The sequence below is a fragment of the Clostridium sp. CS001 genome, assembly GCF_020443565.1.
Lineage (GTDB): Bacteria > Bacillota > Clostridia > Clostridiales > Clostridiaceae > Clostridium_AD.
On record NZ_JAIZZN010000002.1, the window covers coordinates 57,672 to 115,342 of the forward strand.

The 57,671-nt window shown below is 31.5% G+C and carries 60 protein-coding genes and 2 pseudogenes (2 of these 62 cut by a window edge); 35 read left to right on the top strand and 27 right to left on the bottom strand.

What is annotated here, in order from left to right:
- Both LGK97_RS02010 and LGK97_RS02015 read left to right on the top strand, forming a co-directional pair.
- Window positions 1-157 carry the 3' end of a type II TA system antitoxin MqsA family protein gene (locus LGK97_RS02010; protein WP_226258065.1) on the top strand. It extends 848 nt beyond the left edge of the window, so 157 of the gene's 1,005 nt are visible here — the last part of the coding sequence; the start codon falls outside the window, past its left edge; the stop codon is at window positions 155-157.
- Between the two features lie 71 nt (window positions 158-228).
- Entirely contained in the window at window positions 229-729 is a 501-nt protein-coding gene (locus tag LGK97_RS02015; RefSeq protein ID WP_226258066.1) for a hypothetical protein, read from the top strand.
- A gap of 70 nt (window positions 730-799) precedes the next feature.
- Here LGK97_RS02015 and LGK97_RS02020 read toward each other — a convergent pair whose 3' ends face one another.
- Complete coding sequence (locus LGK97_RS02020) at window positions 800-2,152, bottom strand: MATE family efflux transporter (RefSeq protein WP_226258067.1); 1,353 nt, start codon at window positions 2,150-2,152, stop codon at window positions 800-802.
- A 185-nt stretch (window positions 2,153-2,337) separates the two neighbouring features.
- On the opposite strand from LGK97_RS02020, the gene LGK97_RS02025 reads away from it, so the two are divergent.
- The 5 genes from LGK97_RS02025 to LGK97_RS02045 all read left to right on the top strand — a co-directional run bounded on the left by LGK97_RS02025 (window position 2,338) and on the right by LGK97_RS02045 (window position 5,222).
- Window positions 2,338-3,543, top strand: a complete 1,206-nt coding sequence (locus tag LGK97_RS02025; RefSeq protein ID WP_226258068.1) for an amidase domain-containing protein — start codon at window positions 2,338-2,340, stop codon at window positions 3,541-3,543.
- Window positions 3,544-3,746: 203 nt separating this feature from the next.
- Window positions 3,747-4,034 (top strand): hypothetical protein, encoded by a 288-nt coding sequence (locus tag LGK97_RS02030; protein ID WP_226258069.1) that lies wholly within the window; start codon window positions 3,747-3,749, stop codon window positions 4,032-4,034.
- A 50-nt stretch (window positions 4,035-4,084) separates the two neighbouring features.
- Complete coding sequence (locus tag LGK97_RS02035; protein WP_226258070.1) at window positions 4,085-4,264, top strand: hypothetical protein; 180 nt, start codon at window positions 4,085-4,087, stop codon at window positions 4,262-4,264.
- 51 nt (window positions 4,265-4,315) lie between these two features.
- Complete coding sequence (locus LGK97_RS02040) at window positions 4,316-4,975, top strand: DNA-3-methyladenine glycosylase family protein (protein ID WP_226258071.1); 660 nt, start codon at window positions 4,316-4,318, stop codon at window positions 4,973-4,975.
- Complete coding sequence (locus LGK97_RS02045; RefSeq protein ID WP_226258072.1) at window positions 4,935-5,222, top strand: hypothetical protein; 288 nt, start codon at window positions 4,935-4,937, stop codon at window positions 5,220-5,222. The genes LGK97_RS02040 and LGK97_RS02045 overlap by 41 nt, the downstream gene beginning before the upstream one ends.
- 402 nt (window positions 5,223-5,624) lie before the next feature.
- Here LGK97_RS02045 and LGK97_RS02050 read toward each other — a convergent pair whose 3' ends face one another.
- Complete coding sequence (locus LGK97_RS02050) at window positions 5,625-5,954, bottom strand: hypothetical protein (RefSeq protein ID WP_226258073.1); 330 nt, start codon at window positions 5,952-5,954, stop codon at window positions 5,625-5,627.
- A gap of 236 nt (window positions 5,955-6,190) precedes the next feature.
- Here LGK97_RS02050 and LGK97_RS02055 point away from each other — a divergent pair, with 236 nt between their 5' ends.
- From LGK97_RS02055 to LGK97_RS02080, 6 genes are all read left to right on the top strand, one after another.
- On the top strand, window positions 6,191-7,186 hold the full coding sequence (locus tag LGK97_RS02055; protein WP_226258074.1) for a DUF3231 family protein: 996 nt from the start codon (window positions 6,191-6,193) through the stop codon (window positions 7,184-7,186).
- Window positions 7,187-7,575: 389 nt separating this feature from the next.
- Window positions 7,576-7,974, top strand: coding sequence for an IS200/IS605 family transposase (tnpA, locus tag LGK97_RS02060; protein ID WP_226258075.1), 399 nt, complete (start codon window positions 7,576-7,578; stop codon window positions 7,972-7,974).
- A 9-nt stretch (window positions 7,975-7,983) separates the two neighbouring features.
- Entirely contained in the window at window positions 7,984-9,069 is a 1,086-nt protein-coding gene (tnpB, locus tag LGK97_RS02065) for an IS200/IS605 family element RNA-guided endonuclease TnpB (protein WP_226258076.1), read from the top strand.
- Window positions 9,070-9,365: 296 nt separating this feature from the next.
- Entirely contained in the window at window positions 9,366-9,701 is a 336-nt protein-coding gene (locus LGK97_RS02070; protein WP_226258077.1) for a CGGC domain-containing protein, read from the top strand.
- 255 nt (window positions 9,702-9,956) lie between these two features.
- Window positions 9,957-10,385, top strand: coding sequence for a MarR family winged helix-turn-helix transcriptional regulator (locus LGK97_RS02075; RefSeq protein WP_226258078.1), 429 nt, complete (start codon window positions 9,957-9,959; stop codon window positions 10,383-10,385).
- 2 nt (window positions 10,386-10,387) lie between these two features.
- Window positions 10,388-11,767, top strand: coding sequence for an MATE family efflux transporter (locus LGK97_RS02080; protein WP_226258079.1), 1,380 nt, complete (start codon window positions 10,388-10,390; stop codon window positions 11,765-11,767).
- Window positions 11,768-11,875: 108 nt separating this feature from the next.
- Here LGK97_RS02080 and LGK97_RS02085 read toward each other — a convergent pair whose 3' ends face one another.
- The 5 genes and pseudogenes from LGK97_RS02085 to LGK97_RS02105 form a co-directional block, all read right to left on the bottom strand.
- Window positions 11,876-12,556 carry an ABC transporter permease gene (locus LGK97_RS02085; RefSeq protein WP_226258080.1) on the bottom strand — a complete coding sequence of 227 codons (681 nt, stop codon included), beginning with the start codon at window positions 12,554-12,556 and terminating at the stop codon, window positions 11,876-11,878.
- Window positions 12,549-13,472 (bottom strand): ABC transporter ATP-binding protein, encoded by a 924-nt coding sequence (locus tag LGK97_RS02090; RefSeq protein WP_226258081.1) that lies wholly within the window; start codon window positions 13,470-13,472, stop codon window positions 12,549-12,551. The genes LGK97_RS02085 and LGK97_RS02090 overlap by 8 nt, the downstream gene beginning before the upstream one ends.
- A 132-nt stretch (window positions 13,473-13,604) precedes the next feature.
- Window positions 13,605-14,540: a sensor histidine kinase gene (locus LGK97_RS02095; protein ID WP_226258082.1), complete on the bottom strand. Its 936-nt coding sequence runs from the start codon at window positions 14,538-14,540 to the stop codon at window positions 13,605-13,607.
- Window positions 14,540-15,096 (bottom strand): annotated as a pseudogene (locus LGK97_RS02100) (response regulator transcription factor). Before LGK97_RS02100 ends, LGK97_RS02095 begins: the two are co-directional and overlap by 1 nt.
- Window positions 15,097-15,215: 119 nt before the next feature.
- Entirely contained in the window at window positions 15,216-16,067 is an 852-nt protein-coding gene (locus LGK97_RS02105; protein ID WP_413228408.1) for an SMR family transporter, read from the bottom strand.
- Between the two features lie 409 nt (window positions 16,068-16,476).
- Between LGK97_RS02105 and LGK97_RS02110 the strand changes: the two genes are divergently transcribed.
- The gene (locus tag LGK97_RS02110; RefSeq protein WP_226258084.1) at window positions 16,477-17,181 is read left to right on the top strand and encodes a TrkA C-terminal domain-containing protein; all 705 of its coding nucleotides are present in this window, start codon (window positions 16,477-16,479) and stop codon (window positions 17,179-17,181) included.
- 163 nt (window positions 17,182-17,344) lie between these two features.
- Here the strand turns inward: LGK97_RS02110 and LGK97_RS02115 are convergent, their stop codons facing one another.
- The 6 genes from LGK97_RS02115 to LGK97_RS02145 form a co-directional block, all read right to left on the bottom strand.
- Window positions 17,345-17,716: a L,D-transpeptidase gene (locus tag LGK97_RS02115; protein ID WP_264174953.1), complete on the bottom strand. Its 372-nt coding sequence runs from the start codon at window positions 17,714-17,716 to the stop codon at window positions 17,345-17,347.
- A 410-nt stretch (window positions 17,717-18,126) separates the two neighbouring features.
- Window positions 18,127-18,822: a LysM peptidoglycan-binding domain-containing protein gene (locus LGK97_RS02125; protein ID WP_226258085.1), complete on the bottom strand. Its 696-nt coding sequence runs from the start codon at window positions 18,820-18,822 to the stop codon at window positions 18,127-18,129.
- Window positions 18,823-19,123: 301 nt separating this feature from the next.
- Window positions 19,124-20,032: a peptidoglycan-binding domain-containing protein gene (locus LGK97_RS02130; RefSeq protein WP_226258086.1), complete on the bottom strand. Its 909-nt coding sequence runs from the start codon at window positions 20,030-20,032 to the stop codon at window positions 19,124-19,126.
- 174 nt (window positions 20,033-20,206) lie between these two features.
- Window positions 20,207-21,133: a DUF5692 family protein gene (locus LGK97_RS02135; protein WP_226258087.1), complete on the bottom strand. Its 927-nt coding sequence runs from the start codon at window positions 21,131-21,133 to the stop codon at window positions 20,207-20,209.
- 217 nt (window positions 21,134-21,350) lie between these two features.
- Window positions 21,351-22,232, bottom strand: a complete 882-nt coding sequence (gene pepI / locus LGK97_RS02140) for a proline iminopeptidase (RefSeq protein WP_226258088.1) — start codon at window positions 22,230-22,232, stop codon at window positions 21,351-21,353.
- Window positions 22,233-22,249: 17 nt separating this feature from the next.
- Window positions 22,250-23,137: a fructose bisphosphate aldolase gene (locus tag LGK97_RS02145; RefSeq protein WP_226258089.1), complete on the bottom strand. Its 888-nt coding sequence runs from the start codon at window positions 23,135-23,137 to the stop codon at window positions 22,250-22,252.
- A gap of 213 nt (window positions 23,138-23,350) precedes the next feature.
- On the opposite strand from LGK97_RS02145, the gene LGK97_RS02150 reads away from it, so the two are divergent.
- Entirely contained in the window at window positions 23,351-24,475 is a 1,125-nt protein-coding gene (locus tag LGK97_RS02150) for a radical SAM protein (protein WP_226258090.1), read from the top strand.
- 83 nt (window positions 24,476-24,558) lie between these two features.
- On the opposite strand, the gene LGK97_RS02155 is transcribed toward LGK97_RS02150, so the two are convergent.
- Window positions 24,559-25,083, bottom strand: a complete 525-nt coding sequence (locus LGK97_RS02155) for a DUF421 domain-containing protein (RefSeq protein WP_226258091.1) — start codon at window positions 25,081-25,083, stop codon at window positions 24,559-24,561.
- Window positions 25,084-25,368: 285 nt separating this feature from the next.
- On the opposite strand from LGK97_RS02155, the gene LGK97_RS02160 reads away from it, so the two are divergent.
- The 6 genes from LGK97_RS02160 to gpmA all read left to right on the top strand — a co-directional run bounded on the left by LGK97_RS02160 (window position 25,369) and on the right by gpmA (window position 32,321).
- Window positions 25,369-25,710, top strand: a complete 342-nt coding sequence (locus tag LGK97_RS02160; RefSeq protein WP_226258092.1) for a CidA/LrgA family protein — start codon at window positions 25,369-25,371, stop codon at window positions 25,708-25,710.
- Between the two features lies 1 nt (window position 25,711).
- Window positions 25,712-26,422: an LrgB family protein gene (locus tag LGK97_RS02165; protein WP_226258093.1), complete on the top strand. Its 711-nt coding sequence runs from the start codon at window positions 25,712-25,714 to the stop codon at window positions 26,420-26,422.
- A gap of 254 nt (window positions 26,423-26,676) precedes the next feature.
- On the top strand, window positions 26,677-27,078 hold the full coding sequence (locus LGK97_RS02170; protein ID WP_226258094.1) for a GreA/GreB family elongation factor: 402 nt from the start codon (window positions 26,677-26,679) through the stop codon (window positions 27,076-27,078).
- Between the two features lie 234 nt (window positions 27,079-27,312).
- Window positions 27,313-29,271, top strand: a complete 1,959-nt coding sequence (locus LGK97_RS02175) for an SEC-C metal-binding domain-containing protein (RefSeq protein WP_226258095.1) — start codon at window positions 27,313-27,315, stop codon at window positions 29,269-29,271.
- An 85-nt stretch (window positions 29,272-29,356) separates the two neighbouring features.
- On the top strand, window positions 29,357-31,264 hold the full coding sequence (locus tag LGK97_RS02180) for a PAS domain-containing sensor histidine kinase (RefSeq protein ID WP_226258096.1): 1,908 nt from the start codon (window positions 29,357-29,359) through the stop codon (window positions 31,262-31,264).
- A 292-nt stretch (window positions 31,265-31,556) separates the two neighbouring features.
- Window positions 31,557-32,321, top strand: coding sequence for a 2,3-diphosphoglycerate-dependent phosphoglycerate mutase (gene gpmA, locus LGK97_RS02185; protein ID WP_226258097.1), 765 nt, complete (start codon window positions 31,557-31,559; stop codon window positions 32,319-32,321).
- Window positions 32,322-32,364: 43 nt separating this feature from the next.
- On the opposite strand, the gene LGK97_RS02190 is transcribed toward gpmA, so the two are convergent.
- The gene (locus tag LGK97_RS02190) at window positions 32,365-33,711 is read right to left on the bottom strand and encodes an MATE family efflux transporter (RefSeq protein WP_226258098.1); all 1,347 of its coding nucleotides are present in this window, start codon (window positions 33,709-33,711) and stop codon (window positions 32,365-32,367) included.
- A 115-nt stretch (window positions 33,712-33,826) separates the two neighbouring features.
- On the opposite strand from LGK97_RS02190, the gene LGK97_RS02195 reads away from it, so the two are divergent.
- Complete coding sequence (locus tag LGK97_RS02195) at window positions 33,827-34,693, top strand: LysR family transcriptional regulator (protein WP_226258099.1); 867 nt, start codon at window positions 33,827-33,829, stop codon at window positions 34,691-34,693.
- A 125-nt stretch (window positions 34,694-34,818) separates the two neighbouring features.
- Here the strand turns inward: LGK97_RS02195 and LGK97_RS02200 are convergent, their stop codons facing one another.
- On the bottom strand, window positions 34,819-35,313 hold the full coding sequence (locus LGK97_RS02200) for an EamA family transporter (RefSeq protein WP_226258100.1): 495 nt from the start codon (window positions 35,311-35,313) through the stop codon (window positions 34,819-34,821).
- 280 nt (window positions 35,314-35,593) lie between these two features.
- Here LGK97_RS02200 and LGK97_RS02205 point away from each other — a divergent pair, with 280 nt between their 5' ends.
- A complete protein-coding gene (locus tag LGK97_RS02205; RefSeq protein WP_226258222.1) occupies window positions 35,594-36,490 on the top strand; it encodes a metallophosphoesterase in 897 nt (298 codons plus the stop codon).
- Window positions 36,491-36,647: 157 nt separating this feature from the next.
- Window positions 36,648-37,157 carry a hypothetical protein gene (locus tag LGK97_RS02210; RefSeq protein WP_226258101.1) on the top strand — a complete coding sequence of 170 codons (510 nt, stop codon included), beginning with the start codon at window positions 36,648-36,650 and terminating at the stop codon, window positions 37,155-37,157.
- Here LGK97_RS02210 and LGK97_RS02215 read toward each other — a convergent pair.
- From LGK97_RS02215 to LGK97_RS02235, 5 genes and pseudogenes are all read right to left on the bottom strand, one after another.
- Window positions 37,130-37,876 (bottom strand): ABC transporter permease, encoded by a 747-nt coding sequence (locus LGK97_RS02215; protein ID WP_226258102.1) that lies wholly within the window; start codon window positions 37,874-37,876, stop codon window positions 37,130-37,132. The genes LGK97_RS02210 and LGK97_RS02215 overlap by 28 nt on opposite strands.
- Window positions 37,876-38,607 carry an ABC transporter ATP-binding protein gene (locus LGK97_RS02220; protein ID WP_226258103.1) on the bottom strand — a complete coding sequence of 244 codons (732 nt, stop codon included), beginning with the start codon at window positions 38,605-38,607 and terminating at the stop codon, window positions 37,876-37,878. Before LGK97_RS02220 ends, LGK97_RS02215 begins: the two co-directional genes overlap by 1 nt.
- Window positions 38,608-38,761: 154 nt before the next feature.
- Window positions 38,762-39,643 (bottom strand): hypothetical protein, encoded by an 882-nt coding sequence (locus LGK97_RS02225; protein WP_226258104.1) that lies wholly within the window; start codon window positions 39,641-39,643, stop codon window positions 38,762-38,764.
- A 118-nt stretch (window positions 39,644-39,761) separates the two neighbouring features.
- Window positions 39,762-40,706, bottom strand: a pseudogene (locus LGK97_RS02230) (ATP-binding protein); the annotation flags it as partial.
- Between the two features lie 205 nt (window positions 40,707-40,911).
- Window positions 40,912-41,607, bottom strand: coding sequence for a response regulator transcription factor (locus tag LGK97_RS02235; protein ID WP_226258106.1), 696 nt, complete (start codon window positions 41,605-41,607; stop codon window positions 40,912-40,914).
- A 385-nt stretch (window positions 41,608-41,992) separates the two neighbouring features.
- Here LGK97_RS02235 and LGK97_RS02240 point away from each other — a divergent pair, with 385 nt between their 5' ends.
- Window positions 41,993-42,679: a DedA family protein gene (locus LGK97_RS02240; RefSeq protein ID WP_226258107.1), complete on the top strand. Its 687-nt coding sequence runs from the start codon at window positions 41,993-41,995 to the stop codon at window positions 42,677-42,679.
- Window positions 42,680-42,821: 142 nt separating this feature from the next.
- The gene (locus tag LGK97_RS02245) at window positions 42,822-43,370 is read left to right on the top strand and encodes a phosphatase PAP2 family protein (protein WP_226258108.1); all 549 of its coding nucleotides are present in this window, start codon (window positions 42,822-42,824) and stop codon (window positions 43,368-43,370) included.
- A 156-nt stretch (window positions 43,371-43,526) separates the two neighbouring features.
- On the opposite strand, the gene LGK97_RS02250 is transcribed toward LGK97_RS02245, so the two are convergent.
- Both LGK97_RS02250 and LGK97_RS02255 read right to left on the bottom strand, forming a co-directional pair.
- Window positions 43,527-44,228, bottom strand: coding sequence for an epoxyqueuosine reductase (locus tag LGK97_RS02250; RefSeq protein ID WP_226258109.1), 702 nt, complete (start codon window positions 44,226-44,228; stop codon window positions 43,527-43,529).
- A gap of 27 nt (window positions 44,229-44,255) precedes the next feature.
- Window positions 44,256-44,891: an MBL fold metallo-hydrolase gene (locus LGK97_RS02255; RefSeq protein WP_226258110.1), complete on the bottom strand. Its 636-nt coding sequence runs from the start codon at window positions 44,889-44,891 to the stop codon at window positions 44,256-44,258.
- A gap of 158 nt (window positions 44,892-45,049) precedes the next feature.
- On the opposite strand from LGK97_RS02255, the gene LGK97_RS02260 reads away from it, so the two are divergent.
- Both LGK97_RS02260 and LGK97_RS02265 read left to right on the top strand, forming a co-directional pair.
- On the top strand, window positions 45,050-46,462 hold the full coding sequence (locus tag LGK97_RS02260; RefSeq protein ID WP_226258111.1) for a PLP-dependent aminotransferase family protein: 1,413 nt from the start codon (window positions 45,050-45,052) through the stop codon (window positions 46,460-46,462).
- Window positions 46,463-46,722: 260 nt separating this feature from the next.
- Window positions 46,723-46,899, top strand: coding sequence for a DUF4177 domain-containing protein (locus LGK97_RS02265; RefSeq protein WP_226258112.1), 177 nt, complete (start codon window positions 46,723-46,725; stop codon window positions 46,897-46,899).
- A gap of 134 nt (window positions 46,900-47,033) precedes the next feature.
- Here LGK97_RS02265 and LGK97_RS02270 read toward each other — a convergent pair whose 3' ends face one another.
- From LGK97_RS02270 to LGK97_RS02280, 3 genes are all read right to left on the bottom strand, one after another.
- Window positions 47,034-47,702 (bottom strand): DUF4318 domain-containing protein, encoded by a 669-nt coding sequence (locus tag LGK97_RS02270; RefSeq protein WP_226258113.1) that lies wholly within the window; start codon window positions 47,700-47,702, stop codon window positions 47,034-47,036.
- Window positions 47,699-48,151: a LytTR family DNA-binding domain-containing protein gene (locus tag LGK97_RS02275; RefSeq protein ID WP_226258114.1), complete on the bottom strand. Its 453-nt coding sequence runs from the start codon at window positions 48,149-48,151 to the stop codon at window positions 47,699-47,701. The genes LGK97_RS02270 and LGK97_RS02275 overlap by 4 nt, the downstream gene beginning before the upstream one ends.
- A 339-nt stretch (window positions 48,152-48,490) precedes the next feature.
- A complete protein-coding gene (locus LGK97_RS02280) occupies window positions 48,491-49,237 on the bottom strand; it encodes an alpha/beta hydrolase (RefSeq protein ID WP_226258115.1) in 747 nt (248 codons plus the stop codon).
- A gap of 176 nt (window positions 49,238-49,413) precedes the next feature.
- Here LGK97_RS02280 and LGK97_RS02285 point away from each other — a divergent pair, with 176 nt between their 5' ends.
- Together LGK97_RS02285 and LGK97_RS19910 are read left to right on the top strand one after the other, a co-directional pair.
- Entirely contained in the window at window positions 49,414-49,593 is a 180-nt protein-coding gene (locus LGK97_RS02285) for a hypothetical protein (RefSeq protein WP_226258116.1), read from the top strand.
- A 160-nt stretch (window positions 49,594-49,753) separates the two neighbouring features.
- A complete protein-coding gene (locus tag LGK97_RS19910) occupies window positions 49,754-50,773 on the top strand; it encodes a DUF362 domain-containing protein (protein WP_226258223.1) in 1,020 nt (339 codons plus the stop codon).
- Between the two features lie 95 nt (window positions 50,774-50,868).
- Here the strand turns inward: LGK97_RS19910 and LGK97_RS02295 are convergent, their stop codons facing one another.
- Window positions 50,869-51,420: a flavodoxin family protein gene (locus LGK97_RS02295; RefSeq protein ID WP_226258117.1), complete on the bottom strand. Its 552-nt coding sequence runs from the start codon at window positions 51,418-51,420 to the stop codon at window positions 50,869-50,871.
- A gap of 300 nt (window positions 51,421-51,720) precedes the next feature.
- Here LGK97_RS02295 and LGK97_RS02300 point away from each other — a divergent pair, with 300 nt between their 5' ends.
- From LGK97_RS02300 to LGK97_RS02320, 5 genes are all read left to right on the top strand, one after another.
- Window positions 51,721-52,917, top strand: a complete 1,197-nt coding sequence (locus LGK97_RS02300; RefSeq protein ID WP_226258118.1) for a CAP-associated domain-containing protein — start codon at window positions 51,721-51,723, stop codon at window positions 52,915-52,917.
- Window positions 52,918-52,955: 38 nt separating this feature from the next.
- Window positions 52,956-53,873, top strand: a complete 918-nt coding sequence (locus LGK97_RS02305) for an alpha/beta fold hydrolase (RefSeq protein ID WP_226258119.1) — start codon at window positions 52,956-52,958, stop codon at window positions 53,871-53,873.
- 29 nt (window positions 53,874-53,902) lie between these two features.
- Entirely contained in the window at window positions 53,903-54,811 is a 909-nt protein-coding gene (locus tag LGK97_RS02310; RefSeq protein ID WP_226258120.1) for an alpha/beta hydrolase, read from the top strand.
- Window positions 54,812-55,091: 280 nt separating this feature from the next.
- Window positions 55,092-56,900 (top strand): oligoendopeptidase F, encoded by a 1,809-nt coding sequence (gene pepF / locus LGK97_RS02315; protein WP_226258121.1) that lies wholly within the window; start codon window positions 55,092-55,094, stop codon window positions 56,898-56,900.
- Window positions 56,901-57,423: 523 nt separating this feature from the next.
- A protein-coding gene (locus tag LGK97_RS02320) for a glycosyl hydrolase family 8 (RefSeq protein ID WP_226258122.1) crosses the window boundary here: on the top strand, window positions 57,424-57,671 show its 5' end (the start). Its footprint extends 898 nt past the window's final position; 248 of the gene's 1,146 nt are visible here — the first part of the coding sequence; it begins with the start codon at window positions 57,424-57,426; the stop codon falls past the right edge of the window.

The window sequence follows — 57,671 nt, forward strand, 5'->3', positions numbered from 1 at the left end:
AGATGAAATAGATATAGCTAAAAAAATTAGTGAAAAATTTAAGAACTTTAATTGTAAGCAGATATCTGATTATTCTCATGAAGAAATAGGTTGGAAGGAGAATAGAGTTGGGTCTTTAATTTCATATGAATATGCAAAGTATATAAATTTAGATTGAATAATCATTGGTTACATTTTCAGTACATCTACATACTATAATATTGTAATCAATTTTATGGAGATTTCTATATGAGCAAAATAAATGAGGAAATACCAAACACAATACAGCCAATACAACAATACCCTTACTGCATGAACTGCCCATTGATGTGTGAAAATTCTTATATGCTACGAGATCAAATGATGTATGAGTACAATGGTGAAGATTTTGTAGATGAAGGTGCAGATGAAGGTGAATATCGTCCTGGTCCAGGAGGCGGGCACGGACCTGGTGGCGGACAAGGATCTGGAGGAGGGCACGGACCTGGTGGTGGGCATGGACCTGGAGGAGGACAAGGACCAGGTGGTGGACATGGACCTGGAGGAGGGCATGGACCAGGCGGCGGACAAGGACCTGGGGGTGGACACGGACAAGGTGGCGGATATGGACATAAAGTATGGCACGGACATCCAGGATATTACGGCAATAATTACTATCCCGATATTAACTACTATTATTTTCTTTTATCACAGTTTTATCCTTACTATCCTTATAATCCATACTACGATTATTACTATAATGCCTATTAAGAAGGGTTAACTTGTAAACTAAAAGGCATCAAAGATAGAATACTAATGCGTAAAAACTATGCTAGTTAAGTTATTTAGCATAGTTTTTTTGTAATATATTAAATTTATATTTAAAAAGGATAAACATAAGTAGTGCATCTATTGCCCATTGCAATGCTGTAATCCACCATAAGGCTGTAACCTGGTATTTTAGTATATGTATAAAATAATATGTTAGTGGCAATCTTATAATCCAACTTGTAAAACAAGAAATAAAAAATGGCGTCTTAACATCTCCAAGCCCTTTTAATGCCCCGGCAAAGACTAGTGACATACCTATAAATGGTTGCTCTGCAGCTCCGATGGCAAGGCATCTACCTGCTAAATAAGCAACTTTTTTTTCGTTTTCCCCCACAAATAAATTCACCAAAAGGTTTGGCATAAATAAGAATATAATAGCAAATACACTCATCATAAACATGGCATAAAAAGCACAGTTCATGGCAGTCGCATTTGCTTTTTTATAATCCTTTTTTCCTATATTAAGTCCTACCATTGTAATAACTGCAATGCCAAATCCGATACCAGGCATGACTGAAATTCCTTCTATCATATTAGCTATTCCATCAGCAGCAAATGCAATACTGCCAGATCTAATTATAATAGCAACACATATCAATTTGCTAACACTAAAGGCTGCTTCTTCTAGCGAACAGGGAATAGCTAATTTTAATATTCTTTTAATATCTTTAGAATAAATACTGAAGATGGAAAAATTTTTAAACGTGATTTTAGCCTTAAAAGCGACATAGTAAGAAGAAAAAATCAAGCCACATAAATATGCAATTGTAGAGGCAATGGCACTTCCATCTACGCCCCTAGCCTTAAACATAATACCAAAAATTAATAAATAATTAAAAAGCATCTTTAAAGAAAATACAATTAAAGAACATATAAATGGTATAAAAGTGTTCCCGTATCCTATTAAAACAGAATTTAATAGCATCATATTCATAGAAAAGAATAAAGCTATAGAATTGATTTTTATAAAGGAATATCCTGTTTGTAAAATTACATTCCTAGCCCCAAGTATGTATAGAATTTCTTTTCCAAAATAATAAATTAAAATTGTGATTATAAAACAAATGATAGCACCTAAAATAAATCCTATGGCCGCAAATTTTTCCGCAACTTTATATTGCTTTGCACCCACAAGTCTTGAAACAAGCGAAACAATACTTATACAAACTCCACCTGAAATAAATATGCCTATAAATGCATTTGTTAAACTATTACTTATACCCACGGCAGTTACTGCAACATTTCCACCATAATTTCCAATCATCATCAAATCAAAAATAGACATTAAAGTATATATTGTTATCTGCGCTACTACAGGTAATGAAGTATTTAGTACATCATTGGTCGTAGATTTACTCACCATGCATAAGCTACCTCACAAAAATTATTTGCCATTATTAAGTATATTAATAAAACTAATTTTAATGAATAACTTCTCAAGATTTCAAAGTAATACATATATTATTTTTGTAAGAAATCTTAATAATTTGGAATACTAAATTAGTGCTTAACTTTTATTATTCACATAATTTGGAGGTGTATAAGTTTATGAGAAATGCTATTCACAAAACTAGTATGTCTATTATTATTTTATCTTTTACATTATTGTTTTTTTCATTTATTTATAAATTCAATAATTTTTACACTAATAAAGATATATCTGTTTCAACTATTGCGGCTATAAATCCAGATCAAACTGAAGTAACAAAGCTACTTGAAGATATTTACAAGGATCGTTGCTCCATGTTTATTAGTAGAGACATTACAAACCTGTCTAGTTACTATGACCTGTCTCAAAAACTTGGAAGGTGGAGTCTGGAACATGAAGTGAAAAGATTTAAATATTTTAATGATTGGTCAAGTCAAAGAGGTATGGATTTTATAAAAGTTGAATCTACACCCAAAGTTAGAAAAGTAGTTGCAACCCCAAGAGGTATACGTTTATTGGTAGACGAATATTATAAATTTGAGTATACATATAAAAATGATACGGCACCTATTACAAATGCCTTTGGTGTAGGCTTAATACACTCCATGGAACTAATAAAAAGTGAAGAAAAATGGGTGATATATTCTGATTGGTATTTAGATTGCTTTGAAGATGCTTTGAAATCATATTCTGGAGAATTAAAAGATCTAAAGCTTGATAAAAATATACAGACTATTTACGCCCTAGGTAATTGTCCTAAAATAATAACTGAGGCAAAAGTCACTTCTAAAGGTTGTTATAACAAAACTAACGCGGTTAAATATGCAGATAAATACTGTGGAATACCATGGGCTAGTGAGGGGTTAGTAAAATATAATAAAAAGTACACAAACTATACAGGAAATGGTGGGAATTGCACTAATTATGTGTCTCAATCAATTGGAGATAAGGATGGTGGTGGTCTACGATTTGATAGCACTTGGAAATATGAAGGCGCTAGCGGAACATCAGCATGGGTTAATGCTGATGCCTTTAAAAATTATTTAATTTATAGTGGTAGAGGAAAAGTACTAGGTAAAGGCACCTTTGCCCAGTTAATTGCTCCCCTTCCTGGCTATCCATGTGGCGCAGTGCAAAAATTGGATATAGGCGATCTTATTTGTTATGCCAAAGGTAACGATATAGATCATTTTGCTATAGTTACAGGTTTTGATAATCATGGTTACCCTCTTGTTAATACACACACTATTGATAGATATCATGTACCTTGGGACTTAGGTTGGGGAGATAAAAATATTAATTTTTATTTAATACATTTAAAATAAAAATAAGGTTAACCTTTCATGGATGGATTAAAGCTATAGCGAAGAATGCAAGGAACTAATCTTAGTCTATTAACTGTGCATGTATATATGGAATATATGTTATATGTAGTATAATTAATATTATATGCTTTAGTATAAAGGATATATAAATTCTATTTTTGTAATATATATTAATAGTACATTTAGTCAAGGGAGGAGCTTAATTGAAAAATTTAGAAGAATACTCTAATTCTGAATTAATTTCATTGGCATTAGCATCATCATTTATAATTGCAGAAAAAACTGATCTTGCTCAGCAAAACGTATTAGGTAATTTTTATCAAACTGTTGGGCAGGTTGTTTTATTGATTGCAGCACAGAATCAAAATATCCAAGCACTAGAAGAAAATCCATCTGAAATTGATAAAAGTATTAGTAATGACTTACAAAAACAGATAGATGAACTTAAGGAATATGTTGAAAAAATGAAAGAGAATAATCTTAAAAACTAATAAAATTAATATCTTATTTTGACTATAATAATATTTAAAAGAGGTATATAATGAAAAAAATAGAAGAGTGCACACCTTATGAGTTAGTTTCCTTAGCAAGTGCCTTAGCGGTTATAATTTCTAAAGATCTTAATGTTAATCAACAGAATGTCATAGGTAATTTTATATTGAGTGTGGGAGTAAATATTTCCACTATTGCTTCTCAGTCTGAATATTTAAATGAGAAATGAAGAATTATTAAAAAGATTAATCTATAATCACAACAATTCGGAGGTGATATATTGTATTTTGAATATGGTAACAAGGAAATTGAATTCTTAAAAAGCCGTGATAAGTTGCTGGGCGAGGCCATTGATAGAATCGGGCATATAGACAGGCCTGTTAACAGTGATCTTTTCTCCTCCGTAGTAAATCATATCATTGGCCAGCAAATCTCCACCTCCGCCCAGGCCACCATATGGCAAAGGCTTAATGACAGAGTTAAGATTATAGATGTGGACAATATATGTTCATTGGAACTTGAGGAGCTTCAAAAACTTGGAATGACCTTCAAGAAAGCTGGATATATCAAAGATTTTGCGGGAAAAATCAAAAGTAAAGAATTCGATATCAATGCACTACATGAGATGTCTGACGTGGAGGTTATAAAAGAGCTTTCGGCACTGAATGGAATCGGTATATGGACTGCTGAAATGCTGATGATTTTCTCTATGCAGAGGCCTGATGTTTTAAGCTTTGGGGATCTTGCAATTCACCGCGGAATGAGGATGCTATATCATCACAGAAGCATTGACCGTAAAAAGTTTGCAAAATATGCAAGGCGGTACTCGCCCTATGGAACTGTGGCAAGCCTTTATATTTGGGCAATTGGCGGAGGCGCCATTCCAGAAATGAAGGACTATGCACCAAAAAAGAAAAAAGTGGTGGCAAAGAGAAAATAAATATGAGATAGAATATTTAAAAGCAAAAGGTATTCAATTTCCTGATTTACTTGCTAATAGCATGATGAAGGAAGAAATATTTTTATCCTTGATGGTTAAAACTTATGAGGTACTTGGGGGAAAAATTGATATTTCTAAAGTAAACCCTAAAAATGAAACCAGTGATGAAATGAAGAAGATGATCTTGCTTGGAGTATACAACGCCAATTTTACTAACAATGACATGTCCACCACCAATATGGATTAGGGTGCTGTGGCCTATTGGCTTATAAAGATGCAGGATGCGGTGCAAAAACGCTTATATTTTAGAGAAGATTCTACTGCAAATACTGGGGATTTACTTAGACGAATCAGTGTGATCACCGCACTACATATGTGGACAAGGGATGCCGAAGAGGTTAAAACTTTATGCAATTAGTGATTTAATAAAAGGTAAAGCATCATTAGAACAGGCACTAACTAAGCTTATGTAAGCAGTAGCGATGATTAAAAGAATATAAAATTGGCTTGTCGTAAATAGACAAGCCAATAAATCTTTCTTTGATTATTAAAGTATGGTAAATATATCATTGCTGAACTATTATACTTAGGGAGTATCTCAGCATTTCTGCTGTGCATAATAAGATTATTGAGAATAAATTCTAACAGTTTATTTAATTTGATTATTAATTATGGCTTTTGCATCATCAAGTAACTTAGAAGGTACGTATATATAGATTTCAGAATTGCCAGGAAAACCATAAATGCCGTCAACACCATTACATTTTTTTAATGAAGGTATACCAAAAGCGGTTAGTTTGGATTCAATTATTCTTGCATCAAAATCCTTACCAACGGATATTAGAAATGCTTCAGTGTCATTTTCTTCTATTGATTTATCTTTTGTAGATTCAAGTACTTCTACTAATTCACATCCACAGTCGCTACAAGTTGTAAATCCCTCACGATATTCATATTTGCATTTTGGACACCATGACATATTAACATCTCCCTAAAATAAATTTAATCACATTTCAGAAGGTAAGTCGCTCACTTATGTAAGTGAGAAGAGCGTGATATAAGAAATAGGAAACTTCAGTGATAGTCTACTTATATGCTAATTATAACATAGATTTCAAATATAAGGAATTGGATTATTCAAAGATAATTGTGCATATAAATATGAATTAATGGGAAAGTTATCTATAGAATTTTTTATATAAGGAGGATGCATTTATGCCAGATTCAAAAAATATACCCTTAGTTTCATCTGAAATATCAGGTCTGTGGAATTCATACATGAGCGATAGTTTAGCAATACGTGTTCTTAGTTATTTTCTCAATAACGTAGAAGATAATGAAACAAGGGAATTGATTCAATATACAATAAATTTATCCATTCAGCATAGTGCTGTAATTACAGATTTATTTAATAAAGAGGGGTTACCTATACCAGATGGATTCACAGATAATGATGTTAATGTAAACGCTCCACGTTTATTTACCGATTCATTTCATTTGGCTTATTTAACAATAATGGCAAGACTAGGAATGTGCAATTATACATCAATTTTAAATCAAACAGCACGTAAAGATGTTAGAGATTATTTCTCAAAATGCATTAATGATTGTGTTGAACTTTATAATAAATCTACTGATTTAAGATTATCAAAAGGTGTTTTCGTAAGGGCTCCACAAATAGAAGTCTCTAAAGAGGTTGAATATATAAAGAGTGATAAGTTCCTATTAGATTTTTTTGGAGAAAAGCGTCCTTTACTTGCAAGAGAAATAACACGAATGTTTGAACTTATTTTTACAAATACCATGGCTGTAGCCTTGACAACTGCATTTGCTCAGGTTTCCAAAGATAAGAAAATTTCTAATTGTCTTTTTAAAGGTAAGGATTTATCATCAAAAATACTAGGTGAATTGACCAAAACATTTTTAGATGAGGGAATACCAGCATCATCTACATCTGAATCATATGTTACAGATTCTACGGAATCACCATTCTCAGAAAAATTAATGTTAATTTATGTTTTAATAATGACTACATCATCTATAAGTAACATGGGTATGGCAATTTCAGAAAGTTCAAGGGGTGATTTAATAACCAAATATATAAAATATGGAGAGGAAATAATGAATTATGCTAAACAATGTTCAGATATTTTGATTGATAATAAATGGCTAGAACAGCCTCCACAGGTTATAAAACACGAGGATCTTTAATCATAGAACTATTAAAACCATTAAAGACATGCTTTACCCATTTCTTATGTATAAGATTTTTTATATTTTTGCGTAACCCTAGTATAATGATATTCATATATTGGGGTTATCTGTTTTTTTCCCAAATACGCCATCCTATAAAAACAAAAGCTAGACCTACAGGTAATAATATTATTAGCAATCCAACCATATAATCATCTCCTTGTATAATTTAGTTATAAGTTTTGATAAGAAAACACTCATACATATAAGGAATAATTTAAGTTCGTAATTTAACAGAATGGGCGGAATTCGCCCATCCTCTTAGGTGGGAGATGAATAGCCCTTGACGATAGTCAACAAATAGCGTAAATTATAATCAGTAGTAAACATACAAAGGACGTGATTTATTGATTTTAGATACTAATAATCATTCAGTGTTCTTGCTTAATTATCATTTAGTATTGGTTATAAAATATAGACGCAAAGTAATAAATGATGAAGTATCAAATAGGTTAAAAGAAATATTTGAGTATATATGTCCTAAATATAATATAACTTTAGGTGAATGGAATCATGATAAAGACCATGTTCATCTACTATTTAGAGGTTCACCAAATACAGATATATCAAAATTCCTAAATGCTTATAAAAGTGCTAGTAGTAGGCTTATAAAAAAAGAGTTTCCATTAATAGGAAACCAATTGTGGAAAGAATATTTTTGGAGTAGGAGTTATTGCCTTATAACAACTGGAGGTGCTCCAATAGACATAGTTAGAAAGTATATCGAAAATCAAGGAATGAAATGAGGTGAGGAAATGCTAAAGGCTTGCAAATTCAGACTATACCCAAATGAAGAACAAAGAATATATTTAGCTAAAACTTTTGGATGCACTAGGTTTGTATATAATAAAATGTTGGCTGAAAGAATAAAGTCCTATGAAGAAAACAAAAATTTAGATATTAAGTCAGTAAAATATCCTACTCCTGCACAATACAAGACTGAGTTTGAGTGGTTAAAAGAAGTGGATAGTCTAGCACTGGCAAATGCTCAAATGAATTTAGATAAAGCATATAAGAATTTCTTTAGAGATAAATCAGTTGGATTCCCCAAATTCAAGAAAAGAACTAATACAAATAACTATACAACTAACAATCAAAGGGGAACTGTACACATTGAAAATAATCATATCAAAGTACCTAAACTAAAATCTATGATTAAGATAGAGCAACATAGACAGTTCAATGGATTGATTAAGTCATGTACTATATCGCAAGTTCCTAGTGGCAAGTATTTTATATCAATATTAGTTGATACTGAAATTGTTAAACTACCCGAAATAGATAATAAAATAGGTGTGGATTTGGGAATAAAGGACTTTGCAATAACAAGTGACGAAGAAATCTTCAGTAATCCAAAGCACTTAAAGAAATCAGAAAAAAGACTAGGTAAACTTCAAAAGGACTTATCAAGAAAACAAAAAGGAAGCAATAACAGAAGAAAGGCTAAAGTTAAAGTAGCAAAGTTACATGAGAAAATAGCTAATCAAAGAAAAGATTTTCTCCATAAGGTAAGCACTCAATTAATTCGTGAAAACCAAACGATAGTTATTGAGGACTTAAAAGTAAGTAATATGATAAAAAATCATAAACTAGCAAAATCAATAGCCGATGTTAGTTGGTCAGAGTTTAGAAGAATGTTAGAATACAAAGCAAAGTGGTATGGCAGAGAAATAATAGTAGCTCCATCAAACTATGCAAGTAGCCAATTATGTTCTAGTTGTGGGAATAAATCAAGCCAAACGAAAGACTTGTCTTGCAGGACTTATATTTGCCGAGTATGTGGAATGATAATGGATAGAGATATAAACGCAAGCAAAAATCTACTAAAACTAGCAATGTAATACAAGATATATTGACTAGAGAGGCTGGAATAGCCTTGATAGCTTGGGTAAACTTGCTACAGTAGTAGTATTGACCAAGAAGCTCCCACCCTTTAGGTGGTGAGTAGTTCACAACTGAATCAGGAAGAAAAGTTTGTAATGAAATGTTTTGTTTGTGACATTAATCACGGCTTAAGTGATATCTAAATGGTATACTACACATATTAAATAAAATTATAAATACAGTTTTACACAATATTAGCTTATATAACAACATAATAGGTTATAAGTTTGTTTTATATGTAAAGGGGATAGATATGAAAATTGCGATTTTAGTAAATGAGGGTACAATGGATCGATGTACTGGAAAAGGTTGTTTTAACGCTTTTAATAAGAAAATTGATGCCTTTAGCAGTTATGGTCCTGAGGTGGAACTAGTAGCATTTACTCATGCAGGAGGGGACTTGGAACGTAAAATTGAAAAATTAATTGAAAATGGCGTGGAAGTAGTCCATCTTTCCACCTGCCTTAGAGGAAAGTATGAAAATTATGATAGTTTAGCTCATCGCCTTGCAGAGCATTTTAAGGTTGTGGGACATACCCACGGATCAGAAAATGGTAAGCGTATAGATACTATATCTTTCAAAAAATGAAGAAAGAATGAATAAACTTCATTTTTTAAATAGACTAGGAATTAAATTAAACAGTATCAAGGAAGAACTTATTAAAACCTCAAAAGAAATAGATAAATATTATCTAAATTAATAAAGTTAAGGATTTAATATAGTGAAATTTTCTATTTTTCTATTAGATTATGACTTATATTGATTGCTGAAAACAATAGTTGCCAAGGAAACCATTATGATGTATAATGGTTTCCTTGGCAACTATTATAGAAGGAGGAAAATATGCGTAAAATAATAGGGAAAAATATTTCTATATTATATAGAAATGAAAATAATTTTGTAGATGTTAAGCTGAAAAAATACAATCTAAATAAAGTTCAAGCGGAAGTATTATTATTTTTAAGAGATTATAATGGGGCTAATCTAACTGAAATAAATGAATCATTTTTATTTAATAAGGCCACTATAACAAAAATAATTACCCATCTTGAAAAATATAATTATGTTAATAGAGTAGTTAGCGAAGGGGATAGGAGAGAAAAAGGCATATATTTAACAGATAAAGGAAGAAGTATATTTCCTAGCATTACAGAAGTCTTGAAAGGATGGGAAAAGATTCTCATTGATAACATTCCTAATGATGATATTGAAAAAATAAGAAGTATACTAGTCAAGATGGTAGAAAATGTAACAACATTAAAGGAGAATTAACAATGAAAGAAAATATGAATAAACTAGGTAATATGGATATAAAGAAGCTGATTATAAGGATGTCATTGCCAGCAATGCTGTCGATGATTGTGCAAGCGCTATATAATGTTGTAGACAGTATATTTGTAGCAAAAATATCAGAGCAGGCACTTACGGCTTTATCCATAGCTTTTCCAATACAATTGATAATAGTATCAATATTTGTGGGACTTGGAGTGGGAATTAACTCATTTATGTCAAGAAAACTGGGCGAGGGGAACAAAGATGATGCGATAAATACGGGCGAACATGGATTTGCAATAGGTGTTGTATTGTGGATTATGCTTGCAATCTGTTCGGCATTTGTACCCGAAATGTTCTCTAAGTTGTTTACTGACGACCCTGTTGTTATCAAATATGCGGTACAGTATACTAGGATTATTATGTTGTTTTCATTTGGTAGCATTATATCAGAAGTGTGTATGAATATTTTAAGATCTACTGGCGACATGTTGAGTTCTATGAGAATACAGTTATTAGGTGCGATAACCAACATTATTCTTGATCCAATTCTTATTTTTGGATTGTTATTTTTTCCTAAATTAAGTGTGCAGGGTGCAGCAATAGCAACAGTTATTGGTCAAATATTTGCTATGCTATATGCACTTAAACTCGTACTTAGAAATAATAATGGACTAAAACTAAATTTAAAGAAATTTCATTATAGTAGCGATATAACAGGTGAAATATTCAAAGTTGGAATCCCTGCTATGTTTATGCAAATATTGGGATCCATAATGGTATCTTGTATCAATTTAATTTTATCAGGGTTTTCTGGAACTGCTGTTGCAGTATTTGGAGCATACTACAAATTACAGTCTTTTATATATATGCCTGTATTCGGTTTGACACAAGGTATTATGCCTATAGTGGGCTATAATTATGGTGCGAAAAATAGGCATAGGGTGATAGAAACTGTCAAGTATGGCTGCATATTTGCATGCGCAATTATGCTGGTTGGTACCAGCATATTTGTAATATTCCCGAGGCAATTGCTTATGCTATTTAACAGTACGCCACAAATGGATGCAATTGGTATTGAGTGTTTGAGAATTATCAGTATAGGGTTTGTATTTTCTGGGATAGTAATAGTTCTTTCCACGGTTTTTCAAGCATTTGGCAAAGCAAAAGTAAGTCTTATTATATCTTTTGCAAGACAGATTATTATTTTATTACCATTAACATTTATTCTAAGTAAATTAATTGGATTAGCCGGAATATGGATAGCGTTTCCAATAGCAGAAGCGGTTTCTTTAATAATTTCTGGGTACTTCATAATTAAAGTATATCGAGAGAAAATTCGAGATTTAGAGGGTGAAGTACAAGCTCCTAGTAATTACTAGCAAGAAGAAACTATTTTCGGTTTCTTCTAGGGGGTATGGATATCAATTCCACCAAGTGGCTTATGTTTATCTAAACGTGCGGTGTACTCGCTATATCAAGTAGTAGAGTTACACATCTACTTTTTCTATATCTTTTATAGATAAATAAGCTACCACTGCGCCTATGATTGCAAGGCTGATAGGGATTATGATAATAGATCCCAATGTACTTGAATTAGATCCATTATTTAACAGGCTTACTAATATAACTGAGGTTACTATTGTGGCAGCCTCGGATTTTTTTTTCATACCTACATATAATGGAATTAAATTTACAAAGGAAAAAGCTATGGAGTATACAGAGAAATTAATTATGTTTTTCACTAAAATAGCTTGGGTTAAAGGAACTTTAATAAAATTCATAAATATATTTAAAATAAATATACTAGAGTCTAGGAAAATGTTTGATATTATCATAGTTGTAAAAGTAAATAGTACAATAATAGCTAACTTTGCTATCATAATTTTTTTTCTGCTTATTGGATAGGTAAACATAATATTTATTGTTTTATTTTTATATTCACCAATTATTAGTTTTGAGATAAGCACAGCTGCAAAAATGGAGAAGGTGCCTCTTACCATAATACTTGAATATAAAAATGCATCATTATAATTGTTAAACATCAACTCCTCAGTATTAAGTGCACCCAAAAGTAATATACCTAGAATAACTAAGTTTGCAATTATAACTCCTTTTATATATTTACTAAACTTAAACTTTTTAATTTCTAATTTAATTAATTTAAGCATCTATCGCACCTCCATTTAAAAGCTTTAAGAAATAATCCTCTAAGGAACTATTTTTCTTATTTATAGCCTCAATTTCAATGTCCTTTAAAATTAAAGCTTTTGAAATATCCTTTTGTGGTAATTTTAAATCATATATTTTTATTAAGGAATTATCTATAACTCTAAAATTAGAAATATTCAAATCATTTTCTAAAATATATGCAGCTTTTATACAATCTTTAGTAATTATTTCTATATACTCAGTATTCTGCTGGCGAATATTATCCATTGACACTTCCTTTATTAACTTTCCATTAGTAATTATTCCTATGGTGTCTGCTATTTGTTCGATTTCACTCAAAATATGGCTAGATATTAAAATTGTAATGCCATATTCCTTACTTAACATTCTTAATAGATTCCTGATTTCTTTGATTCCAATTGGATCAAGACCATTGATTGGCTCATCTAATAGTAACAACTCTGGTTTAGTTATAATTGCCCTTGCAATTCCTAATCTTTGTTTCATTCCTAGGGAATAATCTTTAACCGGCTTAGTGTCTGTATCTTTTAAATTTACCAGGTCTAAGGCTTCATCAATAGCACTTTTATTGTAATATCCCATGTACTCACAATGAAGTTCTAGGTTTTCTCTTCCAGTGAGCTTATCATAAAATACAGGGTACTCTATGATGCTTCCTATACGTTTCAAAGTTTCATAGGCCTTAAAGTTTAGTTTCTCACCAAAAACTTCAATTTCTCCACTACTTGGCTTAACAAGATTTACTATCATCTTCATAATTGTGGTTTTACCTGCTCCATTCGGACCTAAGAACCCATAGATTTCTCCTTTTTTTATGTTCATGTTTACATTAGCTACAACCTCCTTATCCTTGAATTTTTTCACTAAATTTGTTGTCCTTAATATATAATTCATGTTACATACCTCTTTTCAATATTTAACGTAATTTTATTGTACAATATGAAATTCTCTTTTTTATTAAGTGAATCTTACAAAATTCTTAAGTTAAAAAATAAGATGCTATTATTTTAGCATCTTGCTTACTCACTAATAATTTATTCTCTTTAGCTTAAAAGTAAAGCTAGTTCTCTCATAGGGGCTACTTTTAAGTGAAATTTCTCCGCCTAATTTTTCAATAAGCCTTTTGGTTATGGTAAGTCCTAGCCCACTTCCTTGATATAATTTATTTCTTGAATCCTCAAGGGTGTACATTCTCTCAAATACCTTTAAAGTGTTCATTTCATCAATGCCTTTACCTTTATCCCAAATTTCTACATAGGAATAGTTATCATCATAGGTTAAGTTAAGTCCTATGCATTTACCTTCACTCCCATATTTAATGGCATTAGAAATCAAATTATCCATTATTCTTTTGATTGCATCTAGGTTCCCCAGTGCATAAATATTTGTTTCAGGAATTTCTATATTAACTTCATAACCTCTAGAAGTTAAAGTTTCATAAAAGCTTAATATATTTTCTCGGCAGACTTCATTCATATTAACCCTTGTTATAGGTAAATCCATATCTTCTGATTCTAACATGGCTAAATAAAAAAACTTATTAATAAGTTCAATTACTTCCAGAGTTTTTTTATGAACTTTAGAAATCAATATTTCTCTTTCATCTTTTTTAATATCCTTATCCAGCTTTATGGTTTCAATATACCCGAGTACTACTGTAAGTGGAGTTTTTAAGTCGTGAGAAATGTTTGAAAGCATTTTATCCATAGATATTTCTTTTCTTTTATAGTCTGACGTTATTTTTTGATTGAAATCTAAAAGCTTATTTATAATCACTAATAATTTTCTAATCTCTTTATCAGAAGTAACAACCAAGAGTTTTTCATTAGTATTTTCTTTTACAATTTTGTTTAATTTTATTACAATATACTCTAAGTTTTTACTTTCTTCCTTTTTATGTTTATATTGAAGAAGTATTATGCAAATTAAAATAAAAATAATTACTAATAAAGGCATAACCATTAAGTAACCTCCAACTTGTACCCAATACCCCACAAAGTCTTTATATATTGTGGATGTGAGGGGTCATCTTCTATTTTTTCTCTTAGTCTTCGCATATGAACATTGATTACATTATCATCACCGAAATACTCTTCTTTCCATATTGAACTATAAATTTGTGCCTTGGTAAAGACACTATTGGGATTCTGTACAAATAATTTTAAAATATCAAATTCTTTAGAAGTAAGGAGAATATCTTGATTATTTTTGCTAACTAGGAAATTACCTATATCAATAGTAAGTTTCCCTACTTTAATCACCAATGGCTTTTGATCTTTATCATTATTAGAATATTTTGTGGCTCTTCTAATAACTGCTTTAATTCTTGCAGAAAGTTCGATCATTGAAAAGGGCTTAGTTATATAATCATCAGCTCCAAGTCTTGGTTTAAATATTTAACTATTGCCTCTTCACCATTAAACGCAGTTGTTATTATAAAACCATCCTTTATCAAGTAATTTTTAACCATCTCACTAATGGCATTATCATCCACAACAATTAAAATTTTATTATTCATAGTTATGATTCCTCTTTTCATAAATGTGTAATTTTTTGACTTGATTTTATAATTATATCATGTGAAAATATTTATATTAGGATTCTTAGTGAAAGCTAAGAATTGATATGAAGTACGAGTTAGATATTAATAAGTGTTAAAGCTAAAATCACTACTAATATAGCAAATTGATTTTTCTTTGATAATTTTTCTTTATATAAAATTACTTCACCCAAACTTATAAATATTATGCTTCCAGCGCTGTATATAGGAAAAGCTATAGAAGTAGATATGCTATTTAAAGCCATTATAAGAAAATATGAAGAGAATAAATTTGGGATTCCAACTAAAAATCCTATAAGTAAATCTTTTTTCATTATCTTTTGTTTTGATTTTATAACAAAATACAAACTTAAGAAAAAGGCTATAACGAATGTAAAAAACAAAAATACATCTTTATATGCTGTTAAAGCATATTGCTGAAATAACTTATTCTGAAACTCAGCCATCCCTCCAAATATAAATAATAAAATCAGCGTTAAAGTTATACTTCTATTATTAACAGTATCTTTTTTAGAAGAAAGATTCACAAATAGAATTGAAAATAAAGCCATAAAAATCCCAATCCATTGCATAAGTCCAGGTATTTCTCTCCAGATAACAACTGAAAATATCATTGGAACTAGAATGCCAAGCTTCCCAAATGTACCAGAAAGCGCGGCCCCATTTTCTCGTACGCTTTTTTGGTAATACACAAAGGATAAAAAGAAAAACACTCCACCTATTACACCAAGCAATAAAGCCCAGGAAAAGCTAGCACCCTCAGAAAAAGAACCATTATTTTTTAATATAACTTTTGTAAATTCATTAATAAAACTAGTTATAGAAATGTTCATTCCATAGAATTTTATGGAAGGTTTAAATAATATCATAAGTAAGCTTACAGTAAATGCTGTAAAATAGTTTGTACTAGTAACAGCATACCTGTTCATTTCATTTCCCTCACTATATTTAAAAATAAGTGCAATAGAAGAACTACATATTATAGCTAAAATCAAATAAGTCATTTTTTTTCATTTCCTTTCCTTTTATAGTTAGTTTCCAAGATATTCATCATAATTATAGCATTATAAGCACATATTTTTAAATAAATATATAAGAAGTGTTATAAATTAAAATATGCGGTTTTAATATAATTTCTATATAAAGCCTTTAATTTCATATATCTTCGAAAATACCTCTAGAGTAATTTGCGATTGCAAATCTTACTAATAATAATTATACTTGATAATAAAGACGAAGAATTAATCTGAAAAGTAAATAATATAGGGGAAAGGGTAGACAAGTATGTAAGGTTTTATAATAAAAATACGTTGTTTAGTGTATTATAGGGGGAAAAAGATGTCCATTAATCTAGCTTTATTAATATTATTATTTTTAGCTATCTTGTATATTACCATTATTGAAATATTCACAGTAATGTTAATGGTTACAGGGGTATCTAATACCAGAGCTAAATTTCAAGTCATTTCATTACTTACAAATTGTGGATTTACAACAACCGAAAGTGAAATAATTGTTTCATCTCGAAAAAGAAGAAAAATTGCTATTACAATTATGATTTTTGGTAATATGTTTAATGTGACAATTGTTTCACTTTTAGTCAACATGCTTGTATCTTTTTCTAAAAATAAGAACTTTAGTGTATATCACTCTATTTTATATCTTTTGAGCTTTATGGCTTTTATTACAATAATAAAAAAGATACCATTTATCAAAGTAACCTTTGATAATATTGTAAAACGTATAGCAACAAAGGTGATTTTTAGTAATAAGGCAAATCCAATGTTAATTTTTGATAATTTTCATGGATTTGTAATTGTAGAGATAAAGATTGTTGTGGTCCCTGAAAAGCTTAATAATAGAACTTTATTGGAGTCAGGAATCAGCAAAGACTATGGAATAAGAGTTCTGAATATCAAAAGAAATGATTTGTTTATGGGTGATATTTCAAAGGAAGAAGTTATTCTAATAAATGACAGATTGATGGTTTATGGACCTTTATCCAATATCATTCTTGTATTTGAACAAAAGCCATCCCACTAGTGCCACCCACGTGACAAGTGGCAAGTTTGCAGTAGATTTAGTTACAGAAGAAAATTTTTATCAACTATAAAATCCTGTTAACGTTCTTGTTAACAGGATTTTTATTGTGCGGTCGGCATGAGCGCAATCTTTCAGCGTTAATTGGTAATGCCTTGCTAAACTTCTACAATATATTAACTACAGTACCTACACTGACAAAGTTAAAGAGGTCCTGTACATCATTGGCATACATTCGTATACAACCATTTGAAGCAGCCGTACCTATGGAAGCTGGATTATTTGTACCATGAATCCCGTAATGGGGTTTTGACAAACCCATCCACCTTGATCCAAAAGGCCCTCCAGGGTTAATCTGTTTGTTTACTATTGTAAAGGTGCCTATAGGTGTAGGTGTTGTAGGTTTACCTACAGCAACGGGATATACCTTAAAAAGCCTCCCATTTCTGTACAATGTGAGTGTTTTGTTCATAGTATTTATAGTAATGCTAAAGAGAATTGATGAAATAGGTACGCATATTATCTGACCTATATTCAAGTTATTAGGATTCACACCAGGATTTAAATTTAATAGGGTCTGAAGGGGTACATTTAACAATTTTGCAATTGATCCAAAGGTTTCGCCTTTACTGATAACATAGGAGCTGAGCATGGGGCAAACAGATTGCTGTGTCTTTTCCTGTGCTATACAAATTACCTGACCTATGCTTAAATTTTCGGGAACTATACTTTGATTCACCGAAAGAATAGCTTCAATGGAAGTATTGAATCTATTGGCAATGGTAGCTAAGGTATCTCCTTTTTTTATTTCGTAGGGAGAAGTCCCAATAGGACATATGGGAGCCTGTATTTGAGCTTGTAGTTGAGCCTGTAGCTGAGATAATTCGCGGTCTAAATATACGTGCATAATAAAATTCACCTCGAAATCAAAATATTAAATACATAACATTATAGTATCAATACTGTTGTCATCACGGGCATAAGATTAAATAGTTCGCTCACATCACTGTTGGACAATACTATACTATGTCCCTGCGAAATGTTTTCAATAAAATGAGGATTATTGGTACCCTGGATACCAAGTTTGGGGCTAGAAAGCCCAATCCATCTTGATCCTAGTTCTACACCAGGGTCTACTTGCTTATTCACAACTGTGAAAGTCCCACGAGGGATCAAATCATTAGGATTTTCAAGCCCAATTTTATATGTTTTAAGAACCTTTCCACTTCGATATACTACAAGATTGTGCTTGCCTATATTTACTTCAACACTAGTAAGAGGGGGAGCAACAGGTATGCATAATACCTGATCTACATATAAATCATTAAGGTCGATTCCATAGTTTGAATACAATAACTGCTGAGCTGTAATATTAAAGCTATCTGCTATTGAAATAAGGGTATCACCCTTTGCCACAACATAATAATTTGTTGTTGGACAAGAAGGGTACATCTGAAGCTTTAGAGGAACACATAAATGCTCACCTACCTGCAAATTATTTGGGGATATACCCGGGTTAAATTTCACTATATCTTGTACAGTAGTATTGTAGAAGCTTGCTATGTTTCCCAAAGTATCTTTATCTCTTATGGTATATGGTACTGACCCAGCAGGGCATTGGTTGTGAGAATTTTGATAAGGCATAGTCATCACTCCAAAAAAGAATATATTAATATAATATTCAATTTGTTTGAAATAGTGCCACCCAAGTGGCATATTGCCTTTTTAGTATTTGCAGCTATATATCCATATACAAAAGTAAAAATTAGTGAAAGAATATATGCCATTATCATTCTTCTTACAGATAAAAATGCCTATATAGATTATTTTGCAACATGCATTAAATAATCACCCGGGATGGTGCAATACAGAAATAATGAAAAAAGGATCCGTATCAAGTAAAATTAATTTCTACTTTGATACGGATCCACTTTTTTTAAAAGAATTAACCTAATGGAAGAACTTTAACAATTTCCATGAAGATTGTTCCTTCAGCTGCTTTTGTTTTAGTCATTAAATCTTTGATTTTAGTTTCATCTTCTACAAGCTTTAATACAACTCTTGCTCCTATGTTTCTATCAGCCTTTTCTACAGCAGTTGGATTATAAATATAAAAAGTTAGTACAGCTATTTTTCTTTCAAGAATATTAGCAGAAGTTTGGTTAGGTGATATTCCGAACTGTAAATGATTTTCATCTGCAACACCTGGAACTACAGTTGCAATATTAGGAGTTCCATCTTGGTTGGTTGTTGCAACAGATGTAGCACCACTTCTAGCTTTTATAGCATCCATTAATTTGACTCCAGTTAATGAACTACTTTCATAGTAGTAAGTTTTTGAAGCTGCTGAAATTGAGTCTACATTTGGTACCGCAGCAACTGGTGGAGTAACAACGGGTGGAGCTACAACTGGTGGTGTTGTTGGTTTTGGAACTGCTGGTTTCTCATTTAATTTTGCCAAAGTAGCTGGTCCAACTAATCCATCAGCTGCAAGTTTATTTTTACTTTGAAAGTCCTTCACTGCATTTAAAGTTAGTTTTCCGAAAATACCATCAACAGTAATCTTGTATCCCTTGCTGTTAAGACTAGTTTGTATACGTTTAACATCATCACCCATAGAATTAAATTTAAGTAAACGAGTTGCACTTACTGATGTATTATATACAACTGATTTAGTTGGTGTAGCTTGCTTAGCTGGCGTAGATTGTTTAGTTGGTGCTGGAGCAGGAGCTGCTCCAGTAGCTGCTGAAACAGAATCTACATTAAAGGATCCTAATTTTGGACTAGCTACTGCAATTGTAAGTGCAAATATAGCTATTAATGAATAATTTAATGGTTTTAACACTTTTTTCATTGGAATTCCCCCTCGAATTATGTTCTCTGAACAATATTATTATTATTATTATATGTAAAGTATTTGTTAAAAACCTAACACACCATAGTATAACAACACTTAATTTATATAACAATATATTTATCAGTTTTAAAAATACATAATTCGGTACGTGCAGGAACTAACTGGAATCTATTATATTAAATTATTCTCAACAAGATTTTTCTTATAGGCATTAAGCTCAGTGTAAACCTCTTTTTTAAATGGATTAATCTTATGACTTTTAACATGATATATTTCGTACATTAGTACTCCAAGATTTGCCGTAAGGGCTAAAATGCTAAGGGTAAGCATTGCAGTTGGATTATGTGAGGATTTAACAGCATAAGCAGAAGAGTCAGCAAATGCAGGGAAGGTAAGGGTAAACATGGCATATAAAGCAAGTGTTTGAGCACGATGTTGAAGCCATGCACCTTTTTTAATTGTGAACTCTGCAAGTGTACAAGCAGTAATAATTACAAATCCAGCATAGAAGGAACGATCTGAAATAGCATTATAGCAGTAGGAAATATTCCATAAATCATAGGCAATAATCCAAAACCATAATTGATCCGCCCAGACCATATCACGTGTCTTTGTTTTGGAAACACGAATACATACCCAGCCTGTAATTGCAAGAATATTAACAATACCAGCTATGCCATTAATGATATTCCAGGGCCCACCTAAAAGATAAAGACCATTTTCAACAACACCATTTTTGCTAAAACATTCAAAATCACGATATACGGCTTCTAAAATATTAACAGATAATATAATGGCAGGGAACATTAGCATGTACTTATTTTTATCAAGACCTTTAATAAAACGCAGTGCCATAAATCCAATAACACCTGCAAGTGCTGAATAGGTCTTTACCCAGGCAAACCAATATCCAGAGGTTGTTCCTGCACCAGCAGTTTTGGGCCAAATAGCAATGGTTAAAAATATAGGAAGTATAATGTACATAGCTACAGAAATCCATTTGCTGCGGCGAGTAAATTCATTTACTATAAGCAATCCTACCAATAGTGAAATGGCCACCAAAAAAGTTTGCATAGGAATTTTGTCAAAGAAAAACATTATTAACATCTCCTTTTATAATGTAAATTATTCTAATTATATATTTATTATAACATCTGTTACAATATAAAACAATTAAGGGAAATGTCAATTAAAGAAGAAGAGGCAACAAAAAAATGTTCCAATCTTCGTAGGGAATTTTCACCTTACAAAGATTGAAACATTTTTTTAGTGCTAGTAGATATACCACTGTGGGATTCATATAATGCTGCAATAATTAGTCGTTTTTATTTAACCACTTATTAAGAACTTCTATATATTTCTCATTCTCTTCTACAAATGGCATATGACGACTAAATTCAAATAATTCCCACTGGGAATTAGGAATCTTATCATACATAGTTTTTGCAATAAGTGGTGAGCAAAGATCAAGCAAACCGCTGATGATTAAACTAGGTTCTTTAATATCTTCAATCTCTTTCATGAAATCAAAGTTTTTTAATGTACCAGATGGACTAAACTCACTTTGACCCCATGCAGTTACATAGGATTCTTTTCCAGAGACCCTTGGGCGGCTTAAGCATTCTGGGGAATCCGGTCCTACTGGGCCAGCGCAGTAACGTAGCATGAACTCTGCTTCTGCTTGCCTATATTCTTTTGATGAATAATCTCCATTTTCTTCTGCTTTTGCAATGGCATCTTGCATTTTCTTTGGAAGATATGCAACTCTTCTACGTTGCTCTTTTTCCCATAGTGCGGCAGATGGCAGAGTACTGGATAAGATGTAGCTTTTGATTCCCTCTGGTTTATATTGGCAAGCATATTGAATTGCCTGCATTCCTCCCCAAGATTGACCCAATAAGTGGATTTCGTCTAGGCCTAAGTGTTTGCGTAACTGGATTAATTCTTCAATCCATGTTTTAGCACACCATAAATCAGGACGGGAAGGGGTTGCGGAAAGTCCGCAGCCCAATTGGTCATACATAATAACCGCACGCCCATCTTCCGCAATTTTGTCAAGTACCTCAAAATAATTATGTGTAGAACCTGGTCCACCATGTAATAAAAGCAGTGGCTTTTTATTTCCAGTGCATTCACCTACTATACGATAGTAAGTTTTATATTCTAGATATGGAATATATCCTTCAGTAATCTTCATGATCAATCTCCTTATGTCTATTTTATGGAAGCTTCATAAATTGTAAGAATTGAATTGGATAACATCAAATCAAATTCTTTGTCTGTTTGATTAGAGGTTAATCCCTGAGATAGAGCACGGGAAAAACTAGCAATTAGTCCGTGATTGCGCGCAAGCTTTTCATTTGCTTCACTTTGAGAATATCCTCCTGATAAAGCCACAACACGTAAAACATGTGGATTATCCATTAAATCAGCATAGAAGTTATCCTGTGTTGGTATTGAAAGTTTGAGCATGATTTTGACATCTTTTTCAAGGGCAGACAATTGATTTAAAATCTCATATTTTAATAATTCTTCTGATTTTTCCTTATCCTTGCTGTGGATATCAACCTCTGGTTCGATAATTGGAACTAGCCCAGCTGCAGCTATTTCCTTACCAATTTCAAACTGTTGCTCTACTAATTTTCGAATTCCTTCTGGATTAGCTTCTTTAATAACTGAACGCATTTTTGTTCCAAAAATATTTTTATCAACTGCACGTTTTAATAGTTCTTTCAAATTTGGAATTGGTTTCATAAGTTGAACACCGTTTTCAACTTCAGCAAGTCCTTTATCAATCTTTAAAAAAGGTACAACTCCTTTGTTCTCCCAAAGGAAGTCCGCGGTGAATTGATCACAAACCTTACGATCCATAGTGTTTTCAAATAAAATAGCACCTAAAATGTGCTCTGAATTGAATGAAGGGTTAGTGATAATACGTGTCCTCATTTCATGTACCAAATTGAACATTTCTTGGTCATTTGAATAACAGTCTTTCGTAATTCCATATTGCAAAAGTGCAGTAGGAGTGCTGCCACCACTTTGGTCTAACGCAGCGATAAACCCTTTTCCAGAATAGATTCGGCTTATTTGTTCCTGATTCATATAATTATCCCCTTTCATAATTTATCTTTAATTCCATTATAGCACTTATTAGGTAGAAATACATAGCGAACTAGCTGATTGCTGCCTCCCATACAAACTTCCTAAGGTGATTATTTGCAAATATATTGTATTATCTTATGGACAAAGGTATAATTATTGAAGTTAAAGGTTGTTATGCTATAGAGCGTAATGGCAATTAGAGGAGGATACTTAATGAAAATTTCAAAAAATGATGCATTGATATGGTTTGAATTTTTTTCTCAATTAACTGAGGAAGAGGAAATTGACGTAAAACATGAGGAAATTATTTATGCTACCTTTGCACAAATTGAGGCAGTGATTGAAAATAGAAATGATAAATTAATAGCGGAGATTGGAAGTTTAAAAACTTTGGAAAATAGAACTCTTTTCGTGGGAAATGAAGATAAATTCCCAAAAGGATGCCGTTCGTGCCTTTTAGGTACTGGTTTAAATGCAATTAGGAAAACCAACAAATGTAACTTAGAGTGTAAGTTCTGTTATAATTATGGACACCTAGATGATATTTCTCCAGTTGGAGAGGATATGTGGGAAATTGGAGGCACTAAATATTATGAGAAGGATATTGATTTGCTTCTTTCCATTCACAATAAACCAACTGGCGTGTCTTATGTTTATTTAGAGCCATTTATGGAAATTGAAAAATACTATTCCATTATAAAAAGATTTAAAGATGCTAAGGTTTATCAACATCTATATACAAATGGTACTTTAGCTACAGAAGAGACATTGAAAGCATTAGGTGAAGCAGGTCTTGACGAGATACGTTTCAATCTGGGCGCCTCTGCTTGTTCAGACAAGGTTATTGAAAACATTGGAATAGCGAAAAAATACATTAAAAATGTAGGTATTGAAACACCAATGACTCCTGAGTTTTTTGAATCGTTTTTCAAGAAAAAACATGCAATACTAGATACAAAACTAGATTTTATAAATTGCGCAGAATTACATTTAAATGAAAATAATATAGATAATTATTATTGGGAAAACATGTATGTTGCTAGACGTGGCTATATATCTCCAATTTGGAGTAGGGAATTGACTTTGAAATTCATGAAGATAGCAGATGAAGAAAACTGGGATTTAGCAGTTCATGATTGCTCAAACTATACAAAGTTTGCTAGGGATTTAAATTTGAGTAGCAAAGAGGGTATGTGGTTTGGTGCCAGCAATTATGCCTTTGAGTTTTCTAGTATTCCATATGAAGTATTTATACCAATACTCAGTGATGACAGTTTTCAATTTTTAAGTGAAGAAGAATTACCTGAGGACTATAGACCAGTACTTATGGATTATTAGTACTTTGTCAAAGGATTTTTTAATAAGCAGATTATTACTATAAGATAAGCCCTAATGATGTAATATCACTAGGGTTTAATTTGCTATGCTTGTTTTTGTGATATGGTTTGTTTAGTCTTCTTTCTCTTTACTGTCTTGTTTCTAAAGTCGTTAGAAAGCACACTTATATTACCATCAACTTCAAGTATAGCTAAATTCACGTCTTCTATTTGTGACACTCCATGTTCTCTTATTACTTCCATTATTTCATCAACGGTAATTTTTGATTTTGCAATGTTTTTATGATTAAGTTTGCCGTTGTATACTAGCATCAATGGCTCTCCTTGAACAAACTTACTAAACTTCGGGAAACGATATAAAAACTGCTTAAAGATATAGTTTATTACAAACAAAGCACTAGCAGCCACAAGTCCACCCATTAATGTTGAATTAGGACCAACCATTGCATTTTGAACTGAATTACTTATTAATAAAATAAAAACCAAGTCCATAACTGAAAGTTGAGAAAGTTCCTTTTTCCCAAACAAGCGAATGGCCACAATTATAAATAGATAAACTATAATGGAACTTAGAATTATTTGAAGGTATTCATTGTGAAATATAATCATATTGTTACTCCTTTGTATCTTCCGCAGTAAATTCTACTTTAAACAACTTGGTCACTTAATCCTATTGTAAATTCTCATTTCTCTTTTATTATGTTCTACAAAAGCTTTAAATACCCTTTTATTTGATATTATTTAGATTTATTATAGGTAAGTCCACTTACAGGGAATTAAAACCCTGTTTTTTCTTGTAATACGACAAATTTCTCTGCTTTAGCGAAGTTTATATGATAAAATGAATTTAGTGAAAAATGCAAAACCTAAAGAGATGAAAGGAGAAGATTTTAATTGAAGATATTAAGACAAATGGCGCTTTTGTTACTAATGCTTTTTATTGGTGACATTCTTAATAGAGTATTTAAGATCCCCGTTCCTGGTAGTATACTGGGCATGATTTTATTATTGTTAGCACTAATAACTGGAATTATTAAGCTACATCAAATTGAAGAAATCTGCAAGTTTTTGCTGGATCACTTATCCTTTTTCTTTATTCCAGCAGGAGTAGGACTTCTATCAGTAACTGGACTTCTAAAGGATTCCTGGTATTTGCTATTACTTGTATGTATAATCACAGCTATTTTAGTTATGTCTGTTACAGCACTAATTGTTCAATTTTTAAGGAGGCAGTAAAATGAAAGAAATTCTAAGGAGTTCGGTATTTGGAGTTATGATTTCACTTATTGCTTTTGAAATTGGACTACTTATTAACAAAAAGACTAGAAAATCATTTTTAAATCCACTTTTAATTGCCATGACAATTGTTATACTTGCACTAAAAATCTTTGATATTAGCCCGCAGGATTATAATAAGGGAGGGCAAATTATATCTTTTTTCTTGGGACCGGCTACGGTTGCCTTAGCCGTACCGTTATTTAAAAACTTAGCAGTTCTTAAAAAGAACGCATTGCCAATAATTGTAGGCATCTTTTCAGGATCCATAGTAAGTGTAATCTCTACTATTTTGTTTTCTAAGGTCTTTGGATTAACTGATGTACTTACTCTGTCATTGATACCTAAATCCGTTACAACTCCAATTGGCATTGAGGTTTCAAAGCAAATTGGAGGAGTTCCTGAAATTACAGTTGCAGCCATTATTGTAACTGGAATTACAGGTGCAATAATGGCACAAGTTATATTCTCAGCATTGAAAATAAAGGACAAAATAGCAATGGGTATTGCTATTGGAACTTCCGCACATGCAGTAGGAACTTCTAAGGCTATTGAAATGGGAGAAATAGAAGGTGGAATGAGTGGTTTATCAATTGGGGTTGCTGGACTTATTACAGTCATTATAGCTCCAGTAATAGTTAAAATATTTCAGTACCTTTCCGTTATAAAATAGATATAAATAAATCATACAAGTTTGGAATCATTCTAGCAATATTGACAATGGTTGTAAGATTAGATATACTATTATTATAAACTTTAGACATCTCCCTTATGAATTTTAGGGGAGTGTCTTTTGTGCTATTTGATACAATTTCATTACAGGTGTTATAAATTAGATAACAAATGAAACTTTTCATAATGAGAGCTATGAAAAATCAAATAAATATAGCGTTATTAAGTAATACTACATGGGAGGAGAGCATGCAAATGTCCAGAAAAATATATATAACTGACTCAGACAAGAATAAACTATTGGAGGTCATTAACAAATACGAAGATTTAAAAAACAGACAAAATATAAAAAATCTTGAAGCAGAAATAAATAGGGCTGATGTCACTAGTCCAGAAGAAGTACCCGGCAATGTTATCACAATGAATACAAAGGTAATGTTATTAATGGGAGATGATGAAGAAGTAGTTAGTTTGGTATATCCAAGTGAAGCTGATATCTCAAACAATAAAATTTCTATATTATCGCCGGTTGGGACAGCCATCCTTGGTTATTCTGAAGGCAGTATTATAGAGTGGGAAGTACCAAATGGGGTTGTGCAAATTGAGGTAAAAAAAATATTATTTCAGCCAGAAGCTCAAAAACTTTATGACCTATAACTGTTAGCAAGACAATAATATAGCAAATAAAACTGCACTAGGTTACTTAGGTAACTTGGGGCAGTTTCTTTATGTTTGTGGAATATAATTTAATGATATGTTAATAATTAAATTATCTAAAATGAATTGTATCACTGGATATGGTATAATAATAGTCAAAGAAAGTTAACTCAGAGTGAGTTATTAATTATTAATATTGTTAAATTTAGGGGAAAGAAATGGAGAAGATGAGAATTGAAAGGTAAATGTTATTATTGCAATGAGGAATTATCAGAAAGAACTATTAAAAGGCATGTTAAAGGTTGTAAAGTTAGAAAAGAAAACATAGAAAAAGATATGGCTAATTCTAAGGAAACTAAAAAACAATATGTTTTATCAATTGTTCCACAGTACGACTCAAAGGAGTACTGTTTGTATATAGCTATAGATATAGAGTCAACTTTAAGGAATTTAGATAGTTTTTTAAGAGATATTTGGTTAGAATGTTGTGGACACCTAAGCAGTTTTATTATAGATGATGTAAGTTATGATTCTTTAATAGATGAAGAGTACTTTGAAATCAACGAAACAATGGATTTTAAATTATCACAGGTAATTTCTGTGGGTGATAAATTTAGATATGATTATGATTTTGGTTCCACAACTACATTAAAGCTTGAAGTTGTAGAGGAATATGTAACAGGGGAAAATCATAGTCAAATAGAAATATTAGCTAGAAATGAAGAAATACAAAACTTTTGTTCAAATTGTAATAAAAAAGCAGAGTACTTTAATTATGGAGAAGAAAAGTTTTTTTGTGAAGATTGCATAGATGAAGATGAGGATGATTATGACTTAGTCCATATATCTGAATATACAAATTCGCCTAGAGATGGAGTTTGTGGATATGAAGGGGAAAGAGATACAGAAAAGCAGTATTTACCAGGAAATAATTTTAAATTTAAGAAAGCCAAAACAAAAAAACAAAATAATATAATTCCATATAGAAATAGTGATGAACTGGATATGTATGATGATGAAGAAAATCTTGATTCTTATTTACATAAAGCAATGAATAGTATGAATTTAGAAATTGAAGATAAAGTAAACAAGTTATTAAATAGAGTAAAAAGAGGGAAGTTCACACAGGATTTAAGTGAATTATTAAAATGTAATACAAAACCTGAATTATTAAAGATAGCATCTATTTTTAATATTACCAGGATATCTCAGTTTAATAAAGGGCAATTAGTAGAAAAACTTTTAGAAGTATATGAAGAGAAAATAAATGAAGCACTATATTTAATTGATAGTGAAAGATATGAATTTTTAAAAAGCATTGCTGAAAACCAAGGATTTATATATTTTGATGATAAAAAGATTACATCGAATCTAGACTATTTTTTAGACGCAGGATTTTTATTTGTAGCTATGAAGGACGAGGGTATATATTTAATCATGCCCACTGAAACAATAAATGTTATAAACTCCTTAGATAATGAGGAATATAGAAAGGTTTTAGCTAGAAATACAGAGCTTGTGAAACTATTTTGGGGAATGTCTTATAACTATGGTGTATTTCTTATGAGTGATTTCATAAAAAACCTTAATACTTATGTTGACTATTCTTTAGATGAAACTGAGATTTATGAAATAATTGAAAGTGGTTCACGTTATTGTGAGGAGTATGTATTACAAGGGAATATAGCTAGTAGCACGGTACTTTATCCAGAAGATATTATTCATACTGCTCAGGAAAGAGAAAAAATTTCAAGTCATATGGATTTCTGTATTATAAAAAAGGATGAGTTACTTGAATCTGCCAATGTTGAGTATTTAACTGAAAATAAAGTAAGTATGAGATTAAAAAAATATTTGAAGAATAATTGGAAATTAGAAGACACGCAGATTGAAATGATTATAATCAATTTATACGATGATATTCAAGAAAGTGAAAAGGAAGAGGTAATAGAGGATATCCTTGATGCATTGGGAGAGGTAAGTGGAAATGAACTTGAAAAATTATTAGTGGAAATCAATAGTTTTATAAATAATACTAGACTTTGGAAGTTAAAAGGATATACTTTAAATGAATTTAATTCCATGAATAATAATGATTCTACTCCTAAGATAGGAAGAAATGATCCTTGCATATGCGGAAGTGGTAAAAAGTACAAAAGATGTTGTGGATCTAAGGTTATTGAGCTATTTTAGCAATATTGATAATATTTATAACATAGGTTGAAATTTGCCACATGATATTTAGGTGGCATTTGATATATATTGGGGGAAGTGGAAAATGAATTTACTTATTAATTCAACTAATTTCCAATCATGTAGAGAATTGATTATTCAAGTGAGTGATACAGGAGTGATTACCAGGATCTCGCAAAATTGTTATGAAATTTTAGGATTCAAACAAAATGAAATGTTAAATACTTATATTGATAATTATTTAGGATATAGTTTTCATGACTTACTATTAAACATGAATATTAAGACCTCTGTTTCAAGAAATCGTGGTAGCAAGCTATTTTTTGATGTTGAATCAAGACCCATCACAAGTGATGATTCTAGAATTGTGGGATTGCAGTTGTCACTTATAAATATAAGTGAATTCACTCTTATTGAGCAGCAGTATAATGAGTTTATTAAAGTATTTGAAAAGGCTAAGGATATTGTTTTTAAGTTTCAAATTATACCTGAATGTAAGTTTACATATATTAGCCCTTCTGTATATGATATTTTAGGGTATGATGCAGAAGCACATTATCTTAATCCGAATATAACATTTGAAAATATTCATCCTGAGGATATGGGAATACAAAAAAGTAAGATGGATAAAAACTCCGATTTTTCTAAACCCTTTTGCACAAGGTTTAGAAGAAAAAGTGGGAATTACGTTTGGGTAGAAGATTATTTAATACCTACATATGATGATAATGGGGATTTAACATGTATATCAGGTATCAGTAGAGATATCACAGAAAGAAAGAGTATGGAAGAGAGTTTGAAAAGTAAAAATGAATTTTTAGATGGGCTTATAGATAATCTTGAATTGCCTGTGGTTAGGCTATCCTCTCCGGATTTAAGGATTTTAGAAATAAACCAAAAGGCTATTTATACCTTGAAAACGTTCATAGTAAATGCCGAATCAATCTCACAAATAAAGGGGAATAAAATTGCAGATATTATTCCCCAGTTTAACGAAAGTGAGTACTTTCAAAGAATTAGTGAAGTAATTAAAGAGCAAAAGGTAAAGTATATAAATAAAAAGATTCATGTAATCAATGGAAATGAAACCTATTCTAATTTTATATTTGCGCCTGTGCTTGAAACCAGTGGAGAAATAAAAGAAATACTTGTGTTAATGATAGATGTTACTGATGAAGTGAAGTCTAGTTTAGTTATGGAAAATGCATTAAAGTCCCAGGGGGAATTTCTTGCAAACATATCACACGAACTTAAAACACCATTAAATGTGATATATTCAGCAGTTCAGTTATTTAGTCTATATTGTAATAGTGGGTCACTAGAGGAAAATAAGGATGTAATTATTAAATATATAGAATCAATAAAGCAAAATTCCTATAGATTATCTAAACTTATTAATAATATAGTTGATACATCAAAGATTGAAGCAGGATTTTTTGAACTGGACCTTTCAAATAACAATATAGTGGAAGTAGTAGAAGAAACAGTTATGTCTGTAACTAATTTTGCCGAGATTAAAGAGTTAAATATAATTTTTGACACTAATATTGAAGAAAAGATTATTGCTTGCGATTTAGTAAAGATTGAAAGAGTAGTATTAAATCTTATATCAAATGCCGTAAAGTTTTCAGATAAGGGTGAGGAGATATTTGTACAGGTTAAAGATAGGAATGAATTTGTTGAAATATCAGTGAAAGATAATGGTGTTGGTATAGAAAAAAGACACATGAATATGATTTTTGATAGATTTATGCAGGTAGATAAGTCGCTATCTAGGAATGCAGAAGGCACCGGTATTGGATTAAGTTTGGTAAAATCTATTGTGGAATTACATGGAGGCAGTATAACTGTGGAAAGTGAATTTGGTAAAGGAAGTAAGTTCATTGTTAGGCTTCCTGCCAGAGAAGTAATGCAACAGAATTTGCTGTTTAGTAGAAATATGAGAAGTAGCAACGAAAATTTAAAAGTAGAGTTTTCAGATGTGTATTCATAAACCTAAGTGTGCTAATGCATGTTCAATTCCATCTTCCTCAATATCTTTTGTAACAAAGGATACTAAGCCAAACTCTGTGCTTATCAAAGAATGCAGTATTAACACTTTCAAAAACCCCTTCAATCTTGCATTCACGAAGTTTTGACACAATATCAACGCAAGTTTTATGTGGGATGGATCTTGCAAAGAGGGGTTTATCATTATAATGGATGTAAGTTCCACAGCCGCAAACATATCCATCGAACCCAAATAAAATAGTGATATAATTTATATTATTAAGGAAGTGATTAAGTTGATTAAATTAGTCTTATTAAGACACGGTGAAAGCCTTTGGAATAAAGAAAATAGGTTTACTGGTTGGACAGATGTGGATTTATCAGAGACAGGTCTAATTGAGGCAAGGGAAGCTGGGAGAATACTTAGGGTAAATGGTTATACCTTTGATTTAGCATATACTTCTGTATTAAAAAGGGCCATTAGAACACTTTGGATTGTTTTGCATGAAATGGATTTGATGTGGATTCCCATAAATAAATCATGGAAGCTCAATGAAAGACATTATGGTGCCTTGCAAGGATTAAACAAGAAAGAAACCGCAGAAGAATATGGAGATGAGCAAGTTCATAAATGGAGAAGATATGTGGATGTAAAACCACCAGAACTTCTAAAAAGTGATGATAGATATCCAGGGAAAGAACTGAAATATAATAAATTAACAGAAGAAGAAATCCCTACAACGGAAAGTTTAGATGATACTGTAAAAAGGGTTATGGAGGAATGGTTTGAGGAAATAGCACCAAAGATTAAGGAAGGTAAGAAGGTTATAATTTCTGCACATGGGAATACCTTAAGAGCTTTAGTAAAATATATGGATAATATGTCAAGTGATAATGTGGTAAGTCTGAATATACCTACAGGAATTCCACTTGTATATGAATTAGATGATAATTTGAAGCCTATTAGGCATTATTATTTGAGTTTAGAGGGCGAATTACTCAATGATACTATTCCCACCAATAGTGCAGTAGGCCTTAAGGATGATCTTGGATTGTCTTGAAATTCTAAGATAAAAGGAGCATATTGATGGTTTAAGTCTGTTATTAATAAACTCCATCAACATGTACATATATTTCCTTTTGTTTTATGTAAATGATAAAACCAGTAATATCAGCAAGAGCCCAACCTAAAGGAATAGACCACCATATTCCCCGTTGGCCAAGTGCTGGAATGCTTGAAAGCACATAAGACATAATTACTCTTGTACCTAAAGATATTATTGTAAGTGCTAAAGAAGTTTTTAATGACCCAATACCTCTAAAGAGACCATAAAACATAAACAAGAATCCTATTAGCATATAAAATACAGATATAATAGATAGATACTCTATACCTAAATTGATTACATTTACTTCATCTGCATTTATAAATATCTCCATAAGATTCCTAGAATATATAAAGATTAATGTAGAGAATATTAAACAAAATAAAATTATTGTTTTACAAGCAGATTTTATACCTTTATGTATTCTGGATATATTTCCAGCTCCCTTATTTTGAGCAACATAAGTAGAAAATGCATTTCCAAAGTCTTGAACAGGTAAGTATGCAATGGAATCAATCTTTCCCGCGGCTGTAAAAGCTGCTATAGTATCCGATCCAAAGGTATTTACAATTCCTTGAACACAAACCATTCCAAAGGTCATGATAGATTGCTGAATAGAGGTAAGAAAACTATATTTTCCTATCATTAATGCAATTCCTTTATCAAAAACCATGTCCCTTTTACTTATTCTAATAATTGGTGTTTTTATTACTGCATAAAATAAACATAATATTGAAGAAACAGCTTGGGCAATTATTGTAGCAAAAGCGACACCTGCAATCCCCATATTAAAAATAGTTACAAAAGTTAAATCCAGGATTATATTGATAATAGCTGCCAATATCAAAAAATATAGTGGAGTTTTTGAGTCTCCTATAGATCTAAGTAAGGCAGAACAGCCGTTGAAAAGAAAAACAAATATAAGTCCTCCAAAGATAATTTTTAAATAATCATTAGAGCCTTCAAGTATTATTTGAGGAGTGTTTATTAGCAATAACATATTTTTAGTATTTAATATTATTAAAATTGAAAGCAATATTGTAAATATTCCTATTGAAACAAAGGATATAAATATCGATTTTCTAAGCTTTGAATAGTTTTTCTCACCGAAAAAAAGCGAATAAACAGCTGAGGCTCCCATACAAAGTCCTATTATTACAAAGGAAAAAAAGTTCATAAGCATAAAAGAGGAACCTACAGAAGCTAGTGCATCTGTTCCTAAAAACTTTCCGACTATTATTGAGTCTACGATATTATATAATTGTTGAAATAGATTTCCTATTAAAAAAGGAAATGCAAATTTTAATATAGTCTTAGTTGGATCACCGTTGGTCATATCTATCATAGCAGTCATCACTCCTTGAAATTCATTTTATTGTAGTTTAACATAAGCTAAGATATAATTAAAATATTAATATATTATAGAATGTATATAGTTTTTTGTATAGGAGGGATAATCCATGGATAGTAAACAACTTTTATACTTTGCTACTGTAGTAACGGAAGGAAATATAACAGCAGCGTCGAAAAAACTGCATATTGCACAACCTGCACTTAGTAATAGGATAAAAAGCCTTGAGAAGGAATTAGATGTGAAATTATTTCATAGAGGTCCAAGAAAAATAGTCCTTACTGATGCAGGCGAAATTCTTTTTGCAAAAGCAAATAGTATATTTGAATTGAATCGTTCCTTAAAAAAAGAGTTGGAAGATAGTAAGAGTGGATTTAAAGGGACGCTAAAGATTGGGACAATATCCGCTATAGATGGTAATTTATTAAACAGTCATTTTTTAAAATTTCATAAAAAATACGACAAAATCAAATACGAGATATATGAAGGGATTACCCCTGAAATTATAAAACTGCTGTTTTCTCGTGTGATTGAAATTGGAATTGTAAGAACACCTTTTGAAACAATGGGTCTCAAAGCTATTTACATGAAAAGTGAACCAATGATAGCCGCATATAATAATGACTGTGATTTAGATAAGTTAGGGGATAAGATTTCAATGAAAGAATTAAATAAAAAACCACTTATTATTTATCGTAGATTTGAAAATATAATAATTTCAGAGTTTCAAAAGGAACAAATAAATCCTTATATTTTCTGTATAAATGATGATTCTAGAACTTCTCTATTGTGGGCCAATGCTGGGCTAGGTGTTGCCATTGTTCCAATATCTTCTAAAGATCTAGTGCTTGCCAATAGTTTGAAATTCAAAACTATTGATAACCCATCATTATATACGCAAAATGCTATAATAACTGTTGAAAATGCTAAATTATCTACTGTAGCAGCCAACTTTGTACAAGAAATAAGCTCATAAAGAAGGAGCTGACCTAAATTAAATAACAAAAAAACAGGTTCAAAAAGAACCCGTTTTCTGTATATGAAACAAAAGAATTTATAGTTTAACTAAAATTATTTACTGATAGTGTTAATTAGAAATAATTAGAGGGTAGTGGATATACCTCGCTTTTTAATTCCTAGTATCATAACCGATACAATAATTAAAATCATTCCCATAGTTTGTACTAAGTCTAAAGATTGCTGGAATACAAAATAAGCTATAATTGCACCTATAACAATCTCAGAGGAAGTGATAATACTAGCTATTCCAACTTCTATATATTGCACAGATTTTATATACGCCCCATTGGCTATAACTGTATTTAAAATTCCAATTACAAATATATTTTTTAGTATAAAATATATATCTGTAGAGTTTTTGAATATGTGGATACTATTTTTTATATCCATGAATGGAATTAAAAACATGGAAGCAAATATAAATGAATAGGCAAGTAGTGTATCTTGGTTGTACTTATTTGAATTTACTTTAGCAAGAATAATTTGAAGTGCAAAAGTAAAGCCAGATAAAATTCCAAAAAAAACACCCTTTGCATTTAATTGAATAGTAGAAAGATCATATATTTTACACATCATAAGGCAGCCTATTAAGGTCCTGATTAATACCGAGAAGATTATATCATTAATTGTGAGGCTATGCAAAAAAATATGGGTGGAAATTTTTACATACAATTTATAGAAAGAACAAAAATTAGAAAAGAGTAGCGATTTTATAAGGCTTTGAGATGAGGATTTGAAATTACTTTATTTGTTGTATAAAATTTACAAGAATGTTATAATACAAATAAAATTAACTTGAACGTATCTATAATATGTTTTATTTGTAAAAATATACCGGGGAGAAATGAGTGTGAATATGGGTTTGTTATCAAAACAGATAGGTAGACTTATAGAAAATATGAAAAAAAGATTTAGATGTGACAAGAAGTTTAAAGCTATTATATTTTTAGCTTTAGCTTTAACTACTGTTGTATATTGTTATTCACAAAATAACTGGATAAAAGTTGAACATATTAAAGTGGAGATAAATAATTTGCCAAAAGAATTGAATGGGCTAAAGATTGCTCACATTTCTGATGTGCATTTACCTAAAAATGCATCCAATATAGATGTTATAGTAAATAAAGTAAAACAGCAAAGACCTGACATAATAGTAATGACAGGTGACTTAATAGATGCTAGTGCAGATTTAAAAACCTGTGGACTAGATAGATTATGCATCGGATTAGCAGAGATTGCAAAAACTTATGCAGTTACAGGGAATCATGAAATATGGAATGGAAACCTAAATGAATGGACGAATATACTAACTAAAAATAAAGTTGAAGTCCTTGATAATGAAACAAAAACATATACAAAAAACAATAAGAGTATCGAAGTAATAGGGCTTATGGAGGGCAGTGACTATAAGTTATTAAATCCCAAAGATATTGAAAATTCTAAGGATGCTCCAAGGATTTTATTAACCCATAGACCGGAATTGTTTGCTTATTACTCTTCTGATTTAAACATTATTAATCCCGATATAGTATTTTCAGGACATGCTCATGGTGGCCAAGTTAGAATACCTTTTATAAATAAAGGTTTATTTTCACCAAATCAAGATTTGTTTCCACGGTATACTTCAGGAATATATACCAATAATGGTGTTAAAATGATTGTAAGTAGGGGACTTGGAAATAGCGTTATTCCTATAAGAATAAATAATAGACCTCATCTACCTATTATTGAACTTATAGGAGTATCTCCTTAAATATAATGTTTATACAGCATTATATTTAAGGAGATACTGTTTATATAGCATTATTATAAAAAACTGATATTATCAGATTATTATAGTATAATGAAAAGAGGTACCTTTAATTTAAGGATACCTCTTTTAAAACTGATAAGATTAAAGTTAATCACTTTTGGAGGAATTATTATGGACGCAAAACGAGGATATTTATTGCACTTGCAGGTATCTTCTGGGGAAATTAATATATAAAGAAATGTTAACTTTAGATAAAATAATTGCGTTAATAATGTGGTTTAGTGGTTGTTTTTTAGCAGTTACAGGGGGATCAATTGGTGGTCTTAATATTAACATTATAGGTGTAATTATAGGTATTGGCGCAGGTTTTACTTATGCATTGGGTACTATTCTTGGAAAGGCAATACTTGATAAGTATAATCCACTTACTATTAGTTTATATAGTTTTGGCTTTGGACTTATTCCAGCGACCCTTGCCTATGTGCTATATTACTTAGTAAGAAGGATGGGTGAAACTAAACTTTGGAAGATTAAACCTTTAAGACCTAATTTAACTTTTAAATACTTTGAAGAAATATCTAAAACACTAAGAGAATCATGTGATAAATATCCAGTGATCTCCTTTTATCTTAGAAAAAATTATACTTCCTTCTTATCAAAGAAGTAATACCCAACTGTAAAGAAAATGGACCCATAAGCTAATATCATAAATAGTATATTTATTGTTCTCGCAAAGTTAAATTGGCCTATGGACCAAATTGAATACCAGTTTAAATAGGAAGTGAAAACCATGTTGTTTAATCCATTTATAAATAATGCTAATGCTTTAATTCCGATAAATGATAAAATACAAGTAATTATGGCTCCACTGCTGCTTTTGAAGAACTGTGCTATAAATGATGCAAATAAAGCTAAAACCACTGCAGGTAGTATATCAATAATATATGCAAATATAATATGCGGTACACTAAAACTAGAGTTTCCATTTAAAACTATGCTTGAAACCATTGATACAATAAATACAACTAATAAGTTTATATTTATATAAATAGCTATAGCTACATTCTTTGAAATAAAAACTTTTAATCTGCTGATAGGTCTTATAAGGATTAGTTTTAAAGATTTATCTCCCAGTTCTCCTGAAAACAGCTCAGCTACAGCCATAAATATAAATAAAGGTAAAACTATATTAGTAAATATAGTTAATGCCATCAAGGGGAAGTTTATAGAGTCTATTGCAATGAATACTATTTTTGCTTGAATGGTAGAAATAAAAAATGCTGATAGAAAACATATTATTGCTGTAAGAATTAAAAGCACTGTTATCTTCTTCTTTAAAAAAAGCTTTTGAACTTCGTTTATTATATTAGCTGTTAAGTTATTCATCAAATTTCACCTCGTACATTCTTTACTTCTGCCATATAAAAATCCTCTAAGGAGGTGTATTTTTCTTTTATAGTTTTTATGTCTTCGCCCTTATTTATTAGTTGTCCATTATTAATTATTGCTATTCTATTGCACATCAGCTCTACTTCATGCACAAGGTGACTAGATATGAAAAATGTTATTCCACTGTTAGCAGCTAATTCAATTATAAGGTTTCTCATGGCCACTGTACCTTCTATATCAAGTCCATTAGTAGGTTCATCCAAAATTACTAATTGGGGTTTTGATATAAGGGCTAAGGCTAAGGCTAGTCTCTGTTTCATTCCCAAGGAGAATTTAGATACTTTTTCATTCTTAAATTCTGTTAATTGTACTATAGCTAGTATTTCATCTATACTGTAGCTTTCCATGTTTTTATAAAATCTTGAAGCAATTTTTAAATTGTAATAGGCACTCATATATTCATAAAGATCTGCTGTCTCAATGATTGCTCCTACTTTTCCTAAAGCCTTTTCAAACTGTGTTTTTATATCAAAACCCAGGATTTCAACTCTTCCACTTTTAAAGGTATTTAATCCAGTTATAGATTTCATTACCGTTGTCTTACCTGCACCATTTGGTCCAAGAAATCCAAATACATCTCCTTTATAAACTTCAAAACTTATATCTCGCACACCTCTACCGTTGTTATATAGTTTAGTAAGTCCATCTACTTCTAAAACTTTTTCCATATTAGCGCTCCTTATTTTAAGAAGTAAAAATGAAAACTAAGAAACGTCTATCCTCTAGGACAGAGATAATTTTCATAATCTCCATTTTAACTTTATAATTTAAACTTTTTCATTTTCACTAATTAGTATTGCAGCACCGCAGGTGATAATTAGTCTATTCCTTATCGCTTCCTCTGAAACCTGAAGTCATAGTTTTTACCTGTTTACCAGTTAAATCTACAGTATTTGGTGTTGTAGAGTTAATATTTGATAAATTTAAAGTAGCATCAACTGTAACTGTATGGATTACGTTTTTAGTATCTTTGCCACTTAACACTATTTTAGCAACTTGATTATTAATTATGTTATATTTATTTATATCTCCAGTAACGTTGACGCTTACAACTTTAATCTCGCTTACAAGCTGTGGAAGCATGTTTTTAACATCAAGTTCGCCAGCTTTCTCATTCATCCTTGGTTCATCATTATTTTTCACCATGGCTATTGAAGCTATAGCATTTACTAATGGAACTATTTGACTTTCGCTTAAATTAATAGCCACATTTTTAGTGCCATCTGCGTTAGGAGATACAACTACACCGTCTTTCATGTTGCCTGCTAAAATATCCACCACATTTTCTACACCATTAATCACTTGAGGATTCATCTTCTCATTGATTTTGTTCATGTCATTGTGCTTGTTTTCTTTTACATTATATACTTCACTAGTGCTGAATTTAGATATGCTTTTTCCATCTTGAACAAATGTACTAAAAGCTTGGCTTCCATTACTTGATTTTATTGTAGTAGCCTGACTCATAGCATTTGAAGTTCCATTAACTTTAATATTGGAGTTAACATCCACTAAACTCACACCATTGTCTTTTACAGATACAGTAACATCTGCTGTTTCATTTCTCACATTTGCAGTGTCTTTTATTGCTAACTTATAGGCTTCATATCCAGACAATTGATTTGCACTTGCATAGGCAGTTCCCATAAGGACACCACCGCTAACCACTAAACTCATTGCAATGGCGATAATTTTCTTATTCATACTTATTCCTCCAAACCTTTATTATATTTAGAAAGTGGATGCCACTTCCTATAAATTTAGTATAGCATTGCTTTATTAACTTCCTCTGAACTATTTCTTATTTATTTCTTAAGATTTCTTATTCTGTAACCTTGAATTTTACATTAAAACTTATATAACCATTGTTATACTTTGCATCAATAACACCACCTTGCAGCTCCACCATGCTTTTAGCAATAGCAAGACCCAGACCACTTCCACCAGTACTAGAGGATCTGGATTCCTCCACTCTATAAAATCTATCAAATATTTTACTTAAATTATCTTCACTTATTTCTTTACATTTATTTTGAATAGATACTAAGGAAAAGCCATTATTTACTGTAAGTATTATCTTTATATCGCTGGGCTTAACACTATAACTTATGGCATTTATTAATAGATTTTCAAACACACGGGCTACCTTATTTGGATCAACATCTATAATTATTTTTTCTTTTGTAAATTCCTTTGATATTGTTACATTGGCATTCTCGCAAATTGGTACTAATTCTTCAATGAGTTGATCCAGTAGTTCATTTAATGTGATGTTTTGTTTAACAAACTTCACTGCATTATTTGCAAGTTTTGTATATTCAAATAGGTCATTTATCAAGATTTCAAGTTTTTCAGCTTGATTATAGGATATGCTAGCATACTGATCCAACTGATTTTCCTCTGTATATTTTTTGTTTTTTATAAGTTCCAAATACCCTTTGATGGAAGTTAACGGTGTTCTTAGATCATGAGAAACATTCGTAATTAGATCATTCTTTGTTTTTTCTGCTTTTCTCTCACTGTCTATCTTAGTTTTAAGCTCTTCAGCCATATAATTTATATTATCTGCAAGCATTGATAATTCATCATTTCCATATTTTTTTATTTTATAATCTAAATTGCCTTTAGATATTTCTAAAAGCCCTATAGATACTATTTCTATATACTTCATCTTTTTGTTAGTTATAAAATAAAAGATTATTAAGAAAGATAAAAATGAAATACTTACTGATAGTACCTTACTATCAATATCCCTATCTCGGTCATAATCGCTTTTATTGTATTCCATTCTTGTATGGTCATTTTTTCCCACTAAAACTCTATTAGATACACCACCAATTATCATTGATATTATAAAACACATGGCAAAGATCAAGATTAATTCCAATCGTATGCTCTTTTTAATTTTATCTCTAACTGCAAGGGAGACACTTATAAATGAAGAGGGGATTGCTTTAATTATTGGGACAAATTTAGTTTTCAATTTTATAACCTACTCCCCAAATGGTTTTAATAAACCTTGGCTTTCTTGGATTTTCTTCTATCTTCTCTCTTATTTTTCTTATGTGAACCATTATAGTATTATCTGATTCCATAAATTCTTCTTTCCACACAGCTTCATATATTCGCTTTATACTAAAAACTATTCCTCTGTTTCTTGCAATAAGGAGAAGTATATCAAATTCTCTTGGTGTAAGCCTCACATTTTTGTCCCCAACTTTAATTTCATGAGTATTGGTATTTATATATAAATCGTCTACTTCAATTATACTTTCATCTTTATGTTCACTTATATCCAATCTCGTATATTTTCGTAGCTGAGATTTCACTCTTGCTAAAAGCTCCAGTGGGTTAAAAGGCTTAGAAACATAATCATCTGCTCCTGTAGTAAGTCCCATAATTTTATCCATATCCTCACTTTTAGCTGAAAGCATAATAATAGGCATGTTTTTATACTCTCTTATTTTCCTACATGCCTCCAGACCATCCATAATAGGCATCATGATATCAAGTATAATTAAATCTATATGCTGATTATTTAAAATATTTAAGGCTTCCACTCCATTGGCAGCCATAATAACACTATAGCCATCATTGGATAAGTATATACCTATTAAATCTCTAATTTCTTTTTCATCATCCACTACCAAAATAACTTCTTTATCCATAATAAGCTCCTTTCTAAGAAATATTGCCAAGCAGTTTATAAATTGCATAAAGGCATAGATACATATATAGTAATAACTTTATCCAAGTAATTGGATTTTACATGTTTTGTTTCTATTATAATATAAATATCTTAATTATTCATAATTGAAAATCTTAATATTTCCTTAATATAACCACAATGCAATGAGGTTGTGAATTGAATGTAGGTGAAAATGAAATTCTAGATCCTTTGTTCCCGATTTTGTAGATACCATATCAGCGCAAAATGTATGCTTGAAACTGTTATAATTCTTAATCAAAAAATAAGACTTTTTTAATGTGATTTTAATCTTACTAATTGATAATGTAAAGCATCAGAAAGTTTGTATAAGGAAAGGGGAAAATATGAGTATTTTAATGAATGTTATAAATGTAATAATGCATATTGATAGTTATTTGGTATTAATGATGCAGCAATATGGAATATTAACCTATGCTATTCTTTTTTTAATTATCTTCTTAGAAACAGGATTGGTTGTTACACCATTGTTACCAGGAGACTCAATGCTATTTGCAGCGGGTGCATTAGCTGCAATTGGGTCAATGAATTTATTAACCCTGCTAATAGTAATATACCTTGCTGCAATACTGGGGGACACTGCTAATTATTATATTGGCAAGAAGATTGGAAATAAGATATTAGAGAAGGAAGAAGTAAGGTTTATTAACAAAGAGTATTTAAAAAAGGCTCAGAAGTTCTATGAAAAGCATGGATCAATGACAATAGTTATAGCAAGATTTATTCCTATAATTAGAACTTTTGCACCTTTTATCGCAGGCATAGGAAAAATGAATTATTCAAAGTTCATACCTTACAATATTATTGGCGGGGGATTATGGGTAAGTTTATTCTTAGGTGGTGGTTATTTTTTTGGCAACCTGCCTTTTATAAAAAATCATTTTTCTTATGTGCTAATGGCTATAATAATCGTTTCATTATTGCCTGGAGTTATAGTGTTCATGAAAGAAAAGAGAAAAACAGGAAGAAATGATGAAAATGATATCCTTAATACTCAGTCTGACACTAATTAAGAAAGTTTAATAAGTCTCACACTGATTGAAAAAAAATAAAAATCTTCACGTGTAATTTTAATATTACAGATACCTAATATGAAATAGAGTGATATATAGATGCATCTAGTAAAGAAAGAAAAAAGAAGGGGGTATGAAGAGAATGATGTCAATGGTACAGAGATTTGATAATTCAATATTATTGTATATAAAAGATAATATGCATGGAATTATTATGGATAAGGGTATGGTTATATCAACATATCTAGGTAATGGCGGGGTTATATGGATTATAATAATAGCATTACTTATGATTAATAAAAAATATAGAAAAATAGGCTTTATGGCTTTAGGAGCTTTAATACTAAGCACAATCTTAGGAGAGGAAATATTGAAAAATGCAGTTAAGCGTACAAGGCCATCAGAAGCTATAGAGGCGTGGAACCTTTTAATTGCAAAGCCCTTATCATATTCATTCCCTTCAGGGCATACTACATCCTCATTTGCAGTGGCGGGAGTATTAGCAAAATACTTTAAACGTTATGCCTTTGGATTTTTGGGGTTAGCATCTTTAATAGGATTTTCAAGAGTATATCTATATGTACATTATCCTACAGATGTTTTGGCAGGTATGGTTTTAGGTCTCATGTGTAGTGGAATAATAATTTACTTCTCTGATAAGTTAAACATTAATATAAAGGCTAGAATATAATAGAACATTCATTATTCAAAAGAAAAAGGTAATGTTAGTTGATTATAGAGTGATATCCTAGGTAGAAAATAAAAACTTCTAGTTTACGCTACGCACTTGAAGGTTGTAGTATAAACTAGAAACTTTTACTTTTACATAGGTTTCTTGTAACTTATATTAAATCTTATTTTCCCTTTTTCCTGAAGGTCCTAACATATTTGGGCATAAGGTTCTGCACTTATAACAGTTATAAAACCAAAATCCGCTATTAGATTTAACTGCAATATGACTTCTACATAATGGTTGATCTATTGTTATGCCATTTAGTGCTTTCATAGGACAATTATCAATACATATTGTGCATTTATCTAAACAATAGTTTTCCTTTATCATTGAGTCGTAGTCCACTTCTACATCTATAAGTAAAGCTCCAAGATACATCATATTACCTAAATCTTCGTTTACTAAAAGAGTGTTTTTGCCAATGCACCCAATGCCAGCCAGTTCTCCAGCATGTTTTAAAGATAATATTCCTTTGCCTTGTTGTTTTCTCTCATCCCAATATTCAAAAGGATCATCCGATGGTATCATAACCGCACCAACGCCTAGCTTATCTAAATCGCAACACGCATTTAAGCATATTCTGTCTAGTTCCTTAAAAGTTGAGGCTGTTGCATGAGTGTATACAACTCTGTTGCCACAAAGCATACTTGCTTTTGGTACTCTTTTGGCAAAAGACACTACAGATTTACATTGAAGAAAGATGTCCTTTGGATGAAATCCTTCAGGAGCATCTTTAAATCTTTCAACAGGTGCAATACCACAAAGGTCTGCACCTAAATCAAATAAAATTTTCTTTATTTCACTAGAATTAATCAAAATTTTATTCTCCTTTTAAAATCTTATTTATAGTTTAAGACAAGGTCCATGACCAGCGGCTACAAAACTAGGGTTTAACTGCAGCAAGGCCTGTTGTAACTGAGCACGTTTCTCAGGATCTGGCACCTGTTCTGGGCGGATATTATTAACCTCAGTGTGCCAATTAGATTCATTAACCCTGCCCATTTCGCTTCCAAAAGCCATCATTAAATCACTACTAAAGAATATTCCACGGTTTTTTTCCACAGCTAGTAGTCCTTCCCAAAGATGCATTTCAGATGGATAGCTGAGGAATTCAAGCTCATAATCATTAGTTTTTATAGTATCTCCAGCATTCTTTATAATAACCTCATCTATAAGTCCAAATCCTATTAGCTGCTGCGCTGTTGTTTGAGAACAAACTGCTTTAGCATTAGGGAACTGTTTTAATATTATGCCCAAACCACCACATTCATCTGATTCGAAGTGGGAAATAAATATGTACTTCAAATCCTTGCCATTAAGTGCTGCTTTTAGCTCAGGTATCATAGCCTCTGCTTGCTTAACATTACCTGTATGAATTAGAATTGGCTCATCTGCCAAAAGTAAATATTGATTAAATGAAAGATTAATCTGTGGGATATAGGTGGAAAATTGATATAAATCTTTATCGTTAATTAACATATAATCGGCTCCTTTTTTCTTAAGTTAATCGTTTTTTAAAAGTTTCATTAGGACTCAATTGTACTTTTAATAAAATAATTATATAATAAATGTGGACTTGTTAAAAGGTCCAATTTTAACAAAATTGTAGGATACAGTTTGAAAGGAGTGATTTTAAGATGATTATTATAAATGGTGAATCGGATATTCCACTGTACTTGCAAGTCTATAATCAAATAAAGGAACAGATTACTACGGGGCAAATACTAGTAGGAGAAAAACTTCCATCAACTCGAAAGCTTTCCACAACATTAAATGTCAGTAGAAATACAGTAGAAAATGCATATCAACAGCTTTGTTCGGAAGGGTATATTGAAAGTAAGGCAGGTAGTGGGTTTATCTCCCTGAAATTAGATTTCATAGATAATCCAAAACCAGTAAGTAAGGTACTTAAGAACATTGAAAAGGTTAAAGAGGTAGTCCATAAGGAAGGCTATGGTAATAACTATAAATATAACTTTAGTTATGGCGGGCTCAGCTCCTCTGATTTTCCTCAAGGTTTATGGAGAAAGATCTCAAACAAATGTATATCATCCATAGATGCTGAGAGTTTTACATCATATAAAGCCACAAAGGGTGAGCCTGATCTACAAATTGAGCTCATGAAATACTTAACTCAGTCAAGGGGAGTTTCCTGCATACCTGAGCAAATTATTATTACCTCTGGTATGGAATACTGCTTAAGCTTGTTATGCCAGCTACTTAGGGGAGACTTCCAGAAAATAGCTTTGGAGGACCCTGGTTACTTAGGCGCAAAAAATATAGTCATTAATAATGGTTATGAAGTTATTCCAATCGGTTTGGACAAAGATGGTATAAATATTGAAGAACTAGAAAGTAGCTCTGCAAAAATAGTATATGTGACTCCTTCACATCAGTTTCCCACTGGCTCAGTAATGTCAATACAAAAGAGATTAAAACTTTTAGATTGGGCAATAAGAAAAGAAGGAATTATAATTGAGGATGATTATGATAGTGAATTTAGATACAATTCAAGACCTATTCCATCCTTGCAAGGTATTGATAGTAAAGGCTGTGTTGTATATATTGGAACATTTTCAAAATCCCTATCACCTAGCCTGCGCCTAAATTATATGATATTGCCACCAGCATTGTTAGAAAAATACGATAAACTTTTCAATAGATATCAATGTTCCGTCCCTTTCATTGAACAAAAGGTAGTCCAACAATTTATGCATCTAGGTCATTGGGATAGGCATTTGCGAAGGATTTGTCTTACTAGTAAAAGAAAGCATGATATATTAATTCAAACAATCCATGAACAAATGGGAAGTAAGGTTATTGTCCATGGTAAAGGTGCGGGACTGCATATCTTACTGGAATTCAATAATGGATTAAGTGAAGAGCAATTAATTGAAAGGGCTAAAAATTGTGGTGTCATAGTTTCTCCAGTATCAGTATTTTGGATGAAACCTGATAAATATTCCAATAACATGATCTTACTTGGATTTGGGAAGATGTCTGAGAATGAGATTGTGGAAGGGATAACAGCACTTAAAAATGCATTTTAAATAGTCTACTAGGGACAGGGTTTGCTATATTTATACATTAAGTATAACATAAATTTTAACCTAGCTATAGATGAGGTTTATGCCTTAACAGTCAATATAAAGATAAGTGTTTTTTAGATAGAGAACAGGTATTTATATAATTACATACATTATATTAAATTAATGTTATAATTAGTATAAGGAAGGCCGCAATTTAACATGGTATCTTATTAGTTAAATGAAGGTATAAATGCGAACGAATATAATAGGGGGATAGTATCATGGAATATAAAACTGAGATAATTGGTACACTTTTTGATAATAAACGTTCTTTAAAACGAAAATGTGATGAGATTCTTTTTAAATACGCAAATGAGGGTTGGGAATTTGTTAATTCTCAAGGTACAGATATATTCAATTGTATGTTGATATTTATATTCAAAAGAGAAAAGAAGTAAGTGTAGTGTGGTATCCAATTAATCCTTAATCTCCATAAATAGCTTAAAACTGATGAATTTACGATACTTTAATAGTTTAAAGAAAGTTTATTGGCTTGTCTATTTTGGCAAGCCAATTTTGTATTCTTTTCTCTTCAATATTGCCTATGATCCTCTATTTTAGAAACTATATTATGGAATTCCAGTGTGTATGATATGCCTCCAAATAGCGTATAGTACTGTCCAAGCTTTACAAGATACAAGGTGTTATTCATTTTTATCTTAGCCGGAATTCCATAATCTATGATTTCAAGAGAAAGGCTATTCTTTTTACAATAATCACCAACTACCTCCATAAACATATCTTCAGTATCAGGTCTCGTAGGGAGATCTTCTACTAGAATCCTGCTATAGTATTCAAGTCCCGAATTCAATTCCTTAGCGATGTTCTTCAAATATAGATAATTGAGGAACCAAACTAACAGTAATGCTGCTACGTTTGCCAGAACTATATACCTAATGACCTGGGGGACCCAATAAGCAGAAAACATAATAATTGTACTAAATATCCCTATCCAATAAATAATAGCAGAACCTGAAAATAGATGGAATTCTTTTTTTCTAACAGTGCTTCTATATATCATAAATCGGATGAACAGACCAAGCAGAATATAACCAATGATGATTGGAATAAGGAAAGTGCCAACAATTTGTAAATGCTGAATATCACGATGCACTAACAAATTAATAAGCGTACTTGCAAATAGTATCAGTGCTAAGAAAAATCCTTTCAGTGTAATATCTTTTCTATCTTCCTTTGTCATGAATTTCTACCTCCAATCTTTGTCCGGAGAAGCCGGAGATATTTTCTGGAAATATACGTCTCCATACCATTATAAAATGTTGCTTTCATTAGACCGTTTGCTAACGGACTGTAATATTGCACCTGTTTTAGATTAATTATAACCGACTTAGAAACACGGGCAAATTGTTGAGGAAGTATATCTTCCAGTTCGTAAAGTCGTTTCTTAGCTTCATACACCGTGCTGCCAGTGTACACAAATAATAGCTCCTGAATAGTCTCAATGTATAAAATATGTTCACAAGAAATTGAATATCTCTTTTCTCCCAGAAAACAAGGAATTGTCACTGTCTGATAGATACCTTTTTCAATCATTTCCTGTAATTTCATAATTTCAGGATGGTTTTGATAAACCTGCAGGACCGCACATTCCTCTTCTGGAGAATTTATATACCGTATTTCTACTTTCATGGGTATCATCCTCCTTTCTTATATAATATCTGTTTTTACATGAAGTATCTACAACTTATAGGTTAGTGGTCTGAAATCCTAGGTAAGTGGACGAGTGGTATGGCACTAAGAGGACAATACTAAGAAGAGTTTTCCTGAAAGGCATTAATAATTGGTATTTATAGAAGCTTTGAAAATCCACGTGATTATTTATCAACTTTCTTTAAAATATCTGGAATCCTAAAATCACCCTTTAAATTCTTGATTAGGTTTATTGAGCTAAAAACCTCCCCATAAATAAACTTATGCGGAGGTTTTAAACAATCTAGAATTGAAAAGCGTTTCGATTATGGCGGTGAATTATTTTGACACTTCACCCAACAAGTCAACAGTGTATTCAATTGCTAGATTTTGTTGTTCTAAAACAGAAATCTTTGCTGCATTATCGCCCTTTTGATTTCCGTAGTTTCCAAATTGAGCATGGTTACCACCGTCAATGGCTTTAAATTCACTATCCTTTGGAAGTATATCTTTTGCCCCAGTTACTTTGTTTATATCAGCGCATCCATCTTCAGAACCCCATAACGATAAAACTTTAAGATTAGAAGATGATAAGTCATCCTTATTTTGAGGGTAAGCTGCATACATAACCAATCCCTTAACTAAATCTAAATGACTATGAGCAAAGCTTGCAGCCATTACTCCGCCGAGGGAATGTCCACCAATAACCCAATTTTTAATCTCAGGATAATCTTTAATTACTTCATTTCCTTTATTTCCACTTAAAACTGCAAGGTTTAAAGGCATTGGCACGATAACCACCATAAAGCCATTTGCTGCTATTTTACTGCAAAGTGGTGCGTAGGCCTCAGGAGCAACCTTACCACCTGGGTAGAAAATAAATCCTGTAGTAGCTTCTTTATATTTTGGAGTAAAAGTGATAAATTTATCCTTTGCAACATTTATGTTACTGCCACTATTACTATTAAAAACTGCTACAGCCTCTTCAGTAGGTCTAGAATAACTGGATACCCAAAAAGCTGAATAAGACACTAAGAGTAGTACAATGACGAGGGGTATAAATTTTAAAAGCTTTCTTTTTTTCATGGATGCCTCCTTTATAATAAAAATATATTATAATCATTATACTATATATGCAAAACGAAAAAAAAGTAAATAGAGAATATAAACTTTCCAAAATAAGATGGAGATATATAATTATTAGTACTTTTATGGTATTATTACCTTAACATACCAGTTTCTTATTTACAGGAGGTAGTAGTATGAGTAAAGTAGTGGTTAAAGAATGTGAAAATTATGATTTGGAAAAGGTTATTGAAAAAATAAATAGTGGAATTGAGCTCCTAGGTGGTTGGGATACTTTTGTTAAACCTGGAATGAAGGTGTTACTTAAAGTAAATTTAACAACATTTTGGAAGCTTCAAGTCTGCCATCTTCTATAAGTGGCAGTTGCCTAGCCCAGAAAAGTTACTTTGGTGGCAGTCTAAATCTGCTTCCAAAGTTGTTAATATTGCAGCACCGCAGGTGATGATTTAACGATATTTCAGAAGGTAAATCTCCTTCTGAAGTCGTTAATATTACAGCACCACAGGTGATGATTTAATTGGACCTAAACCACCTGAATCTGCAGCAGTTACTCATTGTGAATTTGTAAGGGCAATAACTAAAATATTAAAGCAAAAGGGTTGCACGGTTTGGATTGGTGATAGTGCTGGCGGAGCAATTGCAGGCATAGCTCCCACAACTCAAAGCTTGGAGATATCGGGTTTAAAAAAAGTTGCGGAAGAAGAGAATGCAGAAATAAAAAACTTTGATAAGGAAGGTACAGTAGACATAGGGGAGGGACATAGTGCTATTGATAGACTTTACTTGGCAAAACCTCTTTTTGAAGCGGATTTCATAATCAATCTTCCGAAACTTAAAACACATTCTGGGTGTATTTATACTGGTGCAGTAAAAAATGTTTTTGGGTGCATTCAGGGACTAAGAAAGGCCGAGTACCATAAGGCAGCACCAAATCCAGAGGACTTTGGCAACATTTTAGTTGATATACATGAAGCTGTAAAAATAGGGCTTCATATTATGGATGGAATTACTGCAATGGAAGGCGAAGGACCTACTGCTGGAAGTGCTTATATGGCAAATAAAATACTTATTAGCACAGATCCATTGGCACTTGATACTACTGCAATAAATATGATTGGACTAGACATTAAAGATATCCCAATACTTCAAGCAGCCATAAAAAGAAACCTTGGAGAAGCAAATAAAGATAATATTGAGATTTGCGGAGACTACTCTGAGGCACCGCTGCTTCAAAATTATAAAATCCCAAAACGATTTACTTCAAAAAAGAAAAATAATTATAATGCAGTGATTAAGGTTATTAATTTTTTAAAGACAAAGCCTAAAATTAATTTAAAAAAATGTTTAAAATGTAATACTTGTGTAGACAGTTGTCCTACTCATGCAATTGATAAGGCAACTAAAAAAATAGATTATTCTAAGTGCATTGAATGTATGTGCTGTCACGAGCTTTGCCGTTACGAAGCAGTTGAACTTAAAAGAGTAAATCCTGTTGCGGGAATAATGACAAAGTTATACAGGGGAAATTATAAATAAAGTTCATATGACTAGCTTGTTCAACAAATTGAGTAGAAAAATCTCCTTCCAAAGTTTAAGAAGGAGATTTTTTTAAAGATTTATTTAATTGCATTTTACATTAAGCTTTTAACCATACTATTTGCTGCTTCTCTAATAGTAACTAGTTTGTAATCTCTGCTTTTTTTAGTTATACCTATAAAATCATATTTCACACCATTAACGTGATCAACAAATCTTTCAAAGGAAGCTAAACATGAGATGCATCCATTGCCAGATCCACCTGGCGCAGCAACACAAATGAAAGGTTTACCAGCCAAACTGCTCTCTTCTCCTTTTGAAGCTTCACATCTTCTAAGTCTATCAATAAACACCTTCAGTGATTCACTCATTTCATGCCAGTAAACAGGAGTAATGATTATATAACCATCAGCTTCCACCATTTGTTTGTGTAGCTTTTGAAAATCATCTTCCACTTGGCATTCATGCTTCTCACGACAGGGTCCCCATCCAATTCCACATGCATGACAGGAAGAAATATTTAATGCATTAAGATCTATTATTGAAGCATTAGCGGCATTCATTTCTACTCCTATCTTTGCCTGTTCACCACAGGTAGCTGTTAAACCATCATGGTTAGGACTAGAAGTAAGTATAATTATTTTCATTTTAACCCCTCCATATTAAATTATTTTATCACTCTTTAAAGTTGATTTCATATCAATAAATTTCTATACATTGTCCATAAAAATTATACCATATCCATAATTTATTTGTTGCTAAAAATCCTGCATAAAATCTCTTTCTACCACATAAGGAGACGGAATGGAAATCTTGTTAATTCTACAAAATGATTCTGTTATTCAGAAAACTTTCATGCTCTTGCCACGGTATTAATGATAGTTAATTGTTGTATATAGTGGTACACTTAAGGAAAAATAAAAAAGATTTAAGGGGGCAGGGAAAGATTGAAAATAGTAAAAAGAATTTTAGTTCTCACCACTTTATTTGTATTATTTATTTCAACTATGGTTAATGCCAAGGTGTTTTTGCCACAACAGGATATAGCTAAAAACAAAATGTGGGTGATTAAATTTAATCTACCTGTAGATGAGGCTTCCACAAAGGGAAATATATCAATTACTTTGGACAAAACAGGTGTAAATGTTGGGATAAACCAAACTATAAGTGGCGATAGAAGAATAATTACAGTAGTTCCTAAAGAAAATTATTTGCAAGGAGAGGCTTATACATTAAGAGTCAATGCAAAGCTTCAATCTGGAAACAGCTATCTGAAAGAGGAGTCAATATTAAAGTTTACTGTTAAAAAGGAAGTTATAAGTGAAGTTACAAAAGATTTTTCTGTTAGAAATATTCAAATAGGTGATAGTGAAGATAAAGTTATAGAATCTTTAGGTGCGCCTTCTAGAAAAGATGTTAGTCAATATGGGTTTAGTTGGTATATCTACAATGGAGATTACAAAAACTATGTACAAGTTGGTATAATTAATGGGAAGGTAGTTGGATTATTTACTAATGCTACAAATTTAGTTTCTAAAAAAGGGATAAATATTGGAACATTAAAGAGTGAAGTAGAAAAGGCTTACGGTGCACCTTTAGAAAAGAACGGGGAATATGCCTCATATTCTATTGAAGATTACAAAGCAACTATCTTTTATGATATTCATAATAATAACACTGTAGATGGAGTTCAGATTATTGAAAAAAATGTAGAAAAGCAAATAAAAAATTATTATGGACAACTAAATGACGAAGTAAGAAAAGGGTACGAAATGCAGATATTTGATTTTGCAAATGTAGTAAGAGTTAGAATGGGGAATGTTCCCTATATTTGGGATGATAAAATTGCAACAGTAGCTAGAAATCATAGCAAAGATATGGCTGATAAAGCATATTTTGAGCATACAAATCTAGATGGTAAAGATCCTTTCGACAGAATGAGCGCTGCAGGTATTACTTACACCGAGGCAGGAGAAAATATAGCGGCGGGGCAAATAAGTGCTATTTTTGCACATTCAGCCTGGATGAACTCTTTAGGTCATCGAGAAAATATTTTAGGTAACTGCACAAAACTTGGTGTTGGTGTATATTTTGGAGGAAGTTACAATGTGTATTACACACAGAATTTCTTTACTGGTAAGTAATAAGTTCATAGGAATACTTAAAATAGGGGGCATATCAGGTGGGAGATTATTGTAAAATTAGGGGCAAAGATATCTATACTGAAATTATAGGAGAAGATAAGTCGCAAGTATTGGTATATATTCACGGTGGACCTGGTGGAATTGGTGTTACAGACTTTATTAAGTATCAAGGGGATAGATTAGCAAAGAACTTTAAAGTTATAGCTATAGAACAACGAGGAGTATGGAGATCAGAAGCTATTTTAAGGGAAGAGAATATTTCACTAGAAGATATTATTGAAGATTTTGAAGAACTAAGAAAGAAGTTACATATAAATAAATGGTCATTACTTAGTCATTCATTTGGTGGCTATCTTGCCGTTCTTTATGCTAATTTATACCCTGAGTCTATTGAACTTATGATATATGAATGTCCATCTTTTGATTTTGCACTTTCAGAACGATCTATGCTAAGGGCCGCAGCAAGGGAATTTGTTAAGTTAGAAATGCCTGTGTTGGCAGAAGAATACTTTAATGCACTAAAAGAAATTATAGACTACAAAGAAATAAATAGACTTCTTACGGAGGCATTAAAAGGGCTTGGAAGGAACTATAACAATTTTATGTGGTTTGGAAATGATAAGTTTATAATTGAGAAAATAGCTAAGACTAATAAAGATGGTGGGAAATTGTGGCGTAGATCCACCAACACAAGAATAAAATTACTGGAGGATTGGCGAGTATATAATGATGTGTTTACAGAACTATCGAATATAAAGAAGCCTTCATTACTACTTATAGGTAAACATGATCCTGTTACTTGTGAAGTCCAACTAGAAGAATTTATGAAGCGAGTGCAAGACAAAGAGGTGGTTACGTTTGATTTCTCTGGTCATTTTATTAGAATTGAAGAACCTGATAAATATTGTGAAGTTATAACAAATTATATACACAAAAGACTAAAGACAAATTGCTGATTTTATAAAATTTCAAGGAGGGTTTGATGTTGGCAACAATATTAGTAATAGTTTTTTTAATTATTCTTACTGCTATTTTTATAATTGCATGGCATTTTTCTAATATAATTATACATCCTAAGGTTAAGGATAGTAATTATACCTATGATTTTGAAGTAGAAAAAGGAACAATAGATATTAAAAAATATAACGAGTTAGAAAAACAAGAAGTATATATTGATTCCCAGTATGGTTATAAACTTCATGGTTTATTCTTTCCAAATAATAATTCCAAAAGAGTTATAATATTGTGTCATGGAGTAACTTGGAGTTTATATGGATCTGTTAAATATATGGATATGTTTTTAAAAAGAGGCTTTGCAGTTTTTATTTATGATCATAGAAATCATGGTCTAAGTGGCGGAAAAGATACTTCCTATGGGTATTATGAGAAGTTTGATTTGAAAAAATGCACAGATTGGATATTTAATAAATTAGGGAAAAAAGCAGTTATCGGTTTGCATGGTGAGTCTATGGGTGCTGGAGTAGCGCTCCAAAATATTGCAATAGATCAGCGAATCAGGTTTTGTATAGAAGATTGTGGCTACTCTGATGCATATGATTTATTTAAGCATAGATTGCAAAAGGATTATAATATAAAAAATAAATTTTTAATTAAATTATCAAGTATAATTGCTAAATTGAGAGTTGGTTGGTACTTCGAAGATGTGTCACCTATATCTACGTTACATAATATAGAAATTCCAATACTCTTTATTCATGGTGAAGATGATGACTATGTTCCTGCTATTATGTGCAAGCAAATGTACTCGGTAAAAAATTGTTATAAAGAACTATATATGCCTTCCAGTACAGGTCATGTACAGGCTTATTTGAACAATAAAGATGAATACGAAGAAAGAGTTGATAAGTTTCTAAAGGCTATTAATATAATCTAGGTTTAAGAAGGAAAGATGTCCCCAGTTTTTACTACGGATAAGACCCCTAGCCCTTGATTTAAACAATGATGGAGTTATCAATAATGGCAAAGAACTTTTTGGACCTCATTCATTTGAACTGCTATAGAATATCCACCACAAGCTAAAATCAGCGATACTTGGAATAAAGCAATAAAACTATTTGCGAAGGGAGCCTGTACTTAATCAACCTATGGACTAAACAAATAATAAGGTATAAAATATAATAGTTACCAGTTTCAATTTAAAAGGGGGTTTTAAAATGGGGAAAGTTTTAAAGGAAAGAAAAGATGTAGATCAATCACTTACTTGGGATTTATCTGCTATTTATGCATCAGAAGACCAGTATGATGCAGCAGTAGAAAAGGTTCAAGAGCTTGTAGCGAAAGTGGAGAAAAATTATAAAGGGAAGCTAGCTACTGCAAGCAACATTAATCAATGTTTGGATAAAGTAAGAGAGATATCCCAGATTATGTACCTTACAGGGTCTTATGTGGAGCTTGCAGTTTCAGTGGATCATACTAACAATGAAAATCAGGACAGATATATGAAGTTTATGAATATAGCATCGGATATTAGCAGTAGAACCAGCTTTATAGACAGTGAAATTATACAAGCTGATGAAAAAGTTATTGAGGAAGCAATAAATGAGTCAAAGGAAAATAGTAATTACTTAGGCAATATAAAAAGAAATAAAGCACATGCACTTCATCCGGAAGTGGAAAGAGTATTAGCTGCTTTATCAGGAACTTTAGAGGCTCCTTATGGCATTTATGAACGGGCTAAGCTTGCAGATATGGATTTTGGTAACTTTACTGTAGATGGAGTAGAGTATCCGCTTAGTTTTGGACTTTTTGAAGACGAATGGGAGTATGAAAAAGATGAATCTCTCCGTAGAGCTGCTTTCGAAGCTTTCTCTTCTAAGTTAAGGGAATATCAGCATACTGTAGCAGCAGCTTATCAAACTCAAGTACAAAAGGAAAAAACAATGGCAACCCTTAGGGGATTTGATTCTGTTATAGATAGTTTGTTATTCTCTCAAAAGGTAGATAGACAGTTATATAACAGGCAGATAGACTTAATTATGGAGAAATTAGCACCGCACATGAGAAAGTATGCAAGGCTTCTTAAGAAGACACATAAAATAGAAGAAATGACCTTTGCAGATTTGAAAATTGCAGTTGACCCAGGCTATGAGCCTAATATAACAGTAGAAGGGTCTAAGAAATATATTCAGGAGGCTTTATCAATCCTTGGTGAAGACTATTCCGATATGATTAAAAGAGCTTATGATGAGCGCTGGATTGACTTTGCACAAAACAAGGGAAAATCTACAGGAGCCTTCTGTGCAAGTCCTTATGGAAGCCATTCTTTCATTTTAATTTCCTGGGCAGAAAAAATGGCAGAGGTCTTTGTACTAGCTCATGAGCTTGGGCATGCAGGACACTTTAAATTATGTAATGAAAACCAAAATATATTTGATACAGATGTGTCAACATATTTCGTAGAAGCGCCGTCTACAATGAATGAGATGCTCATGGCAAATTATCTTATGAAAGTTAATGATGATCCTAGATTTAAGCGATGGGTTTTATCTTCAATGATAGGCCATACCTATTATCATAACTTTGTAACTCACCTTTTAGAAGCAGCTTATCAAAGGGAAGTATACAATATAATAGATGAGGGTGGAAGTGTTCAAGCTACAAAACTTAATGAAATAAAACGGAATGTACTTGAAAAGTTCTGGGGAGATGATGTAAAAATAATTGATGGTGCAGAACTTACTTGGATGAGGCAGCCTCATTATTACATGGGACTATATCCTTACACTTACAGTGCAGGACTTACAATAGCAACAGAGGTTAGCAAGAGGATTTTAAGCGAAGGACAACCAGCTATAGATGATTGGATAGAGGTACTTAAAGCAGGTTCAACTAAAACACCAGTGGAACTTGCAAAAATGGCTGGGGTGGATATAACCACAGAAAAGCCACTGATTGATACCATAGAGCATATAGGTAATATAATTGATGAGATAATAAAACTCACTGAGGAAATGGAAGGCTAGAGATAGTGCCACCGACGTGGCAAGTGGCAAGTTGTAAGTAGTAAAAAAAAAGGTCTGCCTGAAATAGAAAAATTTTTCTATTTCAGGCAGACCTCATTTATTTGAACTGCTATAGAATATTTAAGGTGGAGTTACCTATTTTATAAAATCTTTTTTTATATTATACTAATAATAGAGAATGGTAGCATAAATAGATAGTTCAAGTATAGGAACTGTTGGCATTTATGCAAGCCGTTCTATTTTTTTGTACTCAATTATTATTTTTGAAATATATATGTTTCAATAATATTTGTACAATTACTTTACGCTCTGAACAAACATTCACCAGTAATTTAAATGTAGTTTTAAAGTTGAAACATATATAACTATAATATTGCAAGCTATTAGTGGCAAAAACCGTATTAGATTAGTGCTTAAAAAAAATATGCTTTATCTTTAAATAACTATTAGTTATACGTTACAAACGTAGATAACCTGTAGTATAATAAGCTATAAATTAAATGGTTAATATATGCAGAGAGGGATGATATATATTTTAGCTAAGAAAAAAAGCTTAATAGGCATGCTAATATTTATTGTTGTTATTTCAACTATGTTTATTTTATTTCAATCTCAAAAAAAAGAAAAATTCAATGACCAGCTTATAAAAGAAGTAAATGCTAATAAAAATTACACTGAAAACGAAAGAATATGTTTGGAATTTATCACAAATAGGATGTCGGCGCAATATGGAGGTATATATACCAATTATTTGGATGCTAGTGCCAGCGG

What these genes read in the sequence shown, in the direction of transcription:
- LGK97_RS02050 (WP_226258073.1), bottom strand. Translation starts at nt 5,954, where the DNA reads ATGTCATGGTGTCCAAAATGCAAATATGAATATCGTGAGGGATTTACA.
- LGK97_RS02075 (WP_226258078.1), top strand. Translation starts at nt 9,957, where the DNA reads ATGCGTAAAATAATAGGGAAAAATATTTCTATATTATATAGAAATGAA.
- LGK97_RS02275 (WP_226258114.1), bottom strand. Translation starts at nt 48,151, where the DNA reads ATGAAAGTAGAAATACGGTATATAAATTCTCCAGAAGAGGAATGTGCG.
- pepI (WP_226258088.1), bottom strand. Translation starts at nt 22,232, where the DNA reads ATGAAGATTACTGAAGGATATATTCCATATCTAGAATATAAAACTTAC.
- LGK97_RS02255 (WP_226258110.1), bottom strand. Translation starts at nt 44,891, where the DNA reads ATGTTAATTAACGATAAAGATTTATATCAATTTTCCACCTATATCCCA.
- LGK97_RS02070 (WP_226258077.1), top strand. Translation starts at nt 9,366, where the DNA reads ATGAAAATTGCGATTTTAGTAAATGAGGGTACAATGGATCGATGTACT.
- LGK97_RS02200 (WP_226258100.1), bottom strand. Translation starts at nt 35,313, where the DNA reads ATGATGTGTAAAATATATGATCTTTCTACTATTCAATTAAATGCAAAG.
- pepF (WP_226258121.1), top strand. Translation starts at nt 55,092, where the DNA reads ATGGGGAAAGTTTTAAAGGAAAGAAAAGATGTAGATCAATCACTTACT.
- LGK97_RS02150 (WP_226258090.1), top strand. Translation starts at nt 23,351, where the DNA reads ATGAAAATTTCAAAAAATGATGCATTGATATGGTTTGAATTTTTTTCT.
- LGK97_RS02055 (WP_226258074.1), top strand. Translation starts at nt 6,191, where the DNA reads ATGCCAGATTCAAAAAATATACCCTTAGTTTCATCTGAAATATCAGGT.
- LGK97_RS02035 (WP_226258070.1), top strand. Translation starts at nt 4,085, where the DNA reads ATGAAAAAAATAGAAGAGTGCACACCTTATGAGTTAGTTTCCTTAGCA.
- LGK97_RS02110 (WP_226258084.1), top strand. Translation starts at nt 16,477, where the DNA reads ATGTCCATTAATCTAGCTTTATTAATATTATTATTTTTAGCTATCTTG.
- LGK97_RS02170 (WP_226258094.1), top strand. Translation starts at nt 26,677, where the DNA reads ATGTCCAGAAAAATATATATAACTGACTCAGACAAGAATAAACTATTG.
- LGK97_RS02090 (WP_226258081.1), bottom strand. Translation starts at nt 13,472, where the DNA reads ATGAATTATATATTAAGGACAACAAATTTAGTGAAAAAATTCAAGGAT.
- LGK97_RS02295 (WP_226258117.1), bottom strand. Translation starts at nt 51,420, where the DNA reads ATGAAAATAATTATACTTACTTCTAGTCCTAACCATGATGGTTTAACA.
- LGK97_RS02020 (WP_226258067.1), bottom strand. Translation starts at nt 2,152, where the DNA reads ATGGTGAGTAAATCTACGACCAATGATGTACTAAATACTTCATTACCT.
- LGK97_RS02085 (WP_226258080.1), bottom strand. Translation starts at nt 12,556, where the DNA reads ATGCTTAAATTAATTAAATTAGAAATTAAAAAGTTTAAGTTTAGTAAA.
- LGK97_RS02080 (WP_226258079.1), top strand. Translation starts at nt 10,388, where the DNA reads ATGAAAGAAAATATGAATAAACTAGGTAATATGGATATAAAGAAGCTG.
- LGK97_RS02130 (WP_226258086.1), bottom strand. Translation starts at nt 20,032, where the DNA reads ATGAAAAAAGTGTTAAAACCATTAAATTATTCATTAATAGCTATATTT.
- LGK97_RS02105 (WP_413228408.1), bottom strand. Translation starts at nt 16,067, where the DNA reads ATGAACAGGTATGCTGTTACTAGTACAAACTATTTTACAGCATTTACT.
- LGK97_RS02195 (WP_226258099.1), top strand. Translation starts at nt 33,827, where the DNA reads ATGGATAGTAAACAACTTTTATACTTTGCTACTGTAGTAACGGAAGGA.
- LGK97_RS02125 (WP_226258085.1), bottom strand. Translation starts at nt 18,822, where the DNA reads ATGCCTTATCAAAATTCTCACAACCAATGCCCTGCTGGGTCAGTACCA.
- LGK97_RS02240 (WP_226258107.1), top strand. Translation starts at nt 41,993, where the DNA reads ATGAGTATTTTAATGAATGTTATAAATGTAATAATGCATATTGATAGT.
- LGK97_RS02165 (WP_226258093.1), top strand. Translation starts at nt 25,712, where the DNA reads ATGAAAGAAATTCTAAGGAGTTCGGTATTTGGAGTTATGATTTCACTT.
- LGK97_RS02220 (WP_226258103.1), bottom strand. Translation starts at nt 38,607, where the DNA reads ATGGAAAAAGTTTTAGAAGTAGATGGACTTACTAAACTATATAACAAC.
- LGK97_RS02180 (WP_226258096.1), top strand. Translation starts at nt 29,357, where the DNA reads ATGAATTTACTTATTAATTCAACTAATTTCCAATCATGTAGAGAATTG.
- LGK97_RS02280 (WP_226258115.1), bottom strand. Translation starts at nt 49,237, where the DNA reads ATGAAAAAAAGAAAGCTTTTAAAATTTATACCCCTCGTCATTGTACTA.
- LGK97_RS02025 (WP_226258068.1), top strand. Translation starts at nt 2,338, where the DNA reads ATGAGAAATGCTATTCACAAAACTAGTATGTCTATTATTATTTTATCT.
- LGK97_RS02205 (WP_226258222.1), top strand. Translation starts at nt 35,594, where the DNA reads ATGGGTTTGTTATCAAAACAGATAGGTAGACTTATAGAAAATATGAAA.
- LGK97_RS02135 (WP_226258087.1), bottom strand. Translation starts at nt 21,133, where the DNA reads ATGTTTTTCTTTGACAAAATTCCTATGCAAACTTTTTTGGTGGCCATT.
- LGK97_RS02145 (WP_226258089.1), bottom strand. Translation starts at nt 23,137, where the DNA reads ATGAATCAGGAACAAATAAGCCGAATCTATTCTGGAAAAGGGTTTATC.
- LGK97_RS02015 (WP_226258066.1), top strand. Translation starts at nt 229, where the DNA reads ATGAGCAAAATAAATGAGGAAATACCAAACACAATACAGCCAATACAA.
- LGK97_RS02190 (WP_226258098.1), bottom strand. Translation starts at nt 33,711, where the DNA reads ATGATAGATATGACCAACGGTGATCCAACTAAGACTATATTAAAATTT.
- LGK97_RS02235 (WP_226258106.1), bottom strand. Translation starts at nt 41,607, where the DNA reads ATGGATAAAGAAGTTATTTTGGTAGTGGATGATGAAAAAGAAATTAGA.
- LGK97_RS02260 (WP_226258111.1), top strand. Translation starts at nt 45,050, where the DNA reads ATGATTATTATAAATGGTGAATCGGATATTCCACTGTACTTGCAAGTC.
- LGK97_RS02265 (WP_226258112.1), top strand. Translation starts at nt 46,723, where the DNA reads ATGGAATATAAAACTGAGATAATTGGTACACTTTTTGATAATAAACGT.
- tnpB (WP_226258076.1), top strand. Translation starts at nt 7,984, where the DNA reads ATGCTAAAGGCTTGCAAATTCAGACTATACCCAAATGAAGAACAAAGA.
- LGK97_RS02245 (WP_226258108.1), top strand. Translation starts at nt 42,822, where the DNA reads ATGATGTCAATGGTACAGAGATTTGATAATTCAATATTATTGTATATA.
- LGK97_RS02270 (WP_226258113.1), bottom strand. Translation starts at nt 47,702, where the DNA reads ATGACAAAGGAAGATAGAAAAGATATTACACTGAAAGGATTTTTCTTA.
- LGK97_RS02215 (WP_226258102.1), bottom strand. Translation starts at nt 37,876, where the DNA reads ATGAATAACTTAACAGCTAATATAATAAACGAAGTTCAAAAGCTTTTT.
- LGK97_RS02095 (WP_226258082.1), bottom strand. Translation starts at nt 14,540, where the DNA reads ATGGTTATGCCTTTATTAGTAATTATTTTTATTTTAATTTGCATAATA.
- LGK97_RS02155 (WP_226258091.1), bottom strand. Translation starts at nt 25,083, where the DNA reads ATGATTATATTTCACAATGAATACCTTCAAATAATTCTAAGTTCCATT.
- LGK97_RS02285 (WP_226258116.1), top strand. Translation starts at nt 49,414, where the DNA reads ATGAGTAAAGTAGTGGTTAAAGAATGTGAAAATTATGATTTGGAAAAG.
- LGK97_RS02225 (WP_226258104.1), bottom strand. Translation starts at nt 39,643, where the DNA reads ATGAATAAGAAAATTATCGCCATTGCAATGAGTTTAGTGGTTAGCGGT.
- LGK97_RS02045 (WP_226258072.1), top strand. Translation starts at nt 4,935, where the DNA reads ATGCACCAAAAAAGAAAAAAGTGGTGGCAAAGAGAAAATAAATATGAG.